Source organism: Streptomyces sp. NPDC059443 (assembly GCF_042750105.1).
Lineage (GTDB): Bacteria > Actinomycetota > Actinomycetes > Streptomycetales > Streptomycetaceae > Streptomyces.
Window position 1 is genome coordinate 149,849 of sequence record NZ_JBHYVM010000005.1, and the last position, 55,377, is coordinate 205,225.

Annotated in this window: 58 protein-coding genes and 1 pseudogene (2 of these 59 only partly in view); 31 read left to right on the plus strand and 28 right to left on the minus strand. The window is 69.1% G+C overall.

All coding sequences use genetic code 11. From position 1 onward, the window contains the following. The 6 genes from ACFXDJ_RS06795 to ACFXDJ_RS06820 form a co-directional block, all read left to right on the plus strand. On the plus strand, positions 1–266 hold the 3' portion of the coding sequence (locus tag ACFXDJ_RS06795) for a GNAT family N-acetyltransferase (RefSeq protein WP_384848120.1). The gene continues 187 nt to the left of window position 1, outside the view; the window shows 266 of its 453 coding nt (coding positions 188–453); its start codon lies off the left edge, out of view; the stop codon is at positions 264–266. Further along, positions 263–742, plus strand: coding sequence for an NUDIX domain-containing protein (locus ACFXDJ_RS06800; RefSeq protein ID WP_384848123.1), 480 nt, complete (start codon positions 263–265; stop codon positions 740–742). The genes ACFXDJ_RS06795 and ACFXDJ_RS06800 overlap by 4 nt, the downstream gene beginning before the upstream one ends. Then, entirely contained in the window at positions 739–1,224 is a 486-nt protein-coding gene (locus ACFXDJ_RS06805) for an NUDIX domain-containing protein (RefSeq protein WP_384848126.1), read from the plus strand. Before ACFXDJ_RS06800 ends, ACFXDJ_RS06805 begins: the two co-directional genes overlap by 4 nt. Positions 1,225–1,255: 31 nt before the next feature. After that, a complete protein-coding gene (locus tag ACFXDJ_RS06810; RefSeq protein ID WP_384848129.1) occupies positions 1,256–1,729 on the plus strand; it encodes a YbaK/EbsC family protein in 474 nt (157 codons plus the stop codon). Beyond that, a complete protein-coding gene (locus ACFXDJ_RS06815; protein WP_384848132.1) occupies positions 1,726–2,448 on the plus strand; it encodes an NUDIX domain-containing protein in 723 nt (240 codons plus the stop codon). The genes ACFXDJ_RS06810 and ACFXDJ_RS06815 overlap by 4 nt, the downstream gene beginning before the upstream one ends. 83 nt (positions 2,449–2,531) lie before the next feature. Continuing rightward, complete coding sequence (locus ACFXDJ_RS06820) at positions 2,532–3,068, plus strand: tetratricopeptide repeat protein (protein ID WP_384848134.1); 537 nt, start codon at positions 2,532–2,534, stop codon at positions 3,066–3,068. Positions 3,069–3,071: 3 nt separating this feature from the next. Here ACFXDJ_RS06820 and ACFXDJ_RS06825 read toward each other — a convergent pair whose 3' ends face one another. The 3 genes from ACFXDJ_RS06825 to ACFXDJ_RS06835 are packed head-to-tail and all read right to left on the minus strand — an operon-like array spanning position 3,072 to position 4,444. Next, complete coding sequence (locus ACFXDJ_RS06825) at positions 3,072–3,437, minus strand: hypothetical protein (protein WP_384848137.1); 366 nt, start codon at positions 3,435–3,437, stop codon at positions 3,072–3,074. Further along, positions 3,438–3,947 (minus strand): hypothetical protein, encoded by a 510-nt coding sequence (locus ACFXDJ_RS06830; protein WP_384848140.1) that lies wholly within the window; start codon positions 3,945–3,947, stop codon positions 3,438–3,440. It abuts the gene before it with no gap. After that, entirely contained in the window at positions 3,944–4,444 is a 501-nt protein-coding gene (locus tag ACFXDJ_RS06835) for a hypothetical protein (RefSeq protein ID WP_384848143.1), read from the minus strand. The genes ACFXDJ_RS06830 and ACFXDJ_RS06835 overlap by 4 nt, the downstream gene beginning before the upstream one ends. A gap of 165 nt (positions 4,445–4,609) precedes the next feature. Here ACFXDJ_RS06835 and ACFXDJ_RS06840 point away from each other — a divergent pair, with 165 nt between their 5' ends. Both ACFXDJ_RS06840 and ACFXDJ_RS06845 read left to right on the plus strand, forming a co-directional pair. Continuing rightward, positions 4,610–5,020 (plus strand): hypothetical protein, encoded by a 411-nt coding sequence (locus ACFXDJ_RS06840; protein WP_384848146.1) that lies wholly within the window; start codon positions 4,610–4,612, stop codon positions 5,018–5,020. Continuing rightward, a complete protein-coding gene (locus ACFXDJ_RS06845; RefSeq protein WP_384848149.1) occupies positions 5,017–5,214 on the plus strand; it encodes a hypothetical protein in 198 nt (65 codons plus the stop codon). Before ACFXDJ_RS06840 ends, ACFXDJ_RS06845 begins: the two co-directional genes overlap by 4 nt. Before the next feature lie 68 nt (positions 5,215–5,282). Here ACFXDJ_RS06845 and ACFXDJ_RS06850 read toward each other — a convergent pair whose 3' ends face one another. After that, positions 5,283–5,561 (minus strand): hypothetical protein, encoded by a 279-nt coding sequence (locus ACFXDJ_RS06850; protein WP_384848152.1) that lies wholly within the window; start codon positions 5,559–5,561, stop codon positions 5,283–5,285. A 62-nt stretch (positions 5,562–5,623) separates the two neighbouring features. On the opposite strand from ACFXDJ_RS06850, the gene ACFXDJ_RS06855 reads away from it, so the two are divergent. Continuing rightward, complete coding sequence (locus ACFXDJ_RS06855) at positions 5,624–5,860, plus strand: hypothetical protein (RefSeq protein ID WP_384848154.1); 237 nt, start codon at positions 5,624–5,626, stop codon at positions 5,858–5,860. Here ACFXDJ_RS06855 and ACFXDJ_RS06860 read toward each other — a convergent pair. The 12 genes from ACFXDJ_RS06860 to ACFXDJ_RS06915 all read right to left on the minus strand — a co-directional run bounded on the left by ACFXDJ_RS06860 (position 5,846) and on the right by ACFXDJ_RS06915 (position 20,996). Beyond that, on the minus strand, positions 5,846–6,142 hold the full coding sequence (locus tag ACFXDJ_RS06860; protein ID WP_384848157.1) for a hypothetical protein: 297 nt from the start codon (positions 6,140–6,142) through the stop codon (positions 5,846–5,848). The genes ACFXDJ_RS06855 and ACFXDJ_RS06860 overlap by 15 nt on opposite strands. Before the next feature lie 195 nt (positions 6,143–6,337). Beyond that, positions 6,338–6,490, minus strand: coding sequence for a hypothetical protein (locus ACFXDJ_RS06865; RefSeq protein ID WP_384848160.1), 153 nt, complete (start codon positions 6,488–6,490; stop codon positions 6,338–6,340). Positions 6,491–6,528: 38 nt separating this feature from the next. After that, on the minus strand, positions 6,529–6,747 hold the full coding sequence (locus ACFXDJ_RS06870; protein WP_384848163.1) for a hypothetical protein: 219 nt from the start codon (positions 6,745–6,747) through the stop codon (positions 6,529–6,531). Positions 6,748–6,902: 155 nt separating this feature from the next. Further along, positions 6,903–7,052, minus strand: a complete 150-nt coding sequence (locus ACFXDJ_RS06875) for a hypothetical protein (protein ID WP_384848166.1) — start codon at positions 7,050–7,052, stop codon at positions 6,903–6,905. Continuing rightward, a complete protein-coding gene (locus ACFXDJ_RS06880) occupies positions 7,049–8,173 on the minus strand; it encodes a hypothetical protein (RefSeq protein WP_384848169.1) in 1,125 nt (374 codons plus the stop codon). The genes ACFXDJ_RS06875 and ACFXDJ_RS06880 overlap by 4 nt, the downstream gene beginning before the upstream one ends. Before the next feature lie 125 nt (positions 8,174–8,298). Next, the gene (locus ACFXDJ_RS06885) at positions 8,299–9,393 is read right to left on the minus strand and encodes an AAA family ATPase (RefSeq protein ID WP_384848172.1); all 1,095 of its coding nucleotides are present in this window, start codon (positions 9,391–9,393) and stop codon (positions 8,299–8,301) included. Next, on the minus strand, positions 9,390–10,013 hold the full coding sequence (locus ACFXDJ_RS06890; protein ID WP_384848175.1) for an AAA family ATPase: 624 nt from the start codon (positions 10,011–10,013) through the stop codon (positions 9,390–9,392). The genes ACFXDJ_RS06885 and ACFXDJ_RS06890 overlap by 4 nt, the downstream gene beginning before the upstream one ends. 263 nt (positions 10,014–10,276) lie before the next feature. Then, positions 10,277–10,567 (minus strand): helix-turn-helix domain-containing protein, encoded by a 291-nt coding sequence (locus tag ACFXDJ_RS06895; protein ID WP_384848178.1) that lies wholly within the window; start codon positions 10,565–10,567, stop codon positions 10,277–10,279. 537 nt (positions 10,568–11,104) lie between these two features. Further along, positions 11,105–11,695, minus strand: a complete 591-nt coding sequence (locus tag ACFXDJ_RS06900; protein WP_384848181.1) for a hypothetical protein — start codon at positions 11,693–11,695, stop codon at positions 11,105–11,107. 735 nt (positions 11,696–12,430) lie between these two features. After that, positions 12,431–13,501, minus strand: a complete 1,071-nt coding sequence (locus ACFXDJ_RS06905; protein WP_384848184.1) for an integrase — start codon at positions 13,499–13,501, stop codon at positions 12,431–12,433. Positions 13,502–13,677: 176 nt separating this feature from the next. Beyond that, positions 13,678–13,965 (minus strand): hypothetical protein, encoded by a 288-nt coding sequence (locus ACFXDJ_RS06910; RefSeq protein WP_384848187.1) that lies wholly within the window; start codon positions 13,963–13,965, stop codon positions 13,678–13,680. Positions 13,966–14,258: 293 nt separating this feature from the next. Further along, positions 14,259–20,996 carry a DUF3560 domain-containing protein gene (locus tag ACFXDJ_RS06915; RefSeq protein WP_384848189.1) on the minus strand — a complete coding sequence of 2,246 codons (6,738 nt, stop codon included), beginning with the start codon at positions 20,994–20,996 and terminating at the stop codon, positions 14,259–14,261. Positions 20,997–22,061: 1,065 nt separating this feature from the next. Between ACFXDJ_RS06915 and ACFXDJ_RS06920 the strand changes: the two genes are divergently transcribed. From ACFXDJ_RS06920 to ACFXDJ_RS06965, 10 genes are all read left to right on the plus strand, one after another. Then, positions 22,062–22,406 (plus strand): hypothetical protein, encoded by a 345-nt coding sequence (locus ACFXDJ_RS06920; protein WP_384848192.1) that lies wholly within the window; start codon positions 22,062–22,064, stop codon positions 22,404–22,406. A 177-nt stretch (positions 22,407–22,583) separates the two neighbouring features. Continuing rightward, a complete protein-coding gene (locus tag ACFXDJ_RS06925) occupies positions 22,584–23,036 on the plus strand; it encodes a hypothetical protein (RefSeq protein ID WP_384848195.1) in 453 nt (150 codons plus the stop codon). A gap of 89 nt (positions 23,037–23,125) precedes the next feature. After that, a complete protein-coding gene (locus tag ACFXDJ_RS06930) occupies positions 23,126–24,268 on the plus strand; it encodes a hypothetical protein (RefSeq protein ID WP_384848198.1) in 1,143 nt (380 codons plus the stop codon). A gap of 78 nt (positions 24,269–24,346) precedes the next feature. Then, entirely contained in the window at positions 24,347–24,643 is a 297-nt protein-coding gene (locus ACFXDJ_RS06935; protein WP_384848201.1) for a hypothetical protein, read from the plus strand. A gap of 186 nt (positions 24,644–24,829) precedes the next feature. After that, the gene (locus ACFXDJ_RS06940; protein ID WP_384848204.1) at positions 24,830–25,573 is read left to right on the plus strand and encodes a hypothetical protein; all 744 of its coding nucleotides are present in this window, start codon (positions 24,830–24,832) and stop codon (positions 25,571–25,573) included. Between the two features lie 186 nt (positions 25,574–25,759). Next, positions 25,760–26,035, plus strand: a complete 276-nt coding sequence (locus ACFXDJ_RS06945; RefSeq protein WP_384848207.1) for a hypothetical protein — start codon at positions 25,760–25,762, stop codon at positions 26,033–26,035. Positions 26,036–26,103: 68 nt separating this feature from the next. Then, on the plus strand, positions 26,104–27,129 hold the full coding sequence (locus tag ACFXDJ_RS06950) for a hypothetical protein (protein WP_384848210.1): 1,026 nt from the start codon (positions 26,104–26,106) through the stop codon (positions 27,127–27,129). A gap of 9 nt (positions 27,130–27,138) precedes the next feature. After that, on the plus strand, positions 27,139–27,291 hold the full coding sequence (locus ACFXDJ_RS06955) for a hypothetical protein (protein WP_384848213.1): 153 nt from the start codon (positions 27,139–27,141) through the stop codon (positions 27,289–27,291). A gap of 76 nt (positions 27,292–27,367) precedes the next feature. Continuing rightward, on the plus strand, positions 27,368–27,637 hold the full coding sequence (locus ACFXDJ_RS06960; protein WP_384848216.1) for a hypothetical protein: 270 nt from the start codon (positions 27,368–27,370) through the stop codon (positions 27,635–27,637). Then, complete coding sequence (locus ACFXDJ_RS06965; RefSeq protein WP_384848219.1) at positions 27,630–27,944, plus strand: hypothetical protein; 315 nt, start codon at positions 27,630–27,632, stop codon at positions 27,942–27,944. The genes ACFXDJ_RS06960 and ACFXDJ_RS06965 overlap by 8 nt, the downstream gene beginning before the upstream one ends. Here the strand turns inward: ACFXDJ_RS06965 and ACFXDJ_RS06970 are convergent. Beyond that, entirely contained in the window at positions 27,941–28,423 is a 483-nt protein-coding gene (locus tag ACFXDJ_RS06970; RefSeq protein ID WP_384848222.1) for a GNAT family N-acetyltransferase, read from the minus strand. The genes ACFXDJ_RS06965 and ACFXDJ_RS06970 overlap by 4 nt on opposite strands. Positions 28,424–28,850: 427 nt before the next feature. On the opposite strand from ACFXDJ_RS06970, the gene ACFXDJ_RS06975 reads away from it, so the two are divergent. The 6 genes from ACFXDJ_RS06975 to ACFXDJ_RS07000 all read left to right on the plus strand — a co-directional run bounded on the left by ACFXDJ_RS06975 (position 28,851) and on the right by ACFXDJ_RS07000 (position 37,357). Then, a complete protein-coding gene (locus ACFXDJ_RS06975; protein WP_384848225.1) occupies positions 28,851–29,783 on the plus strand; it encodes a hypothetical protein in 933 nt (310 codons plus the stop codon). After that, complete coding sequence (locus ACFXDJ_RS06980) at positions 29,783–30,577, plus strand: hypothetical protein (RefSeq protein ID WP_384848228.1); 795 nt, start codon at positions 29,783–29,785, stop codon at positions 30,575–30,577. Before ACFXDJ_RS06975 ends, ACFXDJ_RS06980 begins: the two co-directional genes overlap by 1 nt. Before the next feature lie 554 nt (positions 30,578–31,131). Beyond that, positions 31,132–33,399, plus strand: coding sequence for a C40 family peptidase (locus tag ACFXDJ_RS06985; RefSeq protein ID WP_384848230.1), 2,268 nt, complete (start codon positions 31,132–31,134; stop codon positions 33,397–33,399). Between the two features lie 3 nt (positions 33,400–33,402). After that, positions 33,403–34,632, plus strand: a complete 1,230-nt coding sequence (locus ACFXDJ_RS06990; RefSeq protein WP_384848233.1) for a phage late control D family protein — start codon at positions 33,403–33,405, stop codon at positions 34,630–34,632. Beyond that, positions 34,632–35,165, plus strand: coding sequence for a phage tail protein (locus tag ACFXDJ_RS06995; RefSeq protein ID WP_384848236.1), 534 nt, complete (start codon positions 34,632–34,634; stop codon positions 35,163–35,165). The genes ACFXDJ_RS06990 and ACFXDJ_RS06995 overlap by 1 nt, the downstream gene beginning before the upstream one ends. A gap of 911 nt (positions 35,166–36,076) precedes the next feature. Then, positions 36,077–37,357, plus strand: a complete 1,281-nt coding sequence (locus ACFXDJ_RS07000) for a tyrosine-type recombinase/integrase (RefSeq protein WP_384848239.1) — start codon at positions 36,077–36,079, stop codon at positions 37,355–37,357. Positions 37,358–37,558: 201 nt separating this feature from the next. Here the strand turns inward: ACFXDJ_RS07000 and ACFXDJ_RS07005 are convergent. The 3 genes and pseudogenes from ACFXDJ_RS07005 to ACFXDJ_RS07015 all read right to left on the minus strand — a co-directional run. Next, positions 37,559–38,323 (minus strand): annotated as a pseudogene (locus ACFXDJ_RS07005) (peptide-N4-asparagine amidase); the annotation flags it as partial. A 289-nt stretch (positions 38,324–38,612) separates the two neighbouring features. Then, positions 38,613–39,854: an FAD-dependent monooxygenase gene (locus ACFXDJ_RS07010; protein ID WP_384653303.1), complete on the minus strand. Its 1,242-nt coding sequence runs from the start codon at positions 39,852–39,854 to the stop codon at positions 38,613–38,615. Continuing rightward, on the minus strand, positions 39,851–40,861 hold the full coding sequence (locus ACFXDJ_RS07015; RefSeq protein ID WP_384653305.1) for a cytochrome c oxidase assembly protein: 1,011 nt from the start codon (positions 40,859–40,861) through the stop codon (positions 39,851–39,853). Before ACFXDJ_RS07015 ends, ACFXDJ_RS07010 begins: the two co-directional genes overlap by 4 nt. Positions 40,862–40,961: 100 nt before the next feature. Here ACFXDJ_RS07015 and ACFXDJ_RS07020 point away from each other — a divergent pair, with 100 nt between their 5' ends. Continuing rightward, positions 40,962–41,381, plus strand: coding sequence for a hypothetical protein (locus ACFXDJ_RS07020; protein ID WP_384848242.1), 420 nt, complete (start codon positions 40,962–40,964; stop codon positions 41,379–41,381). A gap of 148 nt (positions 41,382–41,529) precedes the next feature. Here the strand turns inward: ACFXDJ_RS07020 and ACFXDJ_RS07025 are convergent, their stop codons facing one another. Then, positions 41,530–43,557, minus strand: a complete 2,028-nt coding sequence (locus tag ACFXDJ_RS07025; RefSeq protein ID WP_384658411.1) for a putative Ig domain-containing protein — start codon at positions 43,555–43,557, stop codon at positions 41,530–41,532. Between the two features lie 258 nt (positions 43,558–43,815). On the opposite strand from ACFXDJ_RS07025, the gene ACFXDJ_RS07030 reads away from it, so the two are divergent. The 3 genes from ACFXDJ_RS07030 (at position 43,816) to ACFXDJ_RS07040 (ending at position 46,432) form a co-directional block, all read left to right on the plus strand. After that, positions 43,816–44,634: a TrmB family transcriptional regulator gene (locus ACFXDJ_RS07030; protein ID WP_384848245.1), complete on the plus strand. Its 819-nt coding sequence runs from the start codon at positions 43,816–43,818 to the stop codon at positions 44,632–44,634. Further along, positions 44,631–45,266: a hypothetical protein gene (locus tag ACFXDJ_RS07035; RefSeq protein WP_384658406.1), complete on the plus strand. Its 636-nt coding sequence runs from the start codon at positions 44,631–44,633 to the stop codon at positions 45,264–45,266. The genes ACFXDJ_RS07030 and ACFXDJ_RS07035 overlap by 4 nt, the downstream gene beginning before the upstream one ends. A gap of 137 nt (positions 45,267–45,403) precedes the next feature. Beyond that, positions 45,404–46,432, plus strand: a complete 1,029-nt coding sequence (locus ACFXDJ_RS07040; RefSeq protein ID WP_384848248.1) for an AraC family transcriptional regulator ligand-binding domain-containing protein — start codon at positions 45,404–45,406, stop codon at positions 46,430–46,432. Positions 46,433–46,435: 3 nt separating this feature from the next. On the opposite strand, the gene ACFXDJ_RS07045 is transcribed toward ACFXDJ_RS07040, so the two are convergent. The 7 genes from ACFXDJ_RS07045 to ACFXDJ_RS07075 all read right to left on the minus strand — a co-directional run bounded on the left by ACFXDJ_RS07045 (position 46,436) and on the right by ACFXDJ_RS07075 (position 52,129). Then, positions 46,436–46,792 (minus strand): VOC family protein, encoded by a 357-nt coding sequence (locus ACFXDJ_RS07045; RefSeq protein ID WP_384658401.1) that lies wholly within the window; start codon positions 46,790–46,792, stop codon positions 46,436–46,438. Positions 46,793–46,838: 46 nt separating this feature from the next. Beyond that, positions 46,839–47,984 (minus strand): RNA polymerase sigma factor, encoded by a 1,146-nt coding sequence (locus ACFXDJ_RS07050; protein ID WP_384658414.1) that lies wholly within the window; start codon positions 47,982–47,984, stop codon positions 46,839–46,841. A gap of 8 nt (positions 47,985–47,992) precedes the next feature. After that, positions 47,993–48,400, minus strand: coding sequence for a YciI family protein (locus tag ACFXDJ_RS07055; protein ID WP_384658399.1), 408 nt, complete (start codon positions 48,398–48,400; stop codon positions 47,993–47,995). 116 nt (positions 48,401–48,516) lie between these two features. Beyond that, complete coding sequence (locus ACFXDJ_RS07060; RefSeq protein ID WP_384658396.1) at positions 48,517–49,029, minus strand: hypothetical protein; 513 nt, start codon at positions 49,027–49,029, stop codon at positions 48,517–48,519. A gap of 46 nt (positions 49,030–49,075) precedes the next feature. Continuing rightward, a complete protein-coding gene (locus ACFXDJ_RS07065; RefSeq protein ID WP_384658394.1) occupies positions 49,076–49,924 on the minus strand; it encodes an NAD(P)H-binding protein in 849 nt (282 codons plus the stop codon). Between the two features lie 67 nt (positions 49,925–49,991). Beyond that, entirely contained in the window at positions 49,992–50,882 is an 891-nt protein-coding gene (locus ACFXDJ_RS07070; RefSeq protein WP_384658392.1) for a class I SAM-dependent methyltransferase, read from the minus strand. Next, the gene (locus ACFXDJ_RS07075; RefSeq protein WP_384658389.1) at positions 50,879–52,129 is read right to left on the minus strand and encodes an MFS transporter; all 1,251 of its coding nucleotides are present in this window, start codon (positions 52,127–52,129) and stop codon (positions 50,879–50,881) included. The genes ACFXDJ_RS07070 and ACFXDJ_RS07075 overlap by 4 nt, the downstream gene beginning before the upstream one ends. Before the next feature lie 188 nt (positions 52,130–52,317). Between ACFXDJ_RS07075 and ACFXDJ_RS07080 the strand changes: the two genes are divergently transcribed. Together ACFXDJ_RS07080 and ACFXDJ_RS07085 are read left to right on the plus strand one after the other, a co-directional pair. Then, a complete protein-coding gene (locus tag ACFXDJ_RS07080) occupies positions 52,318–54,873 on the plus strand; it encodes a discoidin domain-containing protein (RefSeq protein ID WP_384848251.1) in 2,556 nt (851 codons plus the stop codon). A gap of 403 nt (positions 54,874–55,276) precedes the next feature. After that, positions 55,277–55,377, plus strand: the beginning of a protein-coding gene (locus tag ACFXDJ_RS07085) for a family 2B encapsulin nanocompartment shell protein (RefSeq protein ID WP_384658385.1). The gene runs 1,315 nt beyond the window's last position; 101 of the gene's 1,416 nt are visible here — the first part of the coding sequence; the start codon lies at positions 55,277–55,279; its stop codon lies off the right edge, out of view.

Genomic DNA, 55,377 nt, shown 5'->3' on the forward strand with positions numbered 1-55,377 from the left:
TCGTCAAGATCCACTCCCGCACGCAATCAACCGGAACCATCAGCTACATCCTGCGCGAGGACTCCTGGGGCAACGGCTACGCCACCGACGCCGTACGACAGATCACCGACTTCGCGTTCAACAGGGTGGGCCTGGAGCGCCTGGAAGCCAAGCACCACCCCGACAACCCCGCCTCCGGCCGAGTCCTGGCCAAGGCCGGATTCGACTGCCACGGGCTCCACGACGACTTCGTGACCTACGCCCTGGAGAAGAAGCGCACAGCATGAGCAACACCCGCCGCATCGCCTACTTCACCGAGCCGCACGAACACATCGTGCAGATCAACGGCGTGGTCGTCGTCGCCCAGGACGACCAGGGCCGTATCGCCCTGATCCGGCAGACCATCCACCTGCACGGCACCGTTCTGACGGCGCCCGGTGGCGGGATCGAGGAGGGCGAGGACCCCCTTGACGCGGCGAAGCGGGAGCTGGAGGAGGAGGCCGGGATCACCGCTGCCGTGTGGACGCCGCTGGGCTTCACGGTCCCGATGTCCCGCAGCACCATGAAGCTCCACATGTACGCGGCCACCGCCCTCGGACCCGGCGTCCAGGCCCTCACCGCCACCGAGGCCGAGCAGGGCCTCACCGTCCAGTGGACGCCTCGCAAGGAGGCCGTGCAGGCAGCCCTTGACGGACGTATCAAGCTCGCCGGAGCGGCCCTCGCGCTGCTGACCTGGTCGGCCCGGACGGAGGTCACCGCATGAGGGAATGGCTCCCGCCCGAGGAGTACGTGAAGACGATCGCTCAGTCCACCTCGTACGCCTGCCTGTACTTCACCGATACCCATGGCCGCCCGGTCCAGCTCAAGGCCGCCTACAAAACCGAGATCTGGCAGTGGCCCGGCGGCAACATGGATCCGGGCGAGACGCCGTGGGAGTGCGCGCTGCGGGAGTGCCTGGAGGAGACCGGGATGGTCTTCGAGGGGGAGCAGAAGCTGTTGGGGTCTCAGTTCATCGGCCATCGGGGCAGCTCGTGGCCGATGAACCACATCGGGTTCGTCTTCGACGGGGGCACCCTCACCGACGAACAGATCGCCGCGTTCGTGCTTGACCGCGAGGAGCACACCGAGGTCCAGGTCCACACCCTGGAGGAGTGGGAGGAGATCATGTCACCGGTGAACTTCGCCCGGCTCAAGGTCGTCGACCACGCACGCCGTACGGGGACCGTCGCCTACCTGGAGCGCTGACCGGTACCTGTCCAGAAGGAAGACCACCACCATGACCGAACGCGTCCGCGCCGTCCTCGTCACCCACGGACTCACCGGCGACATCACCGAACTCCCCGAGCCCGGTCCCACCGCAGCAGCCACCGCCGCGCAACTCGGCTGCGAAGTGGGCGCCATCGCCAACAGCCTCGTCTTCTCCGTCAACGGGACGCCTCTCCTGGTCCTGGCCAGCGGCGCCCACCGCGTCGACACCCGCAAGGTCGCCCGGCTTCTCGGCGTCGGCCGCGCGAAGATCCGCTCCGCCAGCCCCGAGTTCGTCCGGCAGGTCACCGGTCAGGAAGTCGGAGGTGTCGCTCCCGTCGGACACCCGCAGCCCCTGCGGACCCTGGTCGACGTCCACCTCGACAACTTCCCCCATGTCTGGGCCGGCGCGGGCCTGCACCACACCGTCTTCCGCACCACCTTCACCGAACTGCTCAAGCTCACCGACGGGGAAGCCGCCGACATCAAGGAGATCACCGCATGACCGACTTCAAGAGTGCCGAAGTGATCGTCACCACCCCCGACGGGAAGGTGCTGCTCCAACTGCGTGACGACATTCCGGGGATTTGCTGGCCCGGCTACTGGCACACCCTCGGGGGCGCCCGCGAGGAAGGTGAGACGCCGTACGAGACGGCCCGGCGCGAGCTGCTGGAGGAGGCTGGCATCGACGTGGAAGGGCTGCTGCCGCTGGACGTGGTGCCCTACGAGGCCGACGACACGGAAGCCCATCGGTGGTTCCACGCGATCGTGGACGTGGACCCCGATCAGTTGGTCTGCGGCGAAGGCCAGGAGGTGCGCTTGGTGCCGCTCGGCGAGGTTCAGTCGATGCACGTGCCGCCGCACATCAAGGACTACCTGAGGCAGCTCGAAGGACACCTCCGTGTCGGCAAGCCGCGGGTGTGGGCGCAGATCGACCGCCTCCACGGCGTCCTCGCCAAGCACTGCGAGGACATCGGACAGCCCTTCCTCCCCATGCAGATGACCAAGCTGTCCGAAGAGGTCGGTGAAGCCGCCCAGGCCCTCCTCGGTGTCCTCGGGGCCAACCCCAGGAAGGGCGTCAGCCACACCATGGAGGAATTCCAGGCGGAAATCTGCGACTCCATCGTGGCCGGCATGGTGCTGCTGCGGGCGACCACCTCCGACGCGGCGTCGGTGCTGTCCGACCACGTGGCACAGTGGAGCGGCTTGGACGGACGGCCGTGATCATCTGTTTGCGCTGGGGGTGGATTCCCCGCAAACGCTGCTGGTGCGTCCGTCCCATCCGGTGCGGGAAGTGCGGTATCTGAATGCTCCAGCACCTCATCACCCACGACGATGACCTGCGGATGGTCCCCGCCAACCGCGAGCACCTGGCCGCCGCCGCCGAAGAACTGCGCGGGGACCTGCGGAATCGTGTCCGGTGGATCGGTATCGGTCTGCTGAGCCTGGGCAGCTACGGCGAAGCATGCGCGTTCCTGCGGCAGGCGCTCGACCTGGCCGAAGCCAGTGGCAACGTCCGGTCCGTCATCGCCACCGAACTCAATCTCGGTGACGCGCACCGTTACGCCGGTGAGACGGAGACCGCTGGCATGCTCTACCGCGACGCGCTGGACGCCGCCCGCGCGGGGCACCCGGATCTCGTCGACTTCGCCCTCCAGCACGTCGGCAAGCACCTCATGGAACAAGGCGACCTTGTGGGTGCGCGCACCCACCTGCGGGAGGCGCTGCAACTGCGGATCGCCAAGGGTGACGCCGACCTGGTCGAGTCCACCGAGGCCGCACTCGACCGCGTGGAGCTGCTCAAGCTCACCGACGGGGAAGCCGCCGACATCGGCGAGAGCTGACCCTCACCACCACGGCCGCGCCGGTCTCGAAGGCGCCGAGCGGGGACCCAGTCCGTACCGGGCCATCCTCTGCTCGTGCGTCTCCACCGGGACCGGCTCCGGCTCGGGGGCCGGAATCTGCGGCTGCTTCGCCCGCGCGTCCTCCACCATCCGCTGTTGCCTCAGCTTGATGTCCCGGGCGTGCGCGTGGTCCCACTCGGTCCACTCGGACTCCGACTTCATCATCGCGTCGGCCATTCGCTGCTCGTCCGCGGTCACCGCCTCGTTGTAGCGCTGCCGGTCATTTCCGAAGTCGAAGGTGATCGGCACGTCCAGGGCCGGGTCGGTCCTCGGCTCTCGATCCGGCTTCTTCGTCCACGGCGCCCTCATCTACGCCTCCTCCGCGGGCACGATGGTGACCTCGTTGTCGGGGTCCATACGCGGTGGGCGCCCCGGCTTCACCGGCCGCAGTCCGTCCGGCGTGATCACGGTCCCGGTGTCTTTGGCCAACCCGTTCGGGTAGCGCTCGACCGGCGGCGCCGGCCAGTCCGTGGCCCCCGAGGTCGCGGCTCGCGCCAGCCCCTGCAAGAACGGGGTCGTGCCGCGGAGCACCTGCTGCCACACAGGCGGAAGCTCCTCAGCCGCCTGCAACCCGGCCGGAACCGGCTGTGATTCGGTCTCCCGCCGGGCCCGCCGCTCGGACAGGGTCGGAGTGCCCTCCCCACTGAGCCACGCTCGTTCCGCCGGATCGGGCGGAAGCTGCAACCCTTCGCGGGGGTCGTAGTAGAACTGCTCGGGCTCGGGCTGCTCCTGCGAACCCGGTGGGTTCTGCTTGAGCCAGTAGGCGGCCTTCCACTCCCGCAGCAGCTTCTTCCGCTTTTCCGCCCGGGGCCTGGTCAAGCGACGATGTCCGGCAACGCCCGGCGCATCCGCTGCGCGGCCTCCCGGCTCAGGCTCTGCTGTGCCCCCTGGGCCAGTCTCGACTCCCAGAACCCACTGGCCGGCGCCATGTTCGCGCTGGCGGTGTAGCCCGCGTAGGTCTCGTTCACCCCGCTGTACGCGGCGTTGTCCTCGCGCCCCGCGCTGTACCCGCGCACCATGGCCGCCCGCTGCCGAGCCTCGTCCACCGTCGGGGAGTCTGTCAGGTAGACGTTGTTGCCCCTCGGGAGCGACCGGTTGCCGAAGGCCTCCGGGGCCACCGACTGCACGAAGGCGCCCCGGTCGTGGGCCTCGGTCTGCGTGTTCCAGGTCCCGCGCTGGGAGCTGTAGATCTCCCAGGCGAGCTGGGCGTGGGGGTTGCCGTCGTGGAACGCCTCACGGTGCATCCGCCGGACCTCGGCCTGCTGGGCCCGGACGTTGTCGATGGTGGCGCCCACGCATTCGTTGGCCTGGTCCACTGTGCACTCCTGGGTACGCGGAATAGATTCACCACAATTGTCCGCTTACCATGGAGCTGGACGTTAACTCAATCCCCCATTCGTGACCGCTTTCCTCGGACCCACCCTCGGCTCCAGACACAGGTCGTATTGCCCGTGCCCGCCACGACCGAGGGGAGTCCCTGCGTGGACCCCGAGCAGATCAGCCCACTGTCGCCGGATCCGGATACTCCGGAGTCCCGCGGCATCCCGTCCAGCGCCGGCCAGAACCTCAATGCCCGCCAGTTCGGCCGCGGCCTCGAACCGCGTGGTGCGGACCGCTCCGGTGTCGGAACCGGCGCCCCCACCGGCTACACGCTTCCGCACTACGGCAGCGCCGAAGACCACCTCTGTCGCCCCCTCGCCGGCGAGGTCAACGGCGACGACGACGGCCTGGTCCCCGGCTTCCGCTCCGGACCGCCCGGCATGATCACCCACAGCCCCGGCATCCCCTTCGACCACGCCGAACGCAACATCGTCAGCCGCCCCCACCACGGCGCCCGCCCCGAAGACGACGAGTTCGCCTCCGAGGTGGACCAGAACCTGGGGCGCCGATGACCCACACCTACGGCAGCACCCAAGGCGCCGCTGCCGCCCAGCGCGAACTGGACCGACTCGGACAACGACACCAGGACATCTACAACAGCGCGCCCAACTACCCCCACGAGCCCAAGCCCGAAGAGATCGACCACCGCGCCGCCCTGTACGCGGCCGTCCCCGGCGACGATCACGGTTGCACCTTCCACAACTGAACAGACAACCGAACAGACAAGAGAAGAAGAGGGCCTCCGCGGGGCTCTCTCTCTCGTTGGCAGTGGCCCTACCGGCGGAGAGTAGAAGAGCGCTCCGGGTGGGCTTCCGTGACGCCGTGGACGACGCGCACATCCACGTAGTTCTGGTGCAGCACCCCCACCACGTCGTTCACCCGGTGCCGGTCGAACTCGGCGGCTCCGCGCTCCTCGTTCCACGTGAACAGGCCGGGCAAGGCGTCAGCCACCCAGTTCTCCCCGTTCTGGTACCCCGAGGGCATACGCAGCCTCGCCGGCGCGTGCCTGCTGTCGGTCGGTACGAAGATCTTCGGCATGTCGTTGTCGTTCATCATGTGCTCCGATCTGGTGGAACCCCCCTGTGCGGGCGCCCGGCATCCGGCACCCTTGATGCATGAGCTACCCCCGGGCCAAGTGCCCCGTCTGCGAGCGTCCGGTGGCCCTGCTGCCCACCCGCAGGGCAGGCCACGGAAGCGTTCATGATCACAAACGCAGCGCCCGCGCCCTCGTGCTCTGCGGGGGCTCGATGCAGCACGTCGCTTATACGGAAGCACTGGCCTGGCAGGAGACCCTCCCGGAGGACGCCGACCGGGCAGTGGCCCCGGCGACGGAGGCGCTAGCCCTTTTCTGACGCGCCGACCGGCTCGCGGAGGATCTCGTCCTCGAAGTGCACCACCCTGACCGCGGGCGGCTCGACCTCCGCCAGCTCCAGGACACGCGTGTAGTCGAGGCCCTTGATGTGTCCGGCCGGAAGGAGAACTCCCTTCCACAGGACGACGGGCTCACGGCGTCCGTCGGCGTGTACGTTCCACGAATGCACCGGCAGGACATAGCGCTGCCCATCCGCGAGCATCCGCAGTTCAACTTGCAGGTCGCCGGTCTCAGGTAGGGCGGCGACGACGGGGGTGGACATCAGCTTCTCCTTTGGTGATGGTCACGCCGATTCGGGGGTCTTGGTGATTCTCGACTTGGACGGTGAAACCTCGGATACACCCGAAGCAGCCGCACCGGGCGCAGTGCCGGGCCTCCCACTGGTGCGGCCAAGCCGGAGGGTCTGACGGGGGCTCTGGGGGCCGTGCACGGCGCCTACGGCGTCGCTGGCGACGGGTCACGGGGTTCGCTCGCCGGCCTCGGCCAGGAACTGGTCGCGGAGCCGGGTGTAGGTGTTCTTCTCCTCCGCGGAGAGCCTGGCGATCTCCTCGGCGTGGAGGGCGGCGGTGTACACGATCTTGAGGTGCGCCGCGGCGGCGGGGTTGGACATGGCGGTGCCTTCCGGTGGGGGGAATCGGTTCTGCGGAGTCAGGCGGGGAGGTACGGGGACCAGGCAGTGTCGGCGCTCCAGACGCCGGTCTCCTTGTCGAAGCCGAGCAGGCGTTCGTAGGAGGCGACGGCGTCGAAGGGGCGGGTGAAGTACCGGTGCTTGACCTGCGTCCCGCTCTCGGTCATCCAGCGGACGACGTAGAGGCGCCCCGCACGCGGGGCCAACAGGTTCCCCTTATAAGGGGTGTTCTGGGGCATATCTCCATTGTGGGACCCCTCGGCGCGATCCGAAAGGGGCCGCCGACAGGTTCATCCGCGCGGGCTCAGCCCTGGCCTAGGACCCAGTTGCCCGGACGGAAGTTCGAGGTCCGCCGGTCACGTCGTGGATGGGCGTGGTGTCCATCCACGCCCAGTCACGCGTGGTCGTCATGACCACGCGTCCCCACCACGGTCACGCGGGGGCCGGGCGGGGGGCCGATGCCGTCGAACATGGCCTTGGTGAGGGCCTCGACGATGTCGGGGTCCCAGTCCTCTTCCGGCAGGTCTTCGGGGTGCTCGGTCACGAGGCCCTCGGGAAGCCGCGCTCGCCGTGCTCGAAGCGGGCGCCGCGAGCCGCCTCGTAGGCCGCGCGGACACGGTTTTGCCGCCCCGCGGTGTCGGTCTCCTCGAACCACCCGTCGTAGGGCGTCAGGAAGTCCGGATCCTCGCCCCAGTGGCGCCAGCGACTCAGGGCCGCGGGTCCGCTGATGTCCATCTCGCTCAGACAGTGGGCGTCCGCGCTGCCGTTGAAGCCGTAGTAGAAGTCCCTCACGTCGAACCCATGGCCGGCGTCCTCCCTGCCCCGCGGGTCCCCTTCGCCGGACAGTCCCAGCCAGCCCCAGTTCGGTCGCCAGGGAGACCGTCCGGCGAAGGACGCGCGGGCCGCCGGTGCCTCAGGGACAGGCCCCAGCAGGAGAAGGACGGGGTACGGTCCGTCTTCGTCACGGGGAAGCGCACGCGCCGCGTCCTCCATCAGATCGCGGTCGAGCGCGGCTTCGCTGCCCTTCACCTCGACCCAGGTCCCGCACTGCGGAAGGTAGAAGTCGGGCAGGTAAGGAGTGCTGCCACCGCCGTGGCGGGGGATCGTGAAGCCCTGCGGCTCGTACTCCCACCGCACGCCGAGGGTGTCGAAGAGGACGGCCCAGCGCGCTTCGAGCCGGGAGCGGAACCGGCAGCCGGCGTACCGCGTCTCGATCGCGCTGACCGGAGACGTCGGGTTCAGCCGGTTCGGGGTCTCGTGCTGGGTCATGGGTTCAGCGGCCCTTTCGTTGAGTTCGGCCAGCAGCCGGTACTGCATCCCCTTGAAGTGCCAGATGTAGGGAACGGTCGGGGGGCGGTTTCCGACGCGAGCGAAGTACAGATCGACCAGGGCCACGCAGGTCTGGGGATCGGCACCGCCCCGGAGTAGTTCGCCGAACACCTTCACCCCGCCGGGGAAAGGTCCCTTCTCGGTCGATGCCGCCCAGGAGAAGGAGGGACAGCAGGCGAAGAAGTACTTGGCCAGGTTCTGCGCCGCATTGGCCGGCCTTGTGCTCACCTTCTTCCGGAGCGAGTAGGCGCTGGGGATGACCCTGCATGCGTACAGCTCCTGAAACACCGCTCGCTCGGGGTCCTCGGTCATACCGTTCTCCTTGCTGATGCTCATGTCTCGTTCTGTAGGCAGTAGCTACACCCTTCTAAAGAAAGGGTGGTGTAGCGCTACACGTTGCCCCGGTTGTAGTTCTCACGAAAACGCTACAAAAACTACAAGCGCTACAACGCTACAAATCGTCACGCCGGAACCGTCCCGGATTCATTGACAGCATTCGACTTTGCCGCAATCCACGGAGTGTCCCTCTCGACCAAACCCCTTCTGAGCAGGTCGTTCACCGCAGAATTGATTGTGGTGCGATGCTTTCCGAGAGACGTCGCGAGATCCTCGACCTTCTTCTTACCGTCCTCCCGCAACATCTCGTAGATGTAGTGCTGTAGTTTCGACAGGCCCATCGAATCCCACGGAGACAGTGAAGAATCGGCACTACACCCGGACTGAGTTGTAGCGTCCCCCGCACTACAACCCGGAGACGCTACGACCAGGCTCTTGCCGGCCTTCACCAGCGGCAGCTTCATCGGCTCGGACGTATCGTCGTCCTTCTGCTTGGTGAAGGTCAGGGTGACGGGGCCCTTCCCGGAACGGGTCGCCTTGACCAAGGTGTCCGCGGCCCCATCGATCGCGGAGAACCCGCGGGGATTCCTCCCGCCCCGTTCACTGTGGTGCAGCGTCAGCACACAGGCTCCGTCGGCAGCGATGCGGATGTGGTCCAGGGCCTCCACCATCTTCGTCATCGGCACCGAGCCGTTCTCCTCCTGGCCCGCCATGCAGCGCGACTGCGTGTCGATGACCACCAGCACCGGCTTCAACTGCGCGACCAGCACCAGGAACGCGGCGACCTGCTCATCGTTGTGAAGCTGGAGGGGATGGTGGAAGAAGTGCACGCCGGCCATGGGACGGCCGTGGTACTCCTCCCACGCCTCGATCCGGTCCGGGAAGCCGCCCGCACCCTCCGCGACCACGTAGAGCACGGAACCGCCCTCCACCGCCCGCCCCTGCCACTCACGGGCAGTCCCCAGGTGCGCGGCCCAGTCCATGGCCAGGAACGTCTTCCCCTGCCCAGGAGGCCCCCACAGCCACGCCAGCGAGTTCGTGAACAACACCCCGTCGATCAGCGCCTTCGCCCGCGGCTGCTCCCGCATCTGCTCGGCGTTCAGCAGCAGCGACCGGAAGGTCTGCACGAGGTCGGAGCCGCCACCCTGGCGTTCGGGCTGCCGGCGCCCGGCCCAGGCCCGTTCCTCCGCCGCGCGGATCTCCTCTCGCGACTGCCTCATGACTCCGCCCGGAGGTCAGGTCCGCCCAGGACCAGGTACTCGCGGAACGCCTGATGGATGAACGACGCGGTCGCCTCGTCGTACCGACCCGCCCATTCCGAGTCGCGCAGGTTCGTCGTCACGATCGTCGGCCGCCCGGCGTCGAACCGGTGGCGCAACGTCTCGTCGAGAACCTCCGCGGCGAACCCGGAGTCGCGCACCTCGCGCTCACTGCCCACATCGTCCAGCAGCAGCACGTCCGCCAGGCGCACGGCCTCCAGCAGCTCCTTGATCTCGTTCGCCTCGTGGTCCACGAAGTCGGGGTTGTTGGAGCGGGGCTTTCCCCTGTCCTGGTACCGCCCGCGTCGGGCCTCCAGCAGCGCGGGGAAGCGGACGAAGCCCACAACCACGTCGTCGCGCTTCTTGATGTCGTACAGAGCTGCTGCGGCGATCGTGGTCTTGAGCGTTCCCGGCGGACCCGAAAGACAGATCCCACGGCCGTAGTTGGCCCAATCCAGGCACACCCGCTGTTCGTCCCGCTCTTGCTGGTCCGCCAGGGCGTGCACCCACCCCGTCACCGCCTCGAAGGCGGCCTCACTGTCCGACGTCGGCTCGACGTCCGCCAGCCCCCTGCCCCACAAACGCGGGGGGAACGTAGGAGGCCGCGGAGCAGCCACTTTCCGCTTCGGATCCCACGGAAATTCGAAATAGGGGTCGATGGGAGCAGCATGCGTGCTCCACGAGCCCCGCTCCCTCGTTGAGCGGATTGATTCGATTTCGACCGACATGGGATACTTCTTTCTGTGCGTGGGTTGGCTTCTGTGCACGGCTTGATCGGACTTTGGCGAGACCGTTCGGCACGAGGGGCCCCACTTGGGCGGTGGGGCCTTCCTCATGTGCGGGATCACACTGCGACCGCCTCACGCAGGACCAGGGCGGCCTGCTCGCGGATGCTCGACCGCGGGTCGGGGACATCGAGGCGCCCCAGCTCCAGGAGCTGCTCAAACGTGACGTCCAGGCGCCCGAGAAGGACCACTAGCGTCTCCAGCGACGGGCAGGCCCGGCCCGCCAGATAGGCCCCATAGGCACTGCGCCCGATGGCCGCCGGCGCGGTCAGATCGGCGACGGACAGGTTCCGGTACGTACGCGCAGCGTGCAGTCCACGGCCCACCTGCGCGGCGAGTTCGTTGCTCATGAACACCACGCTGAGGCACGGATTTCACAGAGTGGTAATCGCATTTCCGAATGGATTAATACGGAAGCGACGGAGTAACTCCCCTGGACAGAGGGGTGACCGGCAGATCCAGAACATCCAGGGAAAGTGAACCGTTCACAGTTACAGCGACACCAACAACGTCGTCGCCGAAGGCCCCTCGTGGGCCGCAGCACTGCCAGCGCACCCGACACCTTCATCTGCGCAAGCCCCGCAGATGCGTTGAACATGCAAGATGGCGAAAGGAAACGGGGGGACGCAGTAACTCCGCCACCTCTTCGGGGCCGCGCACAGGTTCCCTCAAGGCTGCCCGTGTCGCCCGAGATCCCGGCCGTCACGCGTTCGGGCCTGAAATAAATTCGTTCGGGCTAGTCGCCGTAGGTGTCCCCGCAACTGGCGGTTCGCGCGTACGTATACGTGCTGGAGCTAGAGCTAAAGCGAGTGCTCTGAACTAGAACTCGGCCTTAAGAGAACTACGTTCTCTTAATACTGCAACCTGTCGGTTGCATGCCAGGTCGATCAAACCTCCCCGTCACCTTCCCGCAGCAGATGCACAGCCAGCCACAGCCCCACATCCCGCTGCGGCACCACCGCCACGTTCCAGGCACCGCGGCCCTTCATCGTGATCCTCAAGGGCACCCACGAGCCCGCGTACGGCTCCAGGAGCGCCGAGAGCTTCGGGGAGGACACCCAGACCTCAAGACGACGGTGCTGGGCCCTCCTGGGTCCCAGGAAGGCATCGAGCGGGTACACCGAGACCCGCGCGCACCGAGCCTGCCTCGACCCGTTGTGCACCGGCTGGAGTTGGTGCACCTTCACCACCACCGTCTGCACGCCGCTCGGCGTCCAGAAGCACCGGCCCATGCGCCACCGCGTCCCCGGCGGGCCCGGATCGCGCAGCCGCTCGAACGCCCGCGTCTGCCCTCCACGAAGGCCTCCACGACGCTCGACGACCTCGGGCTCGACGTCTTCCACGGGGCCGGAAACCGCGGGGGCCTCGATAGCCGCCGACTCATCCTCCCAGCGCTCCCGCAGCAGAACCGCACGCTGCTGCCGCGTGCCGGCCGGGTTCCTGCCGCCGCTCCGCGCGGGAGCCCGAGTAGTCCTCATGCAGGGAGTCTGCTCAGCCGCGACGAGGAAGTGCTAGCGCCGTGTACCGCAGTACACTGCTGTGGCCTCCGTGTACCGCAGTACCCGGAGCATTCGAATTGGGGGGATCTTTTGATCTTCCTACTTTCAGCTCCCATATAGAGCACTACTACGGGTACACCGTCGCGGCCGGGCGAGAGCCGAGTTCCAGGCTGTGCTGGAACTCCAGCACGTGCTTACGGGATGCCAGAGAAGGTGAATGCTTAAAAATGGCGGGCGGCAACAAACTGTTGGCTGCTGAGACAGGCACGTAGAGAGGTACTACGGCACCGCGGCCGGGGCGAGAGCTTATGTGCCTGCCAGAGCCCATGATTACGAAAGTGCTCCAGTCCATGCCTACGGCAATGCTTATGGGATGCCAGAGCAAGGCAGGCGAGCCCGCGCTCGAAACGGACAATCAGGGCAGTGCCCCTGCGTCAAGAGTCTTCGCAGGTCAGCGATTTATCTCACCCTCGTCGATTTATTCGGTGAAATTCGCCCGCTACGATGGCCCCACGGTCACTACGCCGGGCCGTAGCAGTCGAGCCCCCTTGGAGTAGGCGCCGAGGGGGCTCCTGCATTTTCTGAAACAAATAAAAAGCCCCCGATCCGAAGAACGAGGGCCGCCCGCAGCAGGAACATCGGCGTACGGGATACTGAGCAGCAAGAAGGCCCCCGCCGCTTCGATCGGCAGGGGCCTTCGTCGTGCTGGTGGGCTCAGCGGACGCCGTTCAGGGCGTTCTCCTCCCAGCCGTCTTCCTCGTCAAAGTAGCCCTCCATGGCCTTGCTGTTCGGCACCCAGCCGCCCTGTACGGCGATGGTGGAGCGGTCGTTCTTGGCTTTCTTGGCCGCGTTGGCGAGGCCGCGGCGGGGGCTGTGGCCGGTGTAGTGCTCCTCCAGCTCGGCGGTCTCTCCGCAGCGGGTGATGACGTCGCCCACGGCCTCGGGGGTGATGCCGCCGGGCATGAGGGTGGTGCCTCTGCTGTGGAGTCGGCGGAAGGCGAATTCGTCCGGGTCCAGTGGTTCGCCCGTCAGCTCCTCGACGGCCGTCTTCCACTTGCGCCACTGGGTGACGGCGCAGATCGGGGTGTCCCCGAGGGGCTTCACCTTGACCTTGCGGGGCTTGATCTTGGAGACGCGGATGTCGACGAGGAGACCGCGGCCTTCGGGGTCTTCGGTGATATCGCGGTTTCTGAGATAGGCGATTTCATGCTCGCGGCCGGCGACGGCGAAATGCATGGTCATGAGCGACCGGTCCCTGATGCCGAGAAGGCTGTCCGGAAGGGCCTTGGAGACCTGCATCATGTGCCGGGGTAGCAGAGCGGGGGCCTTTCCCGTGCCGCGTACCTCGCCCTCCTTCTCCATCTCCTTGATGAGCGCCTTGAGGTACTCGCGGGCGAGGGCGCCTACGGTGCGGTCGAGGGCGAGGTCGTGCTGCTTGCGGCCGGTGACGACGACTCCGGCGATGCGGCGGTCGATGGTGCTGGGCGCGGTGAAGGTTCCGGCCTTCTTGCCGGGGCGGCTCCAGAGCCAGTGGACGAAGGCGACGAGGGTTCCTTCTTCGACGGCGAGGAGGGGGAGGCCCTTCTCCTCGGTGAACAGCTTCCAGGCGTCCCAGTCCTGCTTGTACCCGTCTTTGGTGTTCTGAGGGCGCTTGTCGGCAACCGCCTTTTTTGCTCCGAGGCCGACGGCGTCGAGGAGTGCGCGCGCTTCAGCGTCGAAGTCTTCCGGCCTCAAGAGGTCGCCGGATCTGGGGGCGGGGACCATCAGGCCGCCCGCTGTGTCCATCCCTGTCAACGTATGTTCCTTTCATCCGATTGGGCTCACCTGGACTACGCATATGGCAACTTATTTGGAGTCTGGACTCCTTGTCGATCAAGACGGCGAAGATCTCGCTCCCTGGACCCGACCAGCGACCGGATCGTGCAGATGATGCCAAAAACTTCCGAAAGTGCCTTTTGGGATCAGGTACCGGTCCGCTGACGCACACCCAGACCGCCGGCCAGCTCCCGACGGAACCACTGCGCAAGGGTGCGCTCCTCCGCGACGGAGAGAGTCCGCGGGCGCACGGAGAAGAACTCGCGGTTCTCAACCGCCGGCCACGGGATCCGCTGGACCACCACCCCGCCGTACGGCATCGGCTGCACGAACCACCTCGCCCACGGATCGTCGAACGCAGGACGGGAGAGCAGCATCCCGACCACGGGATCCCGCCCGGCGCGCCGCCACTCGACTAGACGCTGCGAACGCATCCCCCTTCGAGTCAGGGGCCGAAACCGCAGCGGGACCTTGTTGGACTTGACGATGGATTCTTCGGTGCAAGTTGTCATCATCCTTCGATGATCACCCGTTCGATTTTTCTGAGCTAAATACTCGAAGGATCCAGAAGTTGCAGCCCGACTTCGCCGGCCGCTCCAACATCCCCCGCGGTGACCAGTCCCAAGGCAGCGTCAGACTGGGTTGTGTCCTCGCCGGCCAGCACAGACCGAGAACTTCTTCGGGGCCCGGAAGACCGGGCGGCACACCAGCACCGCCCGGCCCCGCCTCACGCCCTGGGCGGCACCACCTGACCCAGCGCCGCGCCCAGTCCGGCGACCGTCCCCGCCACCGACGCTGCCATCGCCCACCGCCTGCCCCTGGGCGTCTCGATCGCCGCCCACCTGACCGGACCCCAGCCCAGCTCTTCCCGCAGCTCCCTGGCTTCCCTCCGCAGGGCCTCGACCTCAAGCAGCCGCAGTTCCGAGGCCAGCTCGCGCACGATGGTTTCGGCGTTCGCCACGACCGTTGCAGCAGCCAGGCCGCCCCAGTCCTCGACGTCCTGGCGCAGCTCCTCGACTTCCCGGCGCAGCTCGGCGAACACGTCCACGATGGGCGGGGCGAGCAGGTAGTCCGGCTCGGAGGCGTACGCGGGTCGCGGTGCCTTCGGCAGGGCCAGGACGTAGTCGTCGTCCGCGTAGTGCGCGGGCCGGACGTACGGCTTCGGCATCATCAGGCCGCCGCACACCACCAGCGCGGGAACCTCGGGCACGACGTAGCTCTCCAGCGCTTCGCTCACGGGAGCCTCGGGCAGCTCCAGCGGCTCCGGCTTACTGGGCACGGTCAGCGTGACCGGTGTCCCGCAGATCACGTACCGCTCGGCGACCAAATCGCGGGGCTCAATGTGCTCGTGGAAGAAGCCGTTGCCGTCGTCCATCATGACCAGGGTCTTGCCGTTCTTCGCGCTCTTCACGGAACCGTGGCGGCCCTCGAAGATGACGCGCTCGCCGATCTCCCAGTACGCCCTATCGGTGGACGGGAGGACCGGTGCGACAGGGTCACCTGCAACCGGCCGGGGAGTCTGGACACCCTCGGCGTAGCCGCCCTCCCCCTCCCACGCGGTGACTGCGGTAGCGAGATCCTCGGGGGTCATGCCGTGCTCTGCGGCGGTCCGCTCAATGTCGGCATCCAGGCGGGCCACGGCCTGGCGTGCGGCCTGCCCGGGGGCCCACTCGACGAACTCGGCGACCTGGTCGGCGTGCTTGGCGATGCGCTCCACCTCGGCGGCCGGGACGGCGTCGACAGGCTCCGGCTTGACCTCGCGCGGATCGGTGGGCACCTCTTCACCGGCGAGCGCCGCCGCCATCTGCACCGCCGACATGCGGCCGGTGACACCGTCGTTGTAGTTCGCGGTCCACGTGGAGCCCTTGTGCCGGGTCTCCTCCGTGGCGGCCTTGGTGACCACACGGCACCCACCCACCGCGCCCACGGTCCCGCCATCGAACGACGCGTGAATGTGGGGGATCGTGGCTGACTTCGCGTTGACGCGGGTCACCTCGTACCAGGTTCCCCGGTAGCGGATGTAGTCGCCCTTCACGAAATCGGCCTTGCCCCACACCTTGAACCCGCGCCGCTCCGCCTCCGCGATGACCTCCGCCCAGTAGGTGAGTTCCTCGTCGTATTCGGCCATCAACCGGTTCAGCTCGGCCGCCCGCTCCTCACCCGGCGCCCTGCGCCACATGTCGGCGAAACGGCCCTTGTCGTCCACCCCGTCCCGCTCCCGCAGAACGCCGCGCCGCTCCGCCTCCAGCTTCTCGATACGGCGCAGCGTGCGCCCCGGGTTCTTCCGGTACCGCTCATAGGCTTCGGACGCTGCCGCACGGTTCGCCCAGTACCCGGCCCGCTCACCCTCAGCGATGCTCTTGCGCATCGCGTTGTGCATGCGCTCCTGATCCCGCCGCGCCCGCCCCTCGGAATGGTGCCCAACGAGAATCGGCTGGCCGCCCCAGAAACGCTCACCGATCCTCCGGTCAACCTCACGAGCAGCGTCGGACGCCTGAGCGGCACGCCCCGCGTACTCGCCGAACCGCTCCGCCCGCCCCTCGGCACGCTCCACACGGTCCGCCTCCGCCTCCGCGAACGTGCGGCGGGTGTCCTCATCAATGACGACCGCCACGGTGTACCCGAGCGCGCGGACAGCCTCGGCTGCGCCGTTGATCTTCCACCGGTCGGCCTGCCGGTCACGGCTGCCCCGGATGTAGATCCCCACGTTGCGGGAGTAGCGCCACCCGCGCGGCTTGACCGCCTCCCAAACCCCGTCGCCCTTCGAGGAGCCTTCCAACGTGGTGCCGTCCGCCCGGGTATGCCGGATGACGATATCTGCGCTCTCCTCGGTCACCTCCGCCACCTGCTCGGCGACCGAAGCGGCGCCCGGGTCGGCGGGAGGGTTTTCCGCGCCCTGCTCGCCGGCCGGGGGCTGGTCAGAAATTTCTGCCGTGTCGGCAGGCTGACCCACCAGGCAGAACCCGCGCTTCGCGTCCACCGCCTGCGCCGTGTCCTGAAGGCCTTCAAAGTCGGTGTCCAGCGGAAGGCGTGCGCACCAGCCGCACCACGCGCCAAGCTCCCAGTCCTGGCCTACCCAGTACCGCGACTTCGTGATGACGCTCCCGCACTCACCACACGGAGCGTGGTCGGGCGCCGTCCCCAGCAGCCCCGGGAGCGGCTTGATCTTCCGCATCCGGCGCAGGACGTCACCCTTGAAGACCTCGACGCGCACGAGCTGTGCCGTGGCGTTCTCCGCCTTGCCGAACTCGCCCAGGTCCGCGCCCTCGTACTGCTCCCACGGGCCCGCGCCGTAGCCCTCGGCCTCCAGGTACATCGGTACGAACTGGCGGTCATAGACGCCGTTGCAGGCACGCTTCCACACGACATGGCCGCACTCGCACTCCACGGTCAGCCGCGACTCGACCCGGTACCGCTTGCCGGGGAAGGACTCCCACCGGGCCAGCACTCCCGCGTGCTCGTGCTTGTCGGCAAGGGCAAAATCCTCGACGGACTCGCCGGCGAGTCCCTGCTCCGAAATTTCCTCCATGTCGGCGACCAGCGCACCGACCGGCGCGCGGTTGTCCTCCCAGTCCCCGGAGCGCTGGTAGCCCCACTCATTCAGGATGCCGTCGACCAGGTCGCGGCGCCGTCCGACGCGGGGTTCGTCGACTTCCCGGCTCCAGTGGACCTCACCGCAGGTGCACACCCCGTTAAGGCGGTTGGGCTCGTCGTAGCCGGGGATGGCGTGGGCGGTGCGCATGGTCTTGTCGCAGACCGGGGCGGGGGTATCCCCGCCGTGCACCGTCGGGTACTGCTCGGCCAGGAACCGCTCAAGGTGCGGCATCCACAGGATGCCCAGGGCCGCGCCCAGTAGGGCCGCCGCGACCAGGGGGCAGACGACGTCGCCGACCTGCTGGCAGACGCTCGTACGGCTGCCCTGCACCGGGTAGGTCTCGGGGACCGCAATGAGCCGCATGATCTGCGCGAGCGTGAACCGGCCGCCCTTCTCCCCGACGTCGACCGACCGAATCCGGGACGTGAAAGCGGTGTAAGGCTTGGCGTCACTGACCACCACCACGTTGCCGCCGCCGGAGCGCTTACCGACGCCCCGGGTGTAGACCGGCGTCCCCTCCGGCAGACCCGTTGCCGTCGCCGCGCCCGTACGCAGCCCCGGCGCCTCCATGCTCACCCCGGAGTGACCGTCCCGCCGGGCCACCAGCAGAGCCCGCACCCGCTGGGTCGGCGAGCCGTACTCGGCGGCGTCCGCCACCGTCCACTCAGCCATGCCCCAGCCGGAAAGCTGATAGTCCGCGATCACCTCGCCCCGGATCTCCTCCGGCAGCCTGCTGCTCTGCTCGACGGCCACCCATTCCAGCGGCGCCCCGGCCGCCTGCAACCCGAGCGACCACACGGCCACTTCGAGCATGAGCCCGCCGGTCTGGCCGCTGTAGCCCTCCAGGTCCGCCCGCACCTCGTCCCACGTCAGGCCGTTGGGCTCCTTGTAGGAGACCTCCACGCCGAAGTCAGGGGCGACGTCGTGCCCGTCGCCGAACGGTATGAAGCCGCCCGCGCGACGAGCCGAGTCGAAGGCGCCACACAGGATGTCGACGTTCTCGGGGAGCCGTCCGGCCCGCTTTCCGGAGTCGGCGAAATCTGTGCACGGCGGGGTCACGATCAGCCCGCGCACCTCCCGGAACACCGGGTCCGACGGGTCCAGGCTGGTCACGTCCGCCTGTATGGCGAGGAATCCCGCCGCCCGCAGCGTGGCCACGCAGTCCGTGTCGTTGTCCACGTTGATGATCTCGACATCCCGGCCCAACTGCTGCCGCAGCACGTCCCGCAGACCGATGACCATTCCGCCCGGCCCCGAGAACAGGTTCAGCACCACCATGGGCGCCCCCTCCGGGCGCTGCTCCAGGAACTGGGCCAGTTCGGGGAAGCGCTTCACCGCCGCGCTCTCCACCGGCTCCGGCGCCTGCTCCTCCCTGTCGGGGTCGTAGCACTCGCACTCGTCCTCGTACTGCTCGCACTCCTCGCACATCTCCTCGGCCGCCTCCTGCGCCAGGGCCAGCCGCAGCGGCCGGGGCAGATCCTGCGCAGGTTCGACCACCGGCTCCGACTGCTCCTCGGCGACCGGCTCGGCCTCGCCACGGGCCACCGCATCAGCGAGGATCGCCCGCTTGAGCGCAGGCAGGTTGGGGAAGAAAACCCCGCCCGTCCGGCAGCCGCCCTTGGGGTCCTCCCCCTCGAAGACCAGCCGCGCGCCGTCTGAGCGCTCGTGCTGCGCGGAGAAGGATCCGGACAGCTTGCGGACCACGTAGCGGTGACCCAGCAGCTCGGCGACGCAGGGGAAGGCGTTCTTGTCGCTGAAGACGATGTCCCCGACCCTCGGCGCAACCATCTTGGCCCTCGGTGCCTTCGAACCGCGCCCCACCGTGCTCACTCCCTCGTTGTCCTGCTGCTCGTCCTGCTCCTGGTCGTCGTCCTCGCCGTCGTAGGTGACGACGTCCGCCTCCACGTGGACGGCCGGGCCCGGCTTGACCGGCGGGACCCACTCCGGCTCCGGCTCGCCCGCATCCTTGGCCGCGAGCAGGTCGGAAATGTGAGCCGACCACGCCACCCCGTGCAGCTCAGCCCAGACGATCAGCTCCTCGTGCGCCTGCGCCCGCTCGATCAACGTCCGCTCCAACACCACGTCCGCCGCCTGCTTGTTCGCCCCCGCCTTGACCGCAGCCGCCCGCGCAGCCTTCGCCGCCCGCAGGTCGCCGACCTCCAGCGCCTCCGCGTACAGGGCCCGCTGAACGTTGGGGATGTCCGCGCCGGAATCCAGGGCGGCGGAGATCAGCTCACCCGTCAGGTCTTCGGAACGGTCCTGCCAGTCCACCCACGTCCCCTTCCCCTCCGCCAGCAGGTGGGCCGCAGACGCCGAGCGCCGGTTGTAGAACTCGTCCCCGTCCGCCATCGCGCGCCCCGCCCAGCAGCGCGCACACATCGGCACCGTGCCCGCGATCTCGCCGTCAGGGCCGGTCACCTCGACCACGAAGCGGGGGAACGACTTGTTGCGCTTCCCCGACTCGCAGGACTGCCCGGCATCGTGGCCGAACACGACGCACGCCTCCCCGGAGTGGTCGACGGCGACCGGCCGCAGCCGCGATGTGGGGACGTCCCGCAGCCCGCCCACGACGCACCAGGTCGCGTAACCCCGACGCTTCCCGTCGATGTACTTGCGACGCGGGTTCTCGGGAAAGTCGCCCGTCTCGCTCAGCAGGGCATAGCCCCAGCCCTGGAGGACGAGGACACCCGACTTGCCGAACCGCGACACCCGCCAGACGCGGCCGGGCTCCAACTCCTCCGTCACCAGCTTCAGCGAAAACGAGACCTCGACGGAGTCCTCGTAGCCGCGCCCGTGCAGGTGGCCGTACTTAGCCTGAAAGGCGCGCGTCTCGGCAATGGTCTTGGATTCCAGGCGCGTCCACTTCACTACCGGCCCGATTGACTGGTCGTCGAAGATCGCGTTCCAGCCGTAGAACTTGCCGTCGGACCGCAGGCGGGCGGCACCGTACTGGCCGGGGTGATACTGCGCCGGAGTCAGCTCGTAGGTGAAGCCCTCCCGGTACGTCACCCGCCACACACCAGCGCCCATGTGCTCGGCGGATTCGCCAGCCTCCAGTACCCCGGGGAAATCCTCGACGGACTCGACAACATCCCCGGCAACGGTTTCCGGCACGTCTTCCCCCAGGGCAATTTGATCGGTGCACGCGAAACCGGCGCCCGTGATTTCGATGTCACCGGAAATACGCTTCCGGCCGGATTCGACAGCTTCCGCGTCCACTACCGGGCCGCCCATATCGGCGAGTACGGCGGACACGACGTCGCGGACACACGTGCAGTCGAATTCGCCGCAGTGGTTGCACGCGATTTCGTGCGTGACACCTTCGTCTGCCCACATCTTGAGGACGTCTGCCGGGGTCTTGTCGGTCTTCGGAGCCTTGCGCGGCTTGAGCTTCACGTGACCCTTACCGAAGCTCTTCCACTCCGGCGCCCCCTTGTCGCGCTTGGCTACGGCCTTGGCTATTTCCGTGCGGGTCTTTTCGTGCTTTTCGATCATTTCCGGGGAGCCGTAGCCCTCCGGCAGACGGAAGAGCTGGAAAGACAGACCGCCGTCGTCCGAGCTGAAAGCCTCACGGACATCCGTCGACTCGTACGGTGTCCGGCGCGGCTGGTGCCCCTCCGCGTGCTCTACGGGTTCGGGCAGGCCGTTCCACTGAGCAGCGGTGCGCTCGACGATTTCCGCAGGCTTGTGCTCGACCGGCATAACCACGGCCGGAACGATTTCCTGTGAGGCGACCGGTACAGGTTCGGGCACGGCAACCGGCACCGGAACGGGACGACCCTCTAGAGCGCAGCGTCCGGCTTCCGTCACGCGGACCACGCTGGCCCGGAAGGGGCGGGAGAGGATGCCCTCACGAATGAGCTTTTCCACAGAGTCCTTACGGACTCCGCCACGGTTCTCGCCCTTAATGCCCGTGATCTTGACGTTTACTTCACGGCTGTAGTGGTCGACTACGTCCGACTGTGTTCCGGGTGCATACGACGAATATGAGACGCGCAGCAAACCCCACGCGGCGCGCTGCACAATGGCGCGCTGTGCCGGGGTCAGGGCAGCATACGGTGCCCTTGTGTCCGTGGCCATTCTTGAGAAACCCCTATCGCGAGTTGTCGCTACGGCATGCCCGGGTTCAGCGGGCGATAGGGCAATTCTAGGGGGCGGCGCGGGATTATCACATAGGAAAAGCAAAAAAGAAATGAGATGAAAAACATTCTCAAAATGCGAGACAGGGCTTGCATTCCGACAAAGAAGGAATACATGGAGGATGTATTACATAAAGGGGGTATAGCCTTTATTGACCTTATGTGGCATAAGGGGGCCTCTAACGCGCGGTAGCTATGCACTATCGAGCGGAGGCAGTGCCAGAAGCTGAGGCAGTATCAGTACCGGAGGCAGTCTCTCACACACCCCGCACCGGAAGTTGAACCGGCCTTATCCAGCATCATCTTCTCCATTAACGTCTTCTCTGATAGGTTCTCGCACGAGAAACCCGTCGCTACGGATCTCATGCTCCTGCCGGGGTTCACCCGCCTTCTTCACGAAGGTGCGGCCGGCAGGAGCTTCTTCATGTTCTCCAGCATCTTCCCGGCTGCGGCCGTGGTACCTGTGCTGCCTGTGCCTCTCCTGCTGTTACGCCTATCGGCGTCCCCCGCGAAAACTTGGCCGGCTTGCCGGACCGCGAGCGCCTTCTTCATGCCCGCTGCATCATCTTCCCCAGCTCCGGGCCGGCTGCGGTGCCGTAGTGCCTCTCCAGGCAGCAGGGATTGACGGGCCTTCGATGCCCCCCGAAAGTCTCTCCGGGCGAGGGTTCGAGCTGACCCCCTGGCCGCCATCCCCCACGTCGTGGGTTCTTCGCCCGTTCCTCCGCGCGGGCGGCAGCGGCTGCGCCATGATCATGCGGAACGCGTGACCACGCTGTCGACGAACTGGAGGACTTCCATGCCTGACGAGAACCTGCCCGTGACCGAAACGCTGAACGACGACGACATCCCGGCGGAGTTCGTGCTGACCGCCGAGGAGGAGGCCCTCGCCCTGGAGACCGGCGAGATGCCGTCTCGGCTGACCGACAACGAGAAGTACCACGCGTGGCTGGACGAGACGTACGGGACGCCCGAGCGTCCGCTCTTGTCCGGCGAGACGCCCAGCCTCGGTGTCCAAACGTTCGACGGCCTCGGCCGTTTCGGCGACATCGGGACGGGCCGCGCCAGAACGTACTCGTACGACCCCAAGGACGTCCTCAGTGGCACCTCGGAGGGCACGAGCGGGACTGAGGAAGCCAAGTAGCGGGCGGCCGAGCATCGAGCCTGGTCCCGACGGTTCGCTTCGAGCGGCAGGAACCAGGCTCGTCTTGCCCCCCGCTCAGCCAGGTTGCGCGTGTCTGACCGGCATCCGAGACACCGTCACGCTCCTCGCGACCCGCACCTACGATCCTCCCGGCGCGGCACCGACAAGAGGACACCTGTGAAGAAGAGCGTGATATCCCTGCTGGCGGCCGGCGTACTGCTGACGGGCTGCGCTGCTGAGCTTCCGGCGCCGCGCTCTCCCCGGGACGCGTACAAGGCGGGCTGGACGGCTCTGCGGGACGGGAAGGCGAAGGAAGGCTCGGAGTCGTCGTGCGCCGGGCTGGTGGACTCCCGGGAGTCGAAGGAGTTGCAGGACGCGGTGCGGCAGGGCTGTACGGACCGGGTACTGATGCGCGGGAACAAGTCGGACGAGTTCTCGGACGCCATGCCGGCGGGTGCATCGCCGAGCAAGTCTCCGTCCCCGCGCGCGACTCCGTCACCGGTGAAGACCGTTTACGTGCCAGTTCCGGCGCCCGCGCAGCCTCAGCCTCAGAGGCAGTGCCGGACGGTGAAGGTGCCGTACGGGCACGGCTACGACAACGCGTACACCTACGAGACGGTGTGCGACTGAGTCCGAAGCTGGCCCTGACCGGATGTCAGCACCCGCTGCGACGATGCCGGTACGTCTGAGATCCGAATTCTGTCGACTGGAGATGCTTGATGCCCGCCCGCCTCACCCATGAGCAGGCCACCGCGGTCGTTCGCCCCAAGGGCTACGAGCCGCTTGAGCCCTACCCCGGAGCGAAGACGCGCTGGCGGTGCCTGCATGTGCGGTGCGGCCGGGAGGTCGGGGCGCTCCTGGACAAGATCAAGCAGGGGACGGGGTCGTGCGTGCCGTGCGGTGTCGAAGCCAGTGCTGCGGGGCGGCAGGTCGATGTCGAAGAGGCCCGCGAGGTGATGCTGGCCCGGCTCCTCGAACCCCTCGATCCCTACCCCGGCGGTAACCACCGGAAGTGGCGGTGCCGCTGCCTGCAATGCGGTGCGATCTGCTACCCCACCCGCGGCAACGTGTGGCGGGGACAGGGTGGCTGTGTTCCGTGCGGTGTCCGCCGTAACGCGCTCGGCCGCCTGGGCGACGCAGGGCAGGCCGCTCTTGAGATGCTCGCCGCTTTCCTCGAACCCCTTGACGAATATCCCGGCACCAACCACCCGTGGAGAAGCCGGCACCTGCTGTGCGGGCGCGAGATCCGTCCCCGCCTGATGCACATCCGGGCCGGGCGCGTCGGCTGCCTTGAGTGCGGTTTCGCCTCGATGAGGGCAAAGCAGCTCGGCGACCCAGTACAGGCGGCGGCCGACATGCGCGAGGCCGGATACGACCCGCTGGAGGACTATCCCGGCGCCGCGCATCCGTGGCGGTGCATCCACCAGCCGTGCGGGCGCACCGTGCGCCCGAGGCTGCACCACATCCGGTCTGGGCAAGGCGGCTGTTCGAACTGTGCCACTCACGGGTTCAACACGGCCGCGCCGGCGGTGCTGTACGTCCTGCACCATCCGGACCACGGCGCCGTGAAGGTGGGCATCACCGGTAGCGACTCGGACCGTATCGAACGGTTCGGGCGCCGGGGGTGGGCGTGTATCCGCGTGTGGGAGTTCACGACCGGTCGTGAAGCTCGCGGCATCGAGCAGGCTGTCCACAACCACCTGCGGGACCAGCTCGGCCTCACGGCGCACCTCGACTCCTCCGACATGGGCGCGGTCGGCGGGTGGACGGAGACCTACGACGCCGGGCTCGTGTCCGCGCTGGAACTGGTGGAGCTGGTCGCCGCTGAGCTTGTTCGGGAAGCCGTGCTGGAGACCGGCTGAGGTACCAGTCCCCCTTCGGCGTGAACCTCCGGGGAATCCCCGCCGGGGGCTGCGGCACCTTCGCTACGATCGCCGGCCATGACGACTCGTGAAGAGATGATGGCGCGGATCAGTCCGGAGGCCCGGCGGCTGGTCGAGGACCTGGTCGAGCGCACCAACACCGCGCACCCGGGAGCGGGGCCCGGTGAGTGGGGTAAGCACTTCGAGAAGGCGCTGAAGCAGCTCGCCGCCGCGGGGGACGTGCACGCCCAGGAGGTCATCGCGGCCACGCCGAAGGTGCCGCGCTACAACCCGATGGACTACATCTGCGACTCGTGCGGCTACGTGCTGCCGGACTTCGCCGACGGCGAGGACACGTTCTGCATGTGCGGGTGACACCCGTTCCCCTACCTGCCGAAGCCCCCGCCGGCCCTGAATTGCCGGGAGCGGGGGGCTTCCCCATGTCCGCCTGGAGAGCACCCGGTAGCGGTCCGCAGGGCATCGCGGGGGCGGCAGCCCCGAACCTCTGAACTGGCTCAACTCCCGCGCGCCCGGCCCGCGGTCGGCTCTACCGTCGACCGCATGAACTCGAACCTGGGCGTCATCCTCGCGGCCAGCGAGAACCCGAACCCGTACGTCTACCTGATCACCGGCGCCGCTGTGTCCGTGGTGACCGTCATCGTCATGGGCTTGGCCACCATGGCCCAGGCCCGGCGGCTGCACCGCGAAGGGCTCGACGCGCAGGCCAAGGAAGCGGCGAAGAAGGCCCTGCACGACCTCAACGCACAGGCCACCGCTCTGGAGACGAAGGCCCGCCAGGACCTGGCCGCCGAACGCCGCGAGGCTCAGCACCAGCGCCACGAGGTGTTCATGGAGGCCGTCACCACCCTGGACTCCCTGGCCTACACCTACACCGCCCGGCCGCACGACAAGCCCGTGCGCGCCACGATGGGCCGTGGCTACAACTTCGACGACACCGACGCCGTGACCGGGATCCTCGACAAGCCACTGGCCGACGTGTCCGAGAAGGCCGGCGCGGCCTTGGAGAACATCCGTATGGTCTCCGCCCCGGCCCTGCACTCCCGGGCCCGGGAGGTGTACGTCGCCGCCGTGCAGATGGCGTACTTCGCCGAGTGGGTCGGCCGGACCTGGTCGATGTTCCCCGACGATGACCTGGAGCCCGACCCTGAGGGTGACGTCGAGACGGTCGACGCTCCCGAGGTCGCCGAGCACCGCAAGCGGTACCAGACGGGGCGGCGCGAGTTCCGTACCGCCCGCGAGAAGTACGTGGAGACGTTCCAGGCCGCGATGTGGGGCCGCGCCTAGAACCGGCACCGGCCGGGGTGCCCTCGCCGCGGTCATCGCCCGGTAGGCTCGCGGTTCGAGTGGCGCCCCGTCCTCCTGTACGGCCCAATGCGGGTTCAGGCGCGTTCCCTCATTTTGGTGCAGGGCTCGGCGCGGACAGGGGCCGGCAGACGGCTGTCGGTACCTCCGTGCCTGAAAGAGTCCTTCGTGATCGTGTCCCGTGGCCTGGTGCTGGTGTACCAGGTGCTGCGTACGTCCCGGTGGTTGTCCGTGCGCGAGGTCGCCCGCGACTGCCCCGGCGTCTCCGCGTCCTCCGTCCCGCGGCTGGTGCGCTGCCTGGCCCGAGAGGGTGTGCTGGAGCGGGTGGAGCTGCATGAGGGCTACCGCTACCGCCTGGCGGACCCGATGCCGGAGTCCGCGCTTCCCTTCGTCGCGCGGCTGGAGGAGGTCGCGGCCGTACTCAGCGCTGATGCCGTGAGCTGACGATTTATAACCAGCTTTCTCCCAAATGCGAGAATTGGTATAAATCCCTCGCATTTGGGAGAAAGCGCATGGCGTACGACCCGAAGAAGAAGACCCAGCTCGAAACCGGTACCGATCTGACGGCCGCGCGCGAAGACCTCGCCGGCCGCGACGCGCTGGATCCGACGCCGAACACCGTCGCCGACATCCTCACGGACCGCGCCTCGTACGTGCCGCCGTACGGCTCCGCAGTGGTGCCGCCCGCCCCGCAGTGGTGGCAGTCGCAGGGGCCCGTCCCCAGGCCCGTCACGGGCGGCCAGGGGACTCCGCACGAGATCTCCCTGTCCTGGCGGTCCGGCATGGGCGCCATCGCCCCGAAGCCCGTCAACACCGGGTCCCGGGGCCTGAACTCGATCGGGATCCGCGAGCACCGGCTGTACGTGGGTGCGCCCGCTCCGGCCCCGGAGGACGGTTCGACGCCCGCGCCCGACAAGGTTCCGCCGCCCCCGGCCACGCCCACGATGACGGTGACCGGGCCCGAGGTGACCGCGCACTTCGCCGGGTACTGGCAACCGGCTGTCGACCCGGCCCCGCCGGTCTGGACGCCGATCGCGCCGAACCAGCTCTACGCGGTGCAGGTGTCGGCCGTGAGCACGGACGGGGTCGAAGGCCCGCGCAGCGAGATCCTGGTGGTCAACACGCACACCGTCCTGACCGCCGGGGAGCGTGACGACGTCGTTCCGCCGCTGGCGCCCCGGGACTTCCAGCTCCTGCGGATGCCGGACATGACGCTGCCCGCTCCGAAGGTGACGGTGTCGTGGCGCCAGATTCCTACGGCCACCTCCTATGAGGTGTACTCGAATGTGATCGGGACCGGGGCCGCTGCGATGGACACGACCAGGCCGGGCATGTTGACCGGGGATGTCCTGGTGGGGACCGTGACGCCCCCGGCGGACTTCAACTCGGTGGTCCAGTTCGACGTCCCGGTTACGGTGCCCAACCGGCAGCACACCATCAAGGTGAGGTCCAAGCGGGTGGCGACCCGGGCGGGCGAGGACGAGACGAAGTACAGCCCGTGCACGGAGCTGACCGTCCGCACGGCCGCGGCGGCGTAGGAGGCCCTGGTGAAGAAGCCCCTGCCGAAGACGACCGGTGAGCCCGCCACCCCTTCGGGCCGATTGAAAAAGTCGGCGCAGAAGGTGTTCAAGAAGGCCGATCCCGGGGCGGCGCAGGCTCAGCGCCGGGCGGCGGTCCGGCAGCGCTCGAAGGGGCGCTGAGCGTCATCTTCTACCACTTCCTTTTTCTGGCGATTGATCATGGATAGGAGGCAGTGGCCGGACGAAGGAGATCGTGATGGGTGTGTCGGTGAAGCCGAAGGACAGGATCTCGGAGGGCGCGGTGTCAACGGTGTTGTCGTTGCCGGGGCAGGCGCCGGGGACGTTCCAGGTCTGCGCGGTGGAGGCGCTGGCGGAGGTGCGGGTGCCTCCGATGGGTGCGGTGCTGCTGGGCTGGTTCCCGGTGCCGGCGGAGCTGGTGACGGACTCGGATCCGCTGGCGCATGCGCTGTGGTCTGCGGGTGGCTCCGTGGTGCGGGTGTCGCAGTACGGTCCGGCCCGTGGGTGAGGGCGGCGTCGCGACGGAGGACTGGTTGGCGCCCTTGCAGCTCGCCGCGCTGACGGCGGTCGAGCGCGTGATCGTGGACAAGGTGCTGCCTCCGTTCGCGATCGGTGAGGCGGTCGACGCGGTGATGGAGCGCTTCGGTGACCGGGTGTCGTACGAGCGGGCGGGTCAGGAGGTGTCGACGGCGCTGACGGGCTGGCTGGCGATGGCGCTGATGTACAACGCGCCGGACGCGGGGATCCCGTTCATCGAATCCCTGCGCAGGGAGATCCTGGGTATGAACACCGGTCCGCAGGGCGGTGCGCGCTAGCCCGACGCGGTGACCGCGTACATGACGGCGTCGGCCTGGACGTGTTCCTGGGTCATGCCGATGCGTTCGGCGACGGCCCGGGAGGCGGTGTTGTCGGGGTGGGGTGTGGCCTGGATGCGGGTGAGGCCGAGGGTGCCGAAGCCGTAGTCCATGAGGGCAGTGGCTGCGCGGGTGGCGTAGCCGTGTCCGCGGTGACCCGAATGGAGCATCCAGCCGAGGTCGCCGGTGCCGGGGGCGATGACGGCGAGGGTGACGCAGCCGACGAGCTGGCCGTGGTGTTCGATGCCGAGCCAGTATTTCGTGCGGGGGTCCTCGCGGGTGTTGGTCTCGTTGACGGTGAGGGCCTGCTGGACGAGGCCGGGTGAGGGTTCCAGCAGCCCCTGGTGCACGAGGTTTTCGGCGTGGAACCAGGGGTGTACTTCGGGGGCATCATTTACGTGCAGTTCCCGCAGTTTCACTTCTCCGGCGTGCAGTTCCACGTATTTCTTCTCCCCGGCGGCCTTTGCGCGGCCCGCCTACAATGAGATCTAGCGAACCTTATTCTCAACTCGTCGATTCCCAGAATCGCATTCGTCTCTTCCGGTTCGCCTTGAGCCGTCGAGGGAGAGATCGATGCCTGTTGTTGCTGCTGTGCCGCTGCTTGCCGAAGCTGCTGGTGCCGCTGGAGCCGGAGTTGCTGGTGCGGGTGCTGCCGAGGGTGCCGCGATGGGCGCGGGTGCTGCTGGTGCGGGTGCTGCCGGCGGTGAAGCTGCCGGTGGGGCTGGTTCGCTGTTGCGGGGCGGGACGATGGCCTCGCGGGTGATGAACGCCCAGCAGTTCGCGCACGGGTTCAGCGGGTCGGGCCACGGGGGGACCGCTCCCGAGCCTTCGACTCCGGGCCGCCTCAGCTCGACGGGGGGCTGAGTTATGGCGAGCCGGTTCGAGCATTTCATGGCCGGCGCGCTGGGTACGCCGGTGGGCCCTTCAGCGCAGGCAGTGTCTTCCCCGGCTCCCGTGTCCGGGGTGCAGTCGGCGATGGAGGCCGGTCGGCAGCGGGTGCAGGGCGCCCGGCAGGCCGGGCAGCAGCACGTCGAGCAGGTGCAGCAGATGGCCCTGTCGCACCCCGATGTCCAGCAGGCCGCGGCTGTTCGGGGCATGGCCGAGCAGTCTCACGATGTGGTGAGTGCCTCGCACACGGAGAACCGGATCTCGCACGCGCGTAACCGTGCGGCGGTGGGTGAGGCGAAGTCGGCGATGGAAGCGTCCCAGTCGAGCATGGGCCAGCACCGCCAGGCTGCCGCCTCAGCGCTCGGCGTGCCGGTGGGAACACCGATTCCCGGCTACCTGCATCAGAACAAGATGCGCACGGACCCGGCCTACAAGCAGGCCATCGAGTCGGGCGAGCAGGCTGCGGCGGAGCACTCGGCGGCGAAGAGCGCGCTCAAGGAGGCCAAGACCCGGGCCGCTCAGTCTGGCGCGGATATGGCGCGGTCGCAGGCTGACATGTTGCAGACGGGTGCGGCTCGTGCGTCGGCGGTGAACGCGCACAAGGAGGCCGAGGAGCGCGTGAAGCCGTTCGTGGAGGGTGCGAAGTCGCGGGCGGAGTCGGGTGTGCTGTCGGCTCAGCAGCAGGGCCAGGCGGACGTGGTCCAGGCCCGGCAGGATCATGCCGCAGCGGTGGAGGCCCACCGGGCGGATCAGCAGGAGCAGGCAGTAGCCGGGGCGAAGAAGCGGGCGCGTAACCGGCAGAAGGTGGCCGGTACGGGGCTGGCGATCTCCGCGCTGGAGGGTGTTTCCGCCGAGGGCCGACGGCAGCGGAGCATGCCGCGGTTGTCGACCACGTGGACGGGTGGTCGCTGATGGCCAGGCAGATCACGACGACGCCGGACGGGAAGGCGCCGGCTCCGGATTTGTCGCCGACGGTGAACCCGGGCTTCGACCGGCGGATCCGGGCGACGCCGATGACGCGGACGGAGCCTCCTAGAGGGTACATCGTCTCGGCAGACTACGGGGTGGGCACCGGAAAGGCGGCGCAGAAGGTCCGGGAGTCGAGGGTGAACTTCCTCTACAACCCGTCGGAGATTTCCGTCTCGCACACGGTGACGGCGTCGTCGGGGATCCTGCCGGCCGACGTGGTGTCGGACTACGACGTGACCCGGTACGTGGGCAAGTCGGGCGGCTCCATGTCGTTCAGTCTGATCTTCGACCGGTCGTACGAGACGACGGACGTGAACGTGATCAACTCGGCGGGGTGGGTGGGTGTCCATGCGGATGTGGCGGCGCTGTACGACCTGACGGGGATCAACGAGAGCCGTGTCCAGGTGTCGGGCTCCGATACTGGTGGGAGCCTCTTCGGCGGCGTCCTCGACCCGGCGCTCGACCTGCTCGACCCCGGTCGTGGAAGTGCCGGTCCGCCCATGGCGTCGATGCGGTACCGGGGTGTGATGACGATCCGGCCGGTGTACGTGGTGCTGACGGATCAGTGGGTGCCGCCCGTGTCGGGAGTTCCCAGCCGGACGGGCTCGATGCAGTGGTACGGCTACATCAGCAGCATGGACGTGACGTACTCGCACTGGTCGGAGCGGATGATCCCGATCCGGTGCGGGGTGCGCGTACAGATGCAGCTTCTCGTTGAGTATTCGGGTGTGGCATGACGACGTCGCCGCCGCCTCCGAACGGGGGGCACAACCCGCAGGTTGCTGGGGCCAATCAGCTCCAGGCGGGCCTGGACCGCCTGAACCGCACGGTCGCCCAGGCAGTGTCAATCCTCAACACCATGGTCGGGAGGTCGCAGCCGCAGGGCGGTTTCGGTCCCGCGCCCGCACCGTTCCATCCGGGCTCGCCGGTGGGCACGTCGGGCTTCGGCGGGCTTCCGACGATGTCGGGGGGCCAGGGGCAGTCGGGTCAGTGGGCGTCGTACGCGAATCAGCGGCAGACGATGACCAGGCCGACGATGAACATGACGTCGGGGGGCATTTGGGGACCGGGTTATCCGCCTGCGCCGGCTGGGCGTGCGCCGACGGGGTTCGGTCCGCCTCCGCCCGCGTTCGGTCCGTCGGGGCCTGGTGGTGGTCCTCCTTCCCGGTCCGGCCCGGGGCCGTCCAACGGTGGCACGCAGGGCGTGGGCTGGGAGATGGCGGGCCGGGCTGCCGGTGCGGCGTGGGGATCGTTCGACCAGGCGGCCACCAGCACCCTGTCGACGGCGGACGTGGCGGGGCAGTACGCGCGCTATGCGTCGATGGCGTCGCCGATGTCACCGGGCGGCGGTTCGTTCGCCGGTAACGCCCAGCGGATGTGGCAGGAGTCCAACCGGTTCGGCGTAGTCCGCAACGGTGCGTCGGTGGCTGAGCTGGGTCAGGCCCGGATGGGGATGCTCGGTCAGTATTCGTACGACGCGAACGCGGCGAACCGGGCGATGGGCGCGCTGAATCCGATGCTGACGGCGAACCCGAACCTGGGTCCGATGGCGTCGGCGCGGGCGACGGCGCAGTTCGGCAGTCCGCAGGCGTTCTGGGCGGGCCAGATGTACGGGGTCGACACGTTGCAGCGGGGCGGCAGGGGTGCGCAGGTCAATCCGCTGGAGGTGGGGCAGCAGTTCTTCAAGAACTCCCTGCGGCCCGGGATCAACTCGAACAGTCTCAGTCAGGCGCAGATCAATGCGTCGTTCGGACCGAGGTCAGGCTATACGCAGTCGTGGCTTGCGGCGGCCCGGGACATGGGCATCGACCCGGAGATCGCGACGGCGATCTCGAATACGAACCAGACGACGATGCAGTTGTCGGCGGCTTCGGGTGGAAAGTACACGCAGGATCAGGCGCGGAGTCTGCTGGAGCAGTCGGCGAAGACGTCCGCGCCCGCCGGGTCGGCCGAGTATAAGCAGGCGCAGAAGGCCCGTACGGAGCTGGCGCGGCTGAACAAGGGGCTGGGGAGTCCGATCGACCTCAAGGAGGCCGGGCAGAACCTGGAGCTGTCCCAGGAGTCGTCGTCCGTCGGTGCGACGCTCACGGCCCAGAAGAACTCCCTGTCGGAGCTGGTGAAGATCCGTGAGGGGTTCGATCCCCTGTTCAAGATCCTCAAGAAGGGTGAAGGGGCTCTCAAGGGGTTCCAGTCGGGCGGTGGCCTGGGCATGGCCGGCTCGCTGCTGGAGAACCCGGTCACCGGGCCGGGCCTCGTTGGTATGGGCACGGCGGTGGGCGGTCCCGGATTCGGTGGCCTGCTGGCCGCTGGCCGCACGATGCTCCAGGGCATGCTGGGCGGCGCCACGGTCCCCAAGCAGCCGGGGCAGGGCGAGGGAGGCAAGGAGGCCGGTCCGTCGCTGCCGTCGGCGAACACGGGCAGCATCCTGGACTTCGCCCGGAACCAGCTCGGCGACCGCTACGAGATGGGCGCTGAGGGTCCCGATGTGTGGGATTGCTCGTCGCTGGTTCAGGCCGCGTACAAGTCGGCGGGGATCAACTTGCCCCGGGTCACCTACGACCAGGTGAAAGAGGGCGCCGAGGTTCCGATGGACCAGCTCCAGCCCGGGGACCTCGTCTTCTACAAGGACAACTCGCACGTCGGTCTCTTCGCCGGGGGCAAGTCGGTCATCGAGGCAGCCAACCCCGGTGTCGGGGTCGTCGAGCGGCCCTGGCTGGGTCTGTTCGACCACGCACGTCGCATCGTGAACGGCTCGGTCAAGGCGACAAAGGACCTGTCGGGCAAGAGCAAGGACCCGACGAAGTCGTGGGCCGGCGGCGGGGGCGGTTTCGGGGGCAGCCGGGAGGCTGACGTCCTGGCGGCTCTGTTCAGCGGCGGCGGGGGCGCCGGTACGGCGCAGGTCGGATCTCGTACTCCGCAGTCGACGCAGAACGAGGAGGCGAAGAATCCCTCCCGCGGGAAGGACACCGTCTCCGACACCCGGGCGAACGTGGAGCTGGGCCGGAAACTGGCCGCTTCCTACGGGTGGAACGGCCCGGAGTTCGACGCGCTGTACAAGCTGTGGATGGGCGAGTCGAACTGGGATGCCAACGCGCTGAACGATTCCTCTGGCGCGTACGGGATCCCGCAGATCCTCCCCAGTGCGCACGGTCATCCCGTGGCTATGGGGGACGCGGAGGGCCAGATCAAGTGGGGTCTGGACTACATCAAGGGCCGTGAGGATTACGGATCCCCGTCGAAGGCGTACCAGAAGTGGCTCTCCCGTGATCCGCACTGGTACGCGGCCGGGGCCTGGAAGATCCCCGGCGACCAGGACGCGCGCTTGCACGCCGGAGAGATGGTGCTCGATTCCGGGCAGGCCGAGACGGTGCGGCAGGCGATCAGCGGGATGAACTCGCCGGTCGGGGGCGGGTCGGCGGTGAGTCCGACGATCAACTTCGGGCCGGTGACGATCAACATGCCGGCGGCGACGCAGGAAGGCGCCAAGAGTGCAGCCGAGCAGTTCGTCGCGTCCGTGGCGGCCGATCAGCGGATCAAGACGATGCTCGGAGGGTGGTGACCTGTGTCCTGGCGCAACGTGTATGCCCCGCATGTGCGGGTGAGGCTGCCGAGGGTTGATTCGAGGGACTGGGTTTCGGATCTGTCGGTCTACCTCTCCGAGGGCGCTCATCAGGTCGTCGAACTGACGGTGCAGCACGTCTACAACCCGCGGATTCCGGGCCCTCACTGGGACCTGAAATCGGGGGCCATGTGGCCGGACAACACGCCTGTCGCGTTGCGATGGGGCTGGTGGGCTGATGACTCCGCAAGCTTCTACGGGTACGTCGCTTCCGCGGAGGTGATTTCCACGGAGGATGCCCCACGGTACGGGCACGCGGTACAGGTTCCGGTGCGCTACGTCCTGGTCGGGGCGTCGATGCCGATGCAGACGCGCCAGAACCAGAACTGGCAGAACACCACGCTGTCCGCGGTGGCCCGGCAGATCGCCTCCGAGTACAACCTTGCTCCTCGGGTTCAGACCTCCCACATCAAGTTCGAGCAGCAGATGCAGGTCGCCTCGGACTGGGCCTTCTTGGCCGATCTTTCCGAGCAGATCGGTTACCGGCTGTTCGTGGACGGTACGACGTTGTGGTTCGTGGACCGGGGAACGGCGACGCCGACCTCGGACGGGACGATGCCGGTGTTCCATGCGGGCCGGGTTCCGGGCCCGGTCGACACCCTGCGCGACTTTCGTGCGGTGGTCGGTGACACCGACCCGGCCGGCGGGGTACGCGCCCGCTACCAGACCACCTCGTTGAACCGGCGTTCCGGGCAGATCGCGCAGGCCACCTACACCCAGCCGCGCAACAACCTTCCCGGTGGTCCGGTGGCGCCGCTGCTGAACCGCCAGTTCGACGACAGGCCCAGTCCGTCGTACGCGAAGGCCGAGTACAACCTGGCCTCCCAGGTGGAATGGCTGTGGGTGAACGCGAACGCCGTCACGAACGGCGATGCGAGGCTCAAGCCGGGGGTCGTCATCGCGCTGCGGGGGGCCGGGCTCGGGAAGGCGCACAACGGCTATTGGATGGTGCGCTCGGCGGTCCACAAGATGGAGGTCGACCACATCTATCCGGAGAAGACGAAGTACACGTGCGAGCTGGTCCTGGGCCGAAATCAGTCCGACCGCTTGGAGCTTCCCGTCCAGACTGAGCTTCCCAAGGCCGCGCCCACGACCCTGGTGAATGGCCGCTGGCGGGCCGTCTACACCTCGACGAACACGAGCCACGTGTCCCCGGCGAAAGCGACGGCCTGATGACCAGCTACCGGCAGACCGACTCGCGGGCGAGCGTCGCCACGGACCCGATTCGGAACTTCAAGTTCCACGTGGTGATCCAGGACGACGACGGCTCCAAGAGCATTCCGCAGCTCGGGTTCACCTCCGTGGCCGGCCTCGGCGTCAGCATCGACCCGATGCCGTACCAGGAGTCGGGCATGAACCTGTCTCCGCACAAGATGCCGCTCCAGGCCGATTTCAGCCCGGTCACCTTCACCCGCGGCATCGTCGTCGGCCACTACGACATCTACGACTGGATGCGCCGCGTCTTCGAGGTCATGCAGGGCCATGCCGGAAACAGCGCGGGAAGCAACTTCCGGCACATGGTCGACATCTTCGCGATCCAGCACCCCGTCACCACCCAGTACGCCCAGTACCGGGCCCAGTGGCGGCTCTACAACGCGTGGCCCGGCAGCATCGTCTTCGGCGACTTCGACGCGGCCGGAAACGGGGTACTCCTCCAGACCATGACGCTGTACCACGAGGGCTTCGACTTCATCCTCGACCCGTAGCCCCCACCCCCAGACCGCGCCCGGCAGCGCGAGGCTCTCTCCCCTTGCCCTGCCGGGCGCACACCATCCACGTACGCGAGGCGTGCGTAGCGACGATCCCGGCGCCGGTCGCCCTCACCGACCTGTACCCGGTGCTGGAGTAGTCGTGGCCCAGCGTTCCCCGGCTGGCGAGTACGCCGCCTCGATCACAGTCTCGTAGAAGTGCTACTGCTCTTCGTCGACTGACCTGTCGCCAGCCCGCGCTGATCGCCTCACGGAAGGCGGCGGGGCCACCTCCGGCGCGCTTGTTGTGCGCCGAAAGGGTGATGGAAAACGCAGGGTCCCTAAAAGCCTCCCGCGAGCCGCATTGCTCCCTCTGGATGATTCATTCATTCTTGTTTTCGCCACCGTTCTGGTGGGTGGGGGATCAGCAAGACAGAGAGCTTCATTCGGCGTCGCCTTCCCTACTTGTAGGCGCCTACCTTCTCCTGAGATCCCTATGTTGCCCCGGACGTCCCGGAGTCACCTCGAAACCTCCCGACGATGGGTGAGGTGTGTCCGAAATCAAGGGGGCGCCGTGACGCGTGCTGATCTGCTGTGGACCACTGCCGACGCCACTCCGGGGGCGGTGCGATGATGGCGGGCCTGGAGCGCCACCTTCGTCCTCAGGACGTTGCTCGACTCCTCGGCGTCTCGGTGAAGACGCTCGCCAACTGGCGTACCTCTCCTTGCCCCAAGGGCCCGCGGTGGATTCGGCTCGGCGCCGTGCACGGCCCGGTGCGGTATCCGGAGTCCGCGGTGCTCGATTTTCTCGCGGGTCGTGCCGGCGGGGAGGGCACCGACCGTGGAGGTGTCGCTCCTCCATCCGTTCCGGGCGTCCCTGCCGCCTCGCGTAGGCGCAGGTTGAAGCGCCCCAGCACGAAGGGGGTCTGATGGCCAAAGCATGGGTCGAAGACCGCTGGCACAAGAAAAAGGGCACGCCGACCGAACTGTGCCGCCAGCACAAGGGGGCCAAGCGCTACCGCGCCAAAGCCCACGGAATCGAAGCACAGTGGGAGGTCCGCGGATACGACGACCAGGGCAAGCCGCTACGCAAGGAGCGTCACGAGTCGTACGACGACGCGGAGGCCCGCGCGATCGAGCTGACGACGGAGATCACCTCGGGGCGTCACAGGCAGCAGCAGCAGGGCAAGATCCTGCTGCGCCGATACATCGAGGACGTGTACTGGCCGTCGGCCGAGATTCCGCCGGGGACGAGGGAGAGGACGTGGCAGCGGATCAGCTCGTCGATCCTGCCGCACCTCGGGGACCACGAGCTGCTGGATGTCGGGCCGGAGGAGCTGAATGCGTGGAAGGCGAAGCTCAGGGAGTCACTGGGGGCCGGGACTATCCGTACGACGTGGCAGAACCTGTCGACGATCCTCCAGGCCGCGCACGAGGCCGGGCGTATCCCGCGCAATCCGTGCCGGGGGCTGACGACGGCAAGGCCGCCGAAGAGGCCGCCGACGAACAAGACGGCCTGGTCGCAGGAGCGCTTCCGTGATGTGCGGATCGCGTTGCCGGACCGGTACCGGATGCTGGCGAACCTCGGGGTCGGCTCCGGGCTGCGGCAGGGTGAGGCGCTGGGCTGGAGCCCGGACGACCTGCGGGACGGCTGGCTGTATGTGGACCGGCAGCTCCAGGGCGTCGGCCGCCAGAAGTGGTTCAAGCTGCCGAAGCGCGACAAGACGCGGCGGGTGCCGGTGACGCCGGAGTTCGAGAAGGCGGTGTGGGAGTACTGCGAGGAGTTCCCGCCCGTCACGGTGACGCTGCCGTGGGTCAACCCGAGCGACCCCACGATGCCGATGCACAAGCGTCCGAAGGTGACGGTACGGCTGCTGACGACGACGGCCTACTCCAACCCGATCAGCCACACGTCGTGGAACCTGGAGATCTGGAAGGCGGCGCTGGAAGAGGCCGGGGTCGTCGAGCGTCTGTACCGCGAAGACGGGACTCCGCGGGACGCCTTCACGGAGCCGGGCGAGCACGGTTTCCACGTGCTGCGGCACACCTTCGCGTCGGTGCATCTCGGGGCCGGCGAGGCGCCCACGACGGTGGCGGAGTACATGGGCGACACGGTGGCGACGGTGCTGCGCTACTACGCGCACTTCATCCCGGATGCTGGCGGTCGCGGACTCGAAGCGATGGGCAACTTCATGTCCTTGGCGGCCTGACTCCATCTCAACTCGCGGCGATAGGTGCGCCGGACGAGGCTGACGTGGCATCATCCGCTTCATGACCAACGCACTGATGGAGCACACAGCCGGAGAGGCGCCCCGTGGAACGGGTGCCCTCCTGAGCATGTGCCCGATTGAGTGCCCGGTTGAGACTGATGCAGTGCCCTCACCTGCGGAAACGCGGTCTGGAGCCCCTTACCAGAGGAAGGGGTTGGACCAGCCGCCGGTCCAGACGGTGGGGAAGGGCGCGGCGATGCCCGCGAGGCGGCCGTCGACGGAGATCCGGACCTCGCGGTACGGGCCGTCGGCCGCCTTGCAGGAGTACGGGGCCGGGTCCGGGGTGGTCATGTACCAGAACTCCTCGCAGCCGCCGCCGGAGCCCGTGGCGTAGACCTCGGCGAGCAGTCGCTCGGTGTTGCGCGGGAGGGTGACGGCCGGGGTGGTGAGCGGCAGGACTCGGTCCGGTACGGGGTTGGTGGCGGGGTGACCGGGGCCGGGGTGACCGGGGCCGGGGTGGCTTTCGGCCGCCGCGTAGAAGGTGAGGGTGACCTTGACTTCGATGACGCCGGTGTAGGTGTCGTTGACGACGTTGCCGATGAGCATCTCGACGGGCTGAGGGTGGCTGAGGGTTTCGCGGTAGTGGGTGACGTCCTTCTCCACTGACCAGGCGATGCCCTCCGGCGACGGCTCGGGGGTGGAGGTGTGGAACATCTCGACGCCGCCGACGGTGAGGTGGCCGAGCCGGTCGAACTGGCGGCCCTTGACCTTGCCGTCGAGGCGGAGCACCACCTTCGCCCAGTCGGCCGTTCCGCACGCGGTGGGCGGTACGTAGCTGCCTCGGTAGGGGGTGAAGTCGCGGAACTGGGCTTCGGCGAGGGTCACCTGGCAGGACCGGGTCGCGGGGTGGGCCACGGGCGGGGCGGGGGTGAGGGGGTCGTGCCAGTCCGTTCCGAACTCGGCGGGCGGCGGCTCCGTACCGGGTACCGCCGGTGAGGGGGCGGCCTGCGCGGGGACGGTCTGCGCGGAGGTGGCCTGCGCGGAGGTGGCCCGTGAGGAGGTGGCCCGTGAGGAGGTGGCCGTTGCTTGCGTGCCGCCGGGTTCGGCCGCCGCTGCCGGGCCCGCGGCGGCGAGGGTGGCCGCCGCGAGGGTCAGCGCGCCGAGCGCGCCCATGATCCTGTGTCGTCTCATGGGCCCGCAGTGAAACCCGGCCCCGGACCGGGCGCCAGGGCGGCTCGGCCGCCCTGGCCGGATCTCACCGTCGGCCGTCCACGTCCCCACCGTGCCGCACTCCCCCGGCCACTGCCGGGTCCAGTCGGCCCGCGCCGCCGTAGGCGCGGGCGAAGACCGCGCCCTCCGGACCGGGAACGGACAGGAGGGCGAGCCGTTCACGGCGCAGCCGGAGGCCGAAGGCGGACTCCCCCGCGTTCCCCGGCGGAAGGTGCAGCAGCTCCAGCAGCCGGTCGGAGAACTCCTGCGTGGTCCAGGCATCCTGATGCCGACGCCGTCCATATCCGGCCAAAGCGTCCTCGTCACCGTCGCGGTGGTAGCGCAGCAGGCTGTCCGCGAGGTCGGCGACATCGGCCACGGCCAGGTTGAGCCCCTTGGCTCCGGAGGGTGTCAGCACGTGCGCCGCGTCCCCGGCCAGCAGCAGCGGGCCCGCCTGTACGTGGTCCCGGACCCGGCCCCGCAGTCGCAGCATGCCGACCTCGGTCAGCCTGCCCGGCCGGGGGTCCCCTGCCTCCGGCCGCAGCCCGAGCCGCAGCGACAGCTGCTCGCGGATGCGCGGCTCGGGCCACTCCGGGAGCTCCGCGTCCGGCGCCACCTGGAGGTAGAACCGTGCCAGCCTGGGCGTGCGGGGCATCATCCCGGCGAACCCCGCTTCGTGGAGCGCGTACCGGATGCCTTCCACGGGACGGTCCACCTCGGCGAGCACGGTCAGCCAGTCGTACGGGTAGCGCCGTTCGACGGCTCCGTCCAAGTCGGCGGGGAACGAGCCCGCGACCGTGCTGCGCGGGCCGTCACAGCCCACGACGTGGTCGGCCTCCAGGACATCGTCCCGGCAGCGGACGAGCGGGCGGGGGCCCGAGGTGTCGACATCGAGGACGGGGCAGTCGAACCGCACCGCGCCACCCGCCTCCTCCAGTGAGGCGATCAGGTCGCGGACCAGGAACTGCTGCGGATACACCCAGTGCCCGGCTCCGCCGGACAGCTCCCCGTACGGGATGTGGATCCGCTCCCCGAGGCACACGAACTCGCACCATCCGTGCCGGCCGCCCTCGGCGAGCAGCCGGTCGGCGAGGCCCTGGTCGCGCAGGTACTCGACCACCCGGTGCTCGATCAGGCCCGCGCGGGCCTGCTGCTCCACCTCGGCCCGGCCGGAGCGTTCCCGGACCTCGACGCAGACACCGGCCCGGTGGAGCACATTGGCCAGGACCAGGCCGGCGGGCCCCGCGCCGACGACGGCCACCTGTACGCGGCGCCGGGGCGCGCTCACGCCCGGCCTCCCGACTGCTGTCGCAGCTGCCGGGCGACCGCGCTGTCCTCCGTCTCCCACCAGGGGCGTACGAGGTCCGGGTCCTGGGGCCGTCCCGGCGCGGCCGCCGCGGGCGTGAGCTCGGCGTCCAGACGGCGGTCCAGCACGACCCGCTGCGCCCGCTCGGTCCGTACCCACTGGGCCAGGATCACGAGCAGGAACGGCACCGACACCAGTTCGGCGGTGGCGAGCATCGCGCCGCCTCCGAGCTGCTGGTCCTGGTGGATCTCCGGAGCCCACGACGGCGCGTGGTGCAGGTACCAGGCCCCGGCGATCAGGGTGCCGTGGGTCATCACCACCAGCCCCGGCACGGCATCGACGACCCCGTCGAGGAACACCAGGCCCGCCCGGACCGGGTGGGTGCACCAGGCGGGCAGAGCCTGCTCGTGCGTGAGGACAGGGATGACGAACAGGCTGCCGGTGAGGAGCAGTTGGAGGTACATCAGCTCGTGGAGCCAGCTGTTGCCCAGGGCGGTCTCGAAATACGGGGTGAAGTACACCGTGAGCTCGGTCGCGAGGACGAGGACCGTGCTGACCAGGGGGAACGTGAACAGCCGTACCAGGCGTCCGGTCATCACCCGTCCCACCCGCGACGCGGCACGCTCGGGCAGGGCGCGTACGGCCAGCTGCAACGGGTCGCCCAGCGCCAGGCCGAGCGGCGCTATGAGGTCCAGGAGTACGTTCTGGAGCGCGGCCGGCCAGAACAGCGCGCGGTCGTACACGGCGAGCGCGGACATCGTCGCCACGGCGATGGTGCCGAGGCCGAGCAGCACGAAGGCCGCGGTACGGGCAGCGGGCCAAGCCTCGCCCCGGCGCCTCAGCCGCAGCAGGCCCCAGGCGTACAGCCCTCCCAGGGCGGCGATCAGGAGCAGCGCGGGCACGTCCGGTTCCCACGAGGACAGGAACCGTCCCACCGTGAGTTCCGGCAGGCTCCGCACCGCGCCGTCATTCAGCGATATCTCGAACATTCGGCTTATCTTCCTCCTCCCCCCGCGACGCCGACGGAACCGGGGTCGGTCCGGCTGCGTCCAAGCCCCGGCCGGGTGGCTCCGTACGGGAGGTCGTCGCATGCGTGGGCGGACAGGTGTGGTGCTCGCGGTACTGCTGGCCACGGCCGGTTGCGGTGCGGGCACGGGCACGGGCTCGGGTACGGCGGATCACGTGCCGAGCGCGACGAGGACGGGATCGCTGTCCGAGGCCGGCTGTGTGAACGGCGGCAAGGTGGTCCTCACGGCGGACGACAACGGCCGTCGGGTCTGCCTGGACGTGCACGGCACGGTGCGGGTTTCGCTTCCCGATGCCGGCGGCGCGCCGGTGACCGTGTCGGGGACCGCGCTGGCCGCGGTCTCGGATCGCGTCTTCGAAGGCGTGTCGGCGGGCCGGGCGGTTCTGACGACGGCGGTTCGGAACTGTCCCGAGTCTGCCGCGCCCGGCTCGATGAGCTGTACGGCGATCTCGCGCTGGCAGGTCACCGTGGACGTCGGCTGAACGGGGGCGGCGGGGGCCGCACACCGGGCGGGCAGGCGTGCGGGGGGGGGGGGGGGGGCGCCGGCCGCGCGGGGGGGGGGGGGGGCGCCCCCCCCGCGCCCCCGGCGCGCCCCCCCCCCCCCCGCCCCTCACCGAGCGGTCGGGTGGATCAGCTGATGGTGAGTGCGGTGTCGTCGATCACGAACGAGGTCTGCAGGCTGGAGTCCTCGGTGCCGTTGAACTTGATGGTCACCGTCTGCCCCGCGTACGAGGACAGGTCGAAGGTCTTCTGCGCGTAGCCGGTGTTCTTGTTGAGGTTGGAGTAGGAGGACAGGGTGGTGGAGTTGGCCGTCACCGTGAGCTTGTCGTAGGCCGTGGCGGTGGTCGTCTCCGCGGTGTCGATGTGCAGGTAGTAGCTGAGGGTGGCGTGGCAGCCGGCCGGGATGGTCACCGACTGGGAGAGCGAGTCGGTGTGGGTGGTGCCGTAGCCGTTGAGCCAGGCCTTCCAGGAGCCGGTGCGGGCGGCCTCGCTGCTGCTGTTGTCGACCACGCCCGAGGTGGCGGTCCAGGGGCTGGCGCTGCCGGTCTCGAAGCCCTGGTTGCCCAGGAGCTGGGCCGGGGTGCAGCCGCCGCCCACCGGGGTGACGGTCCAGGTGAAGGAGGTGCTGCCGCTCGCGTTGGTGGTGTCCTTGGCGGTGACCGTCACGCCGTAGCTGCCCGCGCTGGTCGGCGTACCGCTGATCAGGCCGCTGGAGGCGTTGATGGACAGGCCGGCCGGGAGCCCGGTGGCGCTGTAGGTGAGGGTCTGGCCGCTGGCGGAGTCGGTGGCCTGGATCTGGAGGGAGGCGGCCGTGTTGACGGTGCTGGACTGGTTGCCGGGGCTGCTCACGGTGACGGTGTTCCCGCCGGTGGAGCCGCCGGTGAAGGCCGCGGTGCCGTTGGGCGTGCCGAGACCGGTCGGGCCGTCGTAGCCGGACTTGGCGGTGCAGAGGTAGCTGCCGCTGCAGGAGCCGTTGGCGCCGCTGGTCACGTCGTTGAGCGACGCGGTGTGGGCGTAGGGGTACGACGAGGGGTAGCTGCCTGCTGCCGGGGTTCCGGCCAGGGCGTAGACGGAGGCGATGATCGGCGCCGAGGCGCTGGTGCCGCCGTAGACGTTCCAGCCGCTCGCCTGGTAGCTGTCGTAGACGGCCAGGCCGGTGGCCGGGTCGGCGACCGCCGAGACGTCGGCGACAGTGCGCTTGGCGCAGCCGCTGTCGGTCTGCCAGGACGGCTTGGTGGTGAAGCCCGAGCAGCCGGAGCCTGCGCCGTTGCCGCCCGCGCTGCTGCCCCAGACGGATTCGGACCAGCCGCGTGAGCTGCTGTCACGCTTCAGCGAGGTACCGCCGACCGAGGTGACGTACTGGGAGGCCGCCGGGTACTCGACCCCGTAGCCGCTGTCACCGGAACTGACGGTGATGGCGACGCCCGGGTGGTTGAAGTAGGAGGCGTCGGAGCTCGGGTCGGTGGAGTCCTCGCCGCCGCCGTAGCTGTTGGAGACGTACTTGGCCCCCATGGTCACCGCGCGGTTGACGGCGGTGCCCAGGTCGGCCATGGAGGGCTGGTTCGCCTCGACGAGCAGGATGTGGCACTGCGGGCAGACGGCGCTGACCATGTCCACGTCGAGGGAGATTTCACCGGCCCAACCGGAGTCCGCGGTCGGGTAGCTGGTGCCGCCGTTCTGGTCCACCTTCTTGAAGCAGCCGTTGGCCGTGGTACAGGCCGGCAGGCCGTACTGGGAGCGGTACGTCGCCAGGTCGGACTCGGCGTTCGGGTCGTCGTACGCGTCGATGATGGCGACCGTCGCGCCGGCGCCGGCCGAGGCCGACAGGGCGTACGCGCTCTGCAGGTCGGAGGGCCCGAACCCGGACGGGAGCAGGTTGGGCGCGAGGCTGAGCTGCTGCTTGAGGTCCGTGCGGGCGAGCGCGTGGCAGGCCATGTAGCCGGCCTTGGTCGGCTCCGAGCAGAGCCGCTGGGTGTGCGCGGCCGTGGAACCGGAGGCGGTGGACGCGGCGGGTGCGCTGGAAGAGCTGGACGGGGAGGCGACTGCCAGGCTGCCGCCGGTTATCAGGGCCACCACCGAGAGTAAGGCGGTGGCGCCGCTACGGGTCAGTCGTCTGGCGCGCCGGGACGTGGTCGATTGCAATGAACGGCCCTCCATGGGGGGTTGACTCCCCGCGACGTGGGATGACGTCGATGACGGGCATGCGACTGACATACGCCAGGCATATGACAGGTACATGACACATCAAGGAGCGGCGCCGCGGGCTGGCGAGTGGCACGGATTCATTGGTGCGGACTGCCACCACGCGCAGTGGTGGCCACCGCAGAACGTAGTGACGAGTGGGCCCAAGGGAATACCCCCTGAGGGCAAAGGCTTGCTTTCGGTATGTGATCTACGGGTATACCTTGTGCTGCCATGGAGTTGGACGACAGCGCGGTCAACGACCTGGTCGCATTGGGGCTGCCCCGGTACGAGGCACGGGTCTACCTCACCTTGGTCACGCGCGCGTCCTACACCGCGGCGGAGGTGGCGCGCGCCGCCGACGTGCCGCGCCAGCGCGTGTACGACGTACTGGACTCGCTCGTCCGACGGCGGCTCACGGTCATGCGCCCCGGACGGGTGGCCACCTTCTCCGCCGTGGCGCCCGAACTCGCTCTCGCCCGACTGATGGCCCTCCAACGGGAGTCCCTGGAAAGGCTGAACGCGGTGTCGGCGGCGCTCGCCACCGCCCTGCTGCCGGTCTGGTCCGCCGGCCGGACGCACACCGACCCGCTCGACTACATCGAGGTGCTGCGCGACCCCAAGGCGATCGCCGAACGGTTCGCGAGCATCCAGGGGCAGGCCGCGCACGAACTCCTCAGCTTCTGCAAGCCCCCGTTCGTCGCGCCCGCCGCCAACAACGAGGGCATCGCGGCCGTCCGCAGGCTGCGCCGGTCCGGTGGCACCGCCCGCGCCGTCTACACGCACGACGCACTCGACGACGGTCAAGTCCTGGAGAACGTGCGCCGCTTCGGCGAAGCGGGCGAGGAGGCCCGCTTCGCGCCGGCGCTCCCGCTGAAGCTGGTCATCGCCGATGCCTCTCAAGTCCTGTGCGACATGCCCGACCCCGTCGCCGGCACCCGGGCCACCACCGCCCTCTACATCGAACACCCCGCGCTCGCAACCTGCTTGAGGATCGCGTTCCAGGCCGTTTGGGACCAGGCCCAGTCCGGACGGACCCAGGGGGAGCAATGAATCACCGCTCGGGCCGTGTACTCGCCATGACCGTCACCGCGTTGATCGGCCTGGCCGGTTGCGGCAGCGGCAAGCCCCTCGACGGCCCCGCGCCCGAGTCCCGCCCGTCCGCCGTACCCGAGTACGTTGCCGCCTACCGTGCCGGATACACCGCCGGCAAGGCCGTCTACGACTCCTCGGGCAAGGGGGCGGCCGTGCGCGAGACCGTATGGGGCGGTTGTACCCGCCGCGCCCTGGAGGCCGGCAGCGCCGCCGAGACGGACCGCGGCTCCTGGGTGCGGGGCTGCCACAACGGCGTCGCCAACGCCCCCGAGCAGCTGCCCACCGGCCCCATGACCAAGCGGACCACGGATGCGGAAATGCTGGAGCGGTTCCGCGCCTGGGCTCGTGCCAAGGGCATGGCCGCGCAAGTCGACCACGTCCGCGTGCTGGCCACGGCCCAACTGACCGATCACGACTACGACGTCGAGTTGAGCACGGACTACCCGGCCGGGTCCGAAGACCCTGGACCTGATTCGCTCGCGCGGAGCTTCGTCGAGTCGTGGGACGGCGATCACGGCCGGGCCGGAACCGCCAGGAACGTCCTGGTCCTCGGGGTGGACGGAAAGAGGCTGGCCGCGCAGCGCGTCTGAGCCGGCCGCGCGGCCCGACGGCGCCGCGGATCCGGTGTTCGGGCCGAACAGGGGGACCCGCCACGTCAAGACGGGGGCATCAGGCGCCAGACTCCCGCTGTGGCCTGGCGGTTCGTGCTGTCATATGCTCGGCCTTTGTGGTCTCGCATGCACATCACGGAACAACCTCTTCGGCTCTCACCCGTCTGAACGTCAATGCCGCACGTCGGCTCGGCGTACCCCCGGACGGCTACGCGCACATGCTGGGCCTGAAACCCGAACACCTCAACGACGACCTGTGCCGGACTCCCGCGGCCACGAGCATCCGCATCGCGGAACTGTCGACCGTCCACGCGCCCTGGACCGAGGTGTCCCTGCTGCTGGCCGAGCAGTCGACCCTCGGCGCCCTCGGGGTCTGGGACTACCTGATCACTTCCGCGCCCACTCCGCTCGAAGGGATCCGGGACGCCTCCGCCTACATCGGCAGCGTCGCCGACGCCGGCACCGAGACGGTCCACGTCGCCGAGGACGGCGAACAAGTCACGATCAGCCACCTCAACGGCTCCGATCTGACCCACGAGGCGGCCTGCGCGATCCTCGCCTACGCGCTCGCCCTGTACCAGCGGCGCCTCGGCGAAGCCGCACGGCGCCGCCTCGTTCCGATCCGAGTCACCCTGGCGGCCAAAGCACCCCGCCGGCACGAAGCCCTGACCGAGCTGTACGGCACCCGCGCCATCGAGTTCGAGGCCCCGGTCAGCTCGATCACCTTCCTCGCCGGTGATCTGAAGGCCCCGACACCCCACGCCCAGCCCGGCCTGTCCACCGTGCTCCGCAGGCACGCCGAGCAGAACCTCGCCGACGCGATCCCGCTGCACAGCTGGCTGGACCTCTTCCGCACCGCCCTGGCCTCCCTGCACCACGAGGCCACGCCGACGCTGCCCGACGTGGCGCGGCGCATGGCGATCAGCACGCGGACCCTCCAGCGGCGCCTCGACGAGCACGCCACCACGTGGACCACCGAGGTCGAGACCCTGCGCCGGACGCACATCACGCGGCTGCTCCACGACACCGACCTCAGCATCGACGCGATTGCCGCCCGAAGCGGTTACGCCGACGCCCGCGCCCTGCGCCGGGCGGTCCAGCGGTGGTACGGCACCACACCGGCCGCCCTCCGCCGCACCCTTTAGGGGCTAGGCCGACGGCTGCCACAGCTCGACCCGGTTGCCCTCGGGATCGGTGACCCAGCCGAACCGGCCGACACCCTCCATGTCCTGGGTCTCCTCGGCCACGTCCGCGCCCTTGGCCCGCAGTTGCGCGAGCATCGCGTCCAGGTCGCGGACACGGAAGTTGAGCATCGTCTGCTGGGCGCGGGAGCCGAAGTACTCCGTCCCGGACTCGAAGGTCGCGAACACCGTCGGTCCGGCTTCCTGACGCCACAGGCCGTTCTCATCGGCGTCCAGACCCAGGCAATCCCGGTACCAGGCACCCAGCGCCACCGGATCTGCGGCCCTCATGAAGTACCCGCCGACTCCAAGCACACGTTCCATGCCGCCATCTTGCCAGGGCCGCGGTGCCGGCCGCCCCGGCAACACCTCACTGGCTCCGGCGGGTGTTGAGGCGGGCGGCCTGGCGGTTCAGGTGGTCGCGCTCGGCGAGGTTGGCGGCCTTGTGGGCCGCTTCGGCGTACAGGCGTGCCGCCGTCGCCAGGTCGCCGTCGCGCTCGTGGAGGTGGGCCGCCACCGCCGTGTGACGAGGCAGGGACTCGTCCAGCGCCGCGAGCGCCGCCAGGCCGGCCCGCGGTCCGTCCGCCTCGCCGACGGCCACCGCACGGTTGAGCCGGACGACCGGGCTGTCGGTCAGGCGCGCGAGCTCGTCGTACCACTCCACGATCTGTACCCAGTCGGTCTCCTCGGCGGTGGGCGCGTCGGCGTGGAGCGCCGCGATGGCGGCCTGGGCCTGGAACTCGCCCAGCCGGTCGCGGGCGAGGGCCGCCCGCAGGATGTCGACGCCCTCGGCGATCGAGCCGGTGTCCCACCGGCCGCGGTCCTGCTCGGCGAGCGGCACCAGACTGCCGTCGGGCGCGGTCCGGGTGGCACGCCGGGCGTGGTGGAGCAGCATGAGGGCGAGCAGCCCCGCCACCTCGGGGTGGTCGATCGCCGCCGCGAGCTGCCGGGTGAGACGGATGGCCTCCGCGGCGAGGTCGACGTCACCGGAGTAGCCCTCGTTGAAGACCAGGTAGAGGACGCGCAGCACCGTGGCGACGTCCCCGGGCTCGTTGAGCCGTACGCCGGCCACGGTCCGCTTGGCCCGGCTGATGCGCTGCGCCATGGTCGCCTCGGGGACCATGTAGGCCTGGGCGATCTGGCGGGTGGTGAGCCCGCCGACGGCGCGCAGCGTGAGCGCGACGGCGGAGGACGGCGTCAGCGACGGGTGCGCGCACAGGAAGTAGAGCTGGAGGGTGTCGTCGACCGCGGGAGCGGGCCCGGGGGCCGGTTCCTCGTCCACGCGGTCCTCGCGCCGGCGCCGGGCGGCGTCCGACCGGGTCGCGTCGAGGAACCGGCGCCAGGCGACGGTGACCAGCCAGCCCTTCGGATCTCGTGGCGGTTCGGCCGGCCAGACGCGGACCGCCTCGACCAGCGCGTCCTGTACGGCGTCCTCGGCCGCCGCGAAGTCGGCTCCGCGGCGGACGAGGATCCCGAGCACGCTCGGCGTGAGGCTCCGGAGCAGGGCCTCGTTCACGGGAGGGGTCACTCCGTGACGGTGGGGGGCGCGGCCAGGAACGGGCGCACCTCCAGCCATTCGTGGATCGGCTTCCCGCCGGCCCCGGGGGCGGCGGACAGTTCCCCGGCCAGCTCGACGGCGCGCTCGTAGCCGTCGACGTCGATCACCATCCAGCCCGCGATGAGGTCCTTGGTCTCGGCGAACGGTCCGTCGGTGACCGGCGGGCGGCCCTCGCCGTCGTACCGGACCCATGCCCCCTCGGGGGCGAGCGCCTGGCCGTCGACGAACTCGCCGGTCTTCTCCAGCCGGTCCGCAAAGTCCTGCATGTACTGGACGTGCGCCGTGATCTCCTGCGGCGTCCACTGGTCCATCGGGACGTCGTTCGCCGGAGCCGGGGCGCCGCGGTAGTGCTTGAGCAGCAGGTACTTGGCCATGATGGTTCTCCTCGGTGCGGATGCGGCCCATTCTGGCCGCGTTCACTACGGGGACGGAGCCCGGCACGGGTTCTCGACATCGTCGGCCGAAGTTTTTTTCTCCGGCAGGAGAACGGTCAGAGTTTGCGGGTTCCGCGCCAGGTCCAGCCGGAGCCGACGGCGGTTTTCCGCAGCGGATTCCTCATGTCCCGGGTGTCCAGGCCGAACGTCTCCACCTTGCGCCGGCGTCCGTCGGGTCCCCGCTCGAACGTCCACTCCTTCTGCACGTGGTGGCCGGGTCCGCGACCGTGTTCGCGCTGCACGACGCGGCCGGGCGGGCCGCCGGCCCGGGTCACCGCCCATTGCTCGCCCATGGCCCGCACCTCGCGTTCCCCGGGGAGCAGCCGCATCCAGATCTTGAAGGTCCGCTCCACCTGCCGACGGGTCAGGCCGGAGCCCGTCGGGGGTTCCAGCACCTTCCACTCCGCCACCAGGTGGGCCGCCCCTTCGCCGTCGGCCTCGCGCACGGTGAACGGCACGTCCGTACCGTTCACCGCGAGCAGTGCGGCCCGTAGCTCCTGGGCGGATATCGCCGTGGCACCACCGTCCGGGCGCATCGTGCCCGTGTACTTGTCCCAGAGCCGCCCCATCGTGAGCCTCCTTCCAAGGAATTGCAGCAGTCGGACCAGCCGGTGCTCAGGCTCGGGCGGTTCCGCGGAACGCCTCGGCGTTCTCCGCGGTCCATTGCCGGAACGTCCTGGCCGGGGCGCCGGTGATCCGGGAAACGGTATCGCGTACGGCGAGCAGCTCCTCGTTGACGTCGCCTCCCGTCACGTCGAGCACCGCGTCCGCGGCCTCGTCTCCCAGGAAGGCCGCCAGCTGCCCGTGGGCCTCCTCGCGGCTGATCCGGGCGAACGGCACTTCCCGTCCCAGCGCTTCCGCGATGGCCCCGACCTGCTGCCGGGCCGTGATCCGCTCCGGTCCGGTCAGTGCGTACGTACGCTCGCGGTGGCCCGGCTCGGTCAGGGCGGCCCGAGCCACGGAGGCGATGTCCGCGGGGTGGATGGTGGGAAGGCCGGTGTCCGCGTAGGGCACGCGGACCTCGCCGTGCTCGCGGATGGTTCCCGCCCACCACAGGGCGTTGGAGGCGAACTGCGTCGGCCGCAGGATCGTCCAGGCCATCCCGCTGTCCTTGAGCAGCTGCTCGACGGCCAGGTTCTCTTGGGCGGGGCCCAGATGCGGATGGGTCCGGGCCGTGATGGACGACACCAGCACCACGTGTTCTACGCCTGCCTGCCGGGCGGCCTCAAGGATCTCGGCGTCGGAGCCCAGGCGCGACACGAGGAACAGCGAACGCACCCCCTCCAGCGCGGGCTTCAGCGAGGCCGTCCGGGCGAAGTCGCCCTCGACGGCTTCGACTCCTTCCGGAAACGCGGTTCTCGCGGTGTCACGCGTGAGCGCCCTCAACGGTCCGGCGCCGGAGTCCTGGAGCTCCCTCACGAGCGCGCTTCCTATGTTTCCGGTGGCGCCGGTCACGAGGATCATCGGTCTTCTCCTGCCGTCAGGTGGTGATCAACTAGCCCTGACGGTAGGACCTCAACCCAGCTTGAGGTCAAGAAGATCCAGCAGGTGGTGGTGGAGCGGTGAGTCCCCGCCGCTGTCCCCAGGCCATCATCATGCCCGGACCGAGTTCGGCGAGCCGGGGCGAGGTCAGGTAGGCCAGGGCCTCGTCGATGACGGTGGCGTCCACCCGGCCGGTTTCCTCCAGAGCGGGGCGCATCCGGCTCCACGTCTGCGACCAGAAGAGGGCCAGGGGACTGCCGGCTACCAGTGGTGGTCCGCACAGTTCGGCGGCGACGTTCTGGAGTCCCTCCTCCCTCAGGAAGTGCGGGTACGCCGGGACGTGGGACGTGTCGGTGCCGATGGTCGTTCTCAGCGCCTGCCACATGGCGTCCATGGTCCGGCGGTAGGCGGACGAGGCGTCGAGGACGTCGGGCAGCTCCACGGCGTCGCCGAGCACCAGCCAGCCCCCGGGGTTGAGCCAGCCCGCGAGCCGCGAGACGAGCCGGCGGCGCTCGGGCAGGTGCATGAGGACGAACCTGGCGTGGATCAGATCGAAGGTGCCCGGCCGCAGGGTCTCGTCCGTGAGATCGGCGGTGATGATCCGCAGCTTGGGGCCCGCGAGGGCGGCCAGGGCACTGGTGTCCCTGTCCAGGGCGACCACCTCGGCCACGTGCGCCTCTTCCAGCAGCCAGCGCGCCACCGTTCCGGTCCCGGCGCCCACCTCCAGGCAGCGCATGCCCGGCCCGGCGCCCAGTTCCCGTAGACGCCGGGTGGTGACGGGGTCGTAGACCAGCGCACCGGCGTCGATCCGCTCGGCCTCGCGCGGGTGGTCCGGCTCGAACAGGTCTGCTCCGTACCGGCCGCCGTCGGGTGGTGTCCCTTCGGAGGACGAGGAAGGGGAAGGGGAAGGGGAAGGGGAAGGGGAAGGGGAATCGGTCATGTCTGGGCCTCCTGCCCGCTCGGCCGGGCCGGGCGGGGTGGACGGCCGCCGGCCACCAGGCACGCCACTACGGCCACGGCGGCGCCGATGTAGAGGAACGCCGGGTACCCGACTGCGTCCACGGCCTGGCCCCCGACGGCGCCCGCCACGGAAAGGCCCACGAACAGCGCGCTGTTGTTCCACGACAGCATGCCGGTCGCCCGCTCGGGGAACATGTCCACCAGGTGGCGCTGCTGGGCGGGGAAGAACGCGTACCCGGCCAGCGCGAAGAGTCCCAGCGCACAAGCCAGGGCCCAGGTGGCCGGATAGACCAGGGCCACCGCCGCCTCCAGTACGGCGGTCAGGGCCAGTGCGGTCCTCGTGACGCGTACGGCGCCGGCCCGGTCGGCGAACCGGCCGCCCACCTGCCCGCCGATGACGGCGCCGACCCCGTAGACGACGAGCAGCCACGTCACGTCGCCCTTCCTGCCGTCGGAGTGGAGCGCGATGGCGAGGAAGGTGTACAGGCTGTAGACGGAGAAGGCCCACAGGGTGGTGACCGCGACTCCGAACACCGCGATGCCCGTGCCGTTCCGGCCGTGCTTCGCCGCCCCTTTCGCCGCCCCTTTCGCCGCGCCCGTCGCCGCCTCCTTCGGTACGCCGCTCACGGCGGCCGGCCCGGAGCGCCAGACGAACGCGTTGGGCAGGGCCAGCAGGAACGTGCCCGCGGCGAGGATGACGAAGGTGGCCTGCCAGCCCACGTGCTGGCTCAGCAGCGATCCCGCCGGGGCGCCCACCCACAGGGCGGTCAGCAGTCCCGATCCCACGACGGCCAGCACCTGGGCCCGCGCCTGGGGGCGTGCACGGGTACTGACGAGCGAGTACACGGTGGGGCCGGTGGCCGCGGCCGCGACGCCGGCCACCACGCGGGTCGCCAGCAGCAGGCCGAAGTCCGGCGCCAGGGCGGTGCCGATGTTGGCCACCGAGAACAGCAGCAGGGCCCACACCAGGACCGTGGCGCGGTCCCTCCGGTCGGAGAGCCAGCCGGCGAAGGGCGAAGCCACCACGTAGGCGATGGAGAACACCGTGATCATCAGCCCGGTCCCGGCCGGGGACACGTCGAGCGAGCTCGCGATGGCGGGGAGCAGCGGCGCCACCACGAAGAGGTCGGTCCCCACCAGGAACTGCGTCAGCCAGGCCAGGACGACGAGTCCGGCCGGGAGGCCGGCCGGTGTCCCGGCGGCCGGGTCGCCACTCGTCGAGTCCATGAACCGAAGTTAAGGGTGTGTCCACGGGGCCACCACCGCCCGAAGGCCGTTCGGCCGTACGCCTCCGGCAATCGGCCAGACACTCGCGGTTTCACGCTGACTCTCCTTCCTCCCCATGGGGTTGTCGCCGCCCTGACCTATCTTCTGTGGGCACACCAGTTCGCTTCAGTTCGTCTCAGGAGGTCAGATTGCAGTCCAGGCGCTCCCTTTTCCTCGGCCGCGCGTTACGCCGGTCCCATCTGCTCATAGGTTTCGGCATCGGCTCGCTGCTGCTCGGGCTGACGCCGTTGGCGGGGGTCTCGACTTCGGCCGCGGCCGATCAGGGGCACGATCCCCGATCCGCACTCGCACGGTTCGACCAGCAGCCGGCGACGAAGTCTCCGCATCACGGCATCGTCCCGGCGAACGCCATGGAGCCCGCGGCTCCCGTTCTCGACCGGACCGGGTGGACGGCCACGGCGAGCGACGAGGAGACCGCCGCCGAGAACGGCCGCGCCGCGAACGTGCTCGACGGCGACAGCGGCACCATCTGGCACAGCAAGTGGAGCGGCACCCCCGCTCCCCTGCCGCACAGCATCACCATCGACATGCACCGCACGGCGGTCGTCTCCGCGCTCGTCTACCTGCCCCGTTCCGACGGAGCCAACGGGCGCGTCGGCGAGTACAGCATCAGTGTCAGTGCCGACGGGCAGAATTGGGCGAGCCCGGTGGCCACCGGCACCCTCGCGGACGACGGCAGCGCCAAGACGCTCGGGTTCGCCCCTCAGGGGGTCCGGTTCGTACGGCTGACGGCGCTCACCGAGGCCGGGGGCCGCGGGCCCTGGACCTCCGCGGCCGAGATCAACCTGCTGGGTGACCCCGGAACCCCGGCTGCCACCGTCGATCTGCCCCGGACCGGGTGGACGGCCTCTGCGAGCGACGAGGAGACCGCCGCCGAGAACGGGCGCGCCGGCAATGTGCTCGACGGGAACGGCAACACCATCTGGCACAGCAAGTGGAGCGGCGCCGCCCCCGCCCCCTTCCCGCACAGCATCACCATCGACATGCACCACACGGCCGTCGTCTCCGCGCTCGCCTACCAGCCCCGTCCCGACGGAGCCAACGGGCGGGCCGGCGCCTACACCATCACCACCAGCACGGACGGTTCCACCTTCGGCGCGCCGGTCTCCGCGGGTACCTGGCGGGACGACGACACCGTCAAGACCGCCACCTTCACCCGCGCCGAGAACACCCGCTTCATACGGCTGACCGTGACCAGCGAGGCCGGCGGACGCGGTCCGTGGACCTCGGCCGCGGAGATACGCCTGAGCGGACCGGCCAGCCCGGCCGTCCACGGCTCCTGGGACCGGATCACCGGCTTCCCCCTGGTGCCCGTGGCCACCGCCGTCCTGCCGGGGGACAAACTGCTGGCCTGGTCCGCGTACGCCGTCGACCGCTTCGGCGGCAGCAACGGATACACCCAGACCGCGATCCTGGACCTGAAGACGGGCAAGGTCACCCAGCGCCGCATCGACAACACCGGTCACGACATGTTCTGTCCCGGGATCGCGATGCTGGCGGACGGCCGCGTACTGGTCACCGGGGGCAGCAACGCGGAGAAGGCGAGCATCTACGACCCGGCCACCGACGACTGGTCGGCCACCACGAGCATGAACATCGCCCGCGGCTACCAGGCCATGACGCTGCTCTCCACCGGCGAGGCCTTCGTCCTCGGCGGATCCTGGAGCGGGACCGCGGGCGACAAGTCCGGCGAGGTCTGGTCACCGGACACCAAGGCCTGGCGCACGCTCCCGGGCGTTCCCGCCGCTCCGGCCCAGACGGCCGACCCCGCCGGACCGTACCGCGCCGACAACCACATGTGGCTGCACGCCACTTCGGGCGGCAAGGTGCTGCAGCTTGGTCCGAGCAAGCAGATGAACTGGATCTCGACCAGCGGGACCGGCAGCATCACCTCCGCGGGCACGCGGGCCGACAGCGGGGACGCGATGACCGGCAACGCCGTCGCCTACGACATCGGCAAGCTGCTCACCCTGGGCGGTTCACCCGCCTACGAGAACACCCCCGCCACGCAACGCGCCTATACCGTGACCGTGGACGGCGACCAGGTCCGGGCCGCCCGTACCGGAGACATGGGGTACGCCCGAGCTTTCAGCAACAGCGTCGTCCTGCCCGACGGCAAGGTGGCCGTCTTCGGCGGGCAGTCCTATCCGGTGCCGTTCAGCGACGCGACCTCGGTGCTGACCCCCGAGCTGTGGGACCCGGCGACCGGCGGCTTCACCCCGCTCGCCACCATGGCCATGCCGCGCAACTACCACAGCGTGGCGAACCTGTTGCCGGACGGACGGATCTTCTCCGGCGGCGGCGGTCTGTGCGGTGACTGCGCGACCAACCACCCGGACGGGGCCGTCTTCACCCCGCCCTACCTGCTCAACGCGGACGGCTCGCCGAAGGCCCGTCCGGTCATCACCGCGGGCGTGCCCTCCAGGACCGCCCCGGGCACCTCGCTCACGGTGAACACCCAGGGCCCGGTGGCGTCCTTCGTCCTCATGCGGGCCGCTGCCGCGACGCACTCCACCGACAACGACCAGCGCCGGATCCCGCTCGTTTCGGCCGCCACGGGAACCGGGACGTACACGGTGTCCGTACCCGCCGATCCCGGTGTGGTCCTCCCGGGGACCTACATGCTCTTCGCGCTCGACGCCCAGGGGGTTCCGAGCATCGCCAAGTTCGTCACCGTCTCCTGACCCACGGTCGGTGTCCGGTCCTCGAAGGGGCCGGGCACCGGCTCACCGGCTCGATAGCGCTCGCAATGAGGAAGAATTCGCCATCGCGGGCCACTAATTCAGCCATTCCGGCGCCTGACGGCAGACTAAATGCCGCATCTCGCGCCGAGGCGGGGCGCCGCAGGCCCGGCAGCGGGCGTTCGAATGGGTTCGAAATACCACTGGAGCCGTCTCTAAACACTCTGCGGGCAAGATCACCGCATCGAGGTAATACCAATGGCTTACAGGGCCTGATCTGTAGAACCGGCCGTTAGTGTGCTCCTTGATCTCGACGGAATGCCCGGATATTCGCCTTCCTTTTCTCCTTTCACCGGTGATGCGCGCGGGCGTCGATCACTTGCCCTTACGAAAGAGAGTCAGCCTGATGACCGTGGACACCAGCCCCGAGGCGCCGCAGTCGGATCCGCTCCGGCAGTCCAGCCTGGGTACGGCCGCTGCCCGCAACCTCGCCACCACGACCAAGTC

What these genes read in the sequence shown, in the direction of transcription:
- ACFXDJ_RS06900 (WP_384848181.1), bottom strand. Translation starts at nt 11,695, where the DNA reads ATGAGGACTACTCGGGCTCCCGCGCGGAGCGGCGGCAGGAACCCGGCC.
- ACFXDJ_RS06850 (WP_384848152.1), bottom strand. Translation starts at nt 5,561, where the DNA reads ATGAACGACAACGACATGCCGAAGATCTTCGTACCGACCGACAGCAGG.
- ACFXDJ_RS07000 (WP_384848239.1), top strand. Translation starts at nt 36,077, where the DNA reads ATGGCCAAAGCATGGGTCGAAGACCGCTGGCACAAGAAAAAGGGCACG.
- ACFXDJ_RS07060 (WP_384658396.1), bottom strand. Translation starts at nt 49,029, where the DNA reads ATGGGGCGGCTCTGGGACAAGTACACGGGCACGATGCGCCCGGACGGT.
- ACFXDJ_RS07015 (WP_384653305.1), bottom strand. Translation starts at nt 40,861, where the DNA reads ATGTTCGAGATATCGCTGAATGACGGCGCGGTGCGGAGCCTGCCGGAA.
- ACFXDJ_RS06940 (WP_384848204.1), top strand. Translation starts at nt 24,830, where the DNA reads ATGAACTCGAACCTGGGCGTCATCCTCGCGGCCAGCGAGAACCCGAAC.
- ACFXDJ_RS06950 (WP_384848210.1), top strand. Translation starts at nt 26,104, where the DNA reads ATGGCGTACGACCCGAAGAAGAAGACCCAGCTCGAAACCGGTACCGAT.
- ACFXDJ_RS06810 (WP_384848129.1), top strand. Translation starts at nt 1,256, where the DNA reads ATGACCGAACGCGTCCGCGCCGTCCTCGTCACCCACGGACTCACCGGC.
- ACFXDJ_RS07035 (WP_384658406.1), top strand. Translation starts at nt 44,631, where the DNA reads ATGAATCACCGCTCGGGCCGTGTACTCGCCATGACCGTCACCGCGTTG.
- ACFXDJ_RS07030 (WP_384848245.1), top strand. Translation starts at nt 43,816, where the DNA reads ATGGAGTTGGACGACAGCGCGGTCAACGACCTGGTCGCATTGGGGCTG.
- ACFXDJ_RS06825 (WP_384848137.1), bottom strand. Translation starts at nt 3,437, where the DNA reads ATGAGGGCGCCGTGGACGAAGAAGCCGGATCGAGAGCCGAGGACCGAC.
- ACFXDJ_RS06980 (WP_384848228.1), top strand. Translation starts at nt 29,783, where the DNA reads ATGGCCAGGCAGATCACGACGACGCCGGACGGGAAGGCGCCGGCTCCG.
- ACFXDJ_RS06820 (WP_384848134.1), top strand. Translation starts at nt 2,532, where the DNA reads ATGCTCCAGCACCTCATCACCCACGACGATGACCTGCGGATGGTCCCC.
- ACFXDJ_RS06885 (WP_384848172.1), bottom strand. Translation starts at nt 9,393, where the DNA reads ATGAGGCAGTCGCGAGAGGAGATCCGCGCGGCGGAGGAACGGGCCTGG.
- ACFXDJ_RS06860 (WP_384848157.1), bottom strand. Translation starts at nt 6,142, where the DNA reads ATGTCCACCCCCGTCGTCGCCGCCCTACCTGAGACCGGCGACCTGCAA.
- ACFXDJ_RS06995 (WP_384848236.1), top strand. Translation starts at nt 34,632, where the DNA reads ATGACCAGCTACCGGCAGACCGACTCGCGGGCGAGCGTCGCCACGGAC.
- ACFXDJ_RS06870 (WP_384848163.1), bottom strand. Translation starts at nt 6,747, where the DNA reads ATGCCCCAGAACACCCCTTATAAGGGGAACCTGTTGGCCCCGCGTGCG.
- ACFXDJ_RS06905 (WP_384848184.1), bottom strand. Translation starts at nt 13,501, where the DNA reads ATGGACACAGCGGGCGGCCTGATGGTCCCCGCCCCCAGATCCGGCGAC.
- ACFXDJ_RS07065 (WP_384658394.1), bottom strand. Translation starts at nt 49,924, where the DNA reads ATGATCCTCGTGACCGGCGCCACCGGAAACATAGGAAGCGCGCTCGTG.
- ACFXDJ_RS06865 (WP_384848160.1), bottom strand. Translation starts at nt 6,490, where the DNA reads ATGTCCAACCCCGCCGCCGCGGCGCACCTCAAGATCGTGTACACCGCC.
- ACFXDJ_RS06960 (WP_384848216.1), top strand. Translation starts at nt 27,368, where the DNA reads ATGGGTGTGTCGGTGAAGCCGAAGGACAGGATCTCGGAGGGCGCGGTG.
- ACFXDJ_RS07055 (WP_384658399.1), bottom strand. Translation starts at nt 48,400, where the DNA reads ATGGCCAAGTACCTGCTGCTCAAGCACTACCGCGGCGCCCCGGCTCCG.
- ACFXDJ_RS06935 (WP_384848201.1), top strand. Translation starts at nt 24,347, where the DNA reads ATGACGACTCGTGAAGAGATGATGGCGCGGATCAGTCCGGAGGCCCGG.
- ACFXDJ_RS06910 (WP_384848187.1), bottom strand. Translation starts at nt 13,965, where the DNA reads ATGCGTTCGCAGCGTCTAGTCGAGTGGCGGCGCGCCGGGCGGGATCCC.
- ACFXDJ_RS06880 (WP_384848169.1), bottom strand. Translation starts at nt 8,173, where the DNA reads ATGAGCATCAGCAAGGAGAACGGTATGACCGAGGACCCCGAGCGAGCG.
- ACFXDJ_RS07020 (WP_384848242.1), top strand. Translation starts at nt 40,962, where the DNA reads ATGCGTGGGCGGACAGGTGTGGTGCTCGCGGTACTGCTGGCCACGGCC.
- ACFXDJ_RS07075 (WP_384658389.1), bottom strand. Translation starts at nt 52,129, where the DNA reads ATGGACTCGACGAGTGGCGACCCGGCCGCCGGGACACCGGCCGGCCTC.
- ACFXDJ_RS06920 (WP_384848192.1), top strand. Translation starts at nt 22,062, where the DNA reads ATGCCTGACGAGAACCTGCCCGTGACCGAAACGCTGAACGACGACGAC.
- ACFXDJ_RS07070 (WP_384658392.1), bottom strand. Translation starts at nt 50,882, where the DNA reads ATGACCGATTCCCCTTCCCCTTCCCCTTCCCCTTCCCCTTCCCCTTCC.
- ACFXDJ_RS07045 (WP_384658401.1), bottom strand. Translation starts at nt 46,792, where the DNA reads ATGGAACGTGTGCTTGGAGTCGGCGGGTACTTCATGAGGGCCGCAGAT.
- ACFXDJ_RS06895 (WP_384848178.1), bottom strand. Translation starts at nt 10,567, where the DNA reads ATGAGCAACGAACTCGCCGCGCAGGTGGGCCGTGGACTGCACGCTGCG.
- ACFXDJ_RS06930 (WP_384848198.1), top strand. Translation starts at nt 23,126, where the DNA reads ATGCCCGCCCGCCTCACCCATGAGCAGGCCACCGCGGTCGTTCGCCCC.
- ACFXDJ_RS06855 (WP_384848154.1), top strand. Translation starts at nt 5,624, where the DNA reads ATGAGCTACCCCCGGGCCAAGTGCCCCGTCTGCGAGCGTCCGGTGGCC.
- ACFXDJ_RS06805 (WP_384848126.1), top strand. Translation starts at nt 739, where the DNA reads ATGAGGGAATGGCTCCCGCCCGAGGAGTACGTGAAGACGATCGCTCAG.
- ACFXDJ_RS06975 (WP_384848225.1), top strand. Translation starts at nt 28,851, where the DNA reads ATGGCGAGCCGGTTCGAGCATTTCATGGCCGGCGCGCTGGGTACGCCG.
- ACFXDJ_RS06815 (WP_384848132.1), top strand. Translation starts at nt 1,726, where the DNA reads ATGACCGACTTCAAGAGTGCCGAAGTGATCGTCACCACCCCCGACGGG.
- ACFXDJ_RS06800 (WP_384848123.1), top strand. Translation starts at nt 263, where the DNA reads ATGAGCAACACCCGCCGCATCGCCTACTTCACCGAGCCGCACGAACAC.
- ACFXDJ_RS07025 (WP_384658411.1), bottom strand. Translation starts at nt 43,557, where the DNA reads ATGGAGGGCCGTTCATTGCAATCGACCACGTCCCGGCGCGCCAGACGA.
- ACFXDJ_RS06845 (WP_384848149.1), top strand. Translation starts at nt 5,017, where the DNA reads ATGACCCACACCTACGGCAGCACCCAAGGCGCCGCTGCCGCCCAGCGC.